Here is a 57,671-nt window from a genome sequence, read left to right as displayed (position 1 = left end):
GATCACCGCCTGACGAATGGCGGGATGGTTGTGGCCCAGAATCATCGGCCCCCAGGAGCCGACATAATCGATATAAGATTTGCCATCCGCGTCGTAGAGTCTGGCGCCTTGCGCACGTTCGATGAACAGCGGCACGCCGCCTACGCCGTTAAATGCGCGCACCGGCGAGTTGACTCCCCCGGGAATCAGTTGACGGGCGGCGGCATACAGACTTTCAGATTTATTCATTGCGGCTTCCTGATTGGATTTGCATAGCGAGTGGCGTCCATTCTAATGATCTGACCCACGTTATGAAATCGTCAGACACATTTTAGGCCGCAGTGGCCGGGATTCAGGCTGGGCAAGGCGGCGGATACGGGACTAGAATGGTCGCCTTGTCCGTCATGCTAACCCTGATATTGCTGTCATGCCTTCTTCCTTTTCTTTACCGGCTGCGGTACGCAGCGCCGCTATCCGACAACTCGTTCGCCGCGATAAAACACCGGTGTATATCCTGATGATGGCTGCCCTGACCGGCACGCTGGTTGGTTTGGTCGGCGTGGGATTCAATCAGGCGGTCAATGTGGTGCAACATTGGCGGCTGACTTCGCTGTCGGCCTTGTCGGCGAGCGATTGGGTGTGGCCGCTGAGTATCCTGATATCAGCCTTGCTGGCGGCGATCGGCTACTGGTTGGTACGGCGGTTCGCGCCGGAGGCGGGTGGTTCCGGCATTCCGGAAATCGAAGGCGCGCTGGAAGATTTGCGGCCGGTGCGCTGGTGGCGGGTGTTACCGGTGAAATTCTTCGGCGGTATGGGAACGCTGGGCGCAGGCATGGTGCTGGGGCGGGAAGGGCCGACGGTGCAACTGGGCGGCAATATCGGCGGCATGGTGGCCGATCTGTTCCCAGGGCGGAAAACGGAAATGCGCCATTCGCTGCTGGCGACCGGCGCAGCGGCGGGATTATCGGCAGCCTTTAATGCACCGCTGGCCGGGATTCTGTTCATCATTGAGGAGATGCGCCCGCAGTTTCGTTACAGCCTGATTTCCATCAAGGCGGTGTTTATCGGCGTGATCATGGCCAGTGTGGTTTATCGCTTGCTGGAGGGCGATCAGGCGGTGATCGATGTCGGCCGGCTGCCGTCCGCGCCGGTCGGTACGCTGTGGCTGTATTTGCTGCTGGGTATTTTATTCGGCGCGGTGGGGGTCTTATTCAATGCGCTGGTGCTGGGGGCGCAGGCGCGTTTCCTGCGGTTCCACAGCCATTCAATGCCGCGTTTTCTGCTGGTCGGGCTGGCGGCCGGCGGTGTATCCGGGCTGATGACGCTGGCGTTCAGCGACGCGACCGGCGGCGGTTTTGCGCTGATCCCGATTGCGGCGGCGGAACACTATGGCGTGGGGATGTTGCTGACGATTTTCCTGGCGCGGGTGGGCATGACGTTGCTCTGCTTCTGCTCAGGCGCGCCGGGCGGCATCTTTGCACCGATGCTGTCGCTGGGCACGTTGCTGGGCGCGGCGTTCGGCATGGTGTGCGCGCATGTGTTTCCGGCCTGGGAGTTGGGGGCAGGTACGTTTGCCGTAGCGGGCATGGGGGCGCTGTTCGCCGCGTCTGTCCGCGCGCCGTTGACCGGCATCGTACTGGTGCTGGAGATGACCGATAACTACCAACTGATTTTGCCCATGATCATCACCTGCCTCGGCGCTACGCTGGTGGCGCAGTTTCTCGGCGGCAAGCCGCTTTATTCCTGTATTCTGGCGCGCACGTTGGCACGTCAGGCGCAGCAGGAAGCCTCCGTCGTCGCGCCGAACGTCGGTATCAAATCTTGAACGTTGCCGGGTGCTGTTGGATAATAAAACGATAACGAGGGCTGTTGAATACCGCCCGGTATTGAATTGGGAGTAAAAAAATGAGCGATGATGTAGCACTGCCCCTGCAGTTTACGGATGCGGCGGCTAACAAGGTGAAACTCCTGATTGCTGATGAAGATAATCCGGAACTGAAACTTCGGGTTTACATCACTGGCGGCGGCTGTAGCGGCTTCCAGTACGGTTTTACCTTTGACGATCAGGTTAACGACGGTGATATGACCATTGAAAAGCAAGGGGTATCCCTGGTGGTCGACCCGATGAGCCTGCAATATCTGATCGGCGGTTCGGTGGATTACACCGAAGGGCTGGAAGGCTCCCGCTTTGTGGTGACCAACCCGAACGCGAAAACCACCTGCGGCTGCGGTTCCTCTTTCAGCATCTGACGGCATTTGGCGTTAAGAAAAACCCGTGGCCTGACCGGCGCACGGGTTTTTTTATGCGTAGCCGACAGCGCGTCAGCGCCGCCATGCGGCGAATTGCCGGCACAGTTGCTCTGCGGCGAGCATCAACCGCGGGCCGGTGCGGCTAAACCAGTCTTCGTTGACTGCGATCACCTCGGGGTTCAGTTGCGGTCGCCAGAATGCCGTAACCTGCTCCGCCGCGCCGGGCGGCCCGCTGATGACGATGACCTGCGGCTGACGCCGGATAACCTGCTCGCGGCTCACCTGCGGCCAGGGCATTGGGCTGTCGGCGAATACGTTGTCGCCGCCGCACAGGCTGACCACCTGGCTTTGCAGCGTCGCGCGCGATGAGGTAAATAGCGGCTGACTGCCGAATTGCAGGAACACCCGCACCGGCGTGCTCTGCCCGTACTGCTGCGCCAGCGTCTGTTGCTGCTGGCGGAATCGCTGCGCCGCTTCCCGCGCCTGTTCCGGATGCGGGCTGTACTGCGCCAGCATCTCCAACTGGCGCGGAATGTCGTCGAGCGTGGCCGGATCGAGGTACAGGATGCGGATGCCGAATGACGCCAGTTGCTCCAGCGGCCGCTGAGCGTTGCCCTCTCGCCAGGCCAGTACCAGATCCGGTTTCAGCGCCAGAATACGTTCCAGATTGATGCCCTGCCAGTTGGCGACCTGCTCGATGCGCCCGGCTTCGGGCGGATAGTTGGACCAGGCGCTGACGCCCACCAGCCGCTCGCCCATCCCGGCGGCAAACGCCATTTCGGTGGCGTGCGGCGCCAGACTGACGACGCGCTGCGCCACCGGCTCCGCCCGACAGGGGACGAGCCACAGCAGCGCCAGACAGCACAGAGCGTGAAAATACCAGGGCTTCAAAAAGCGTCTCCCGTTAAGCTACCGGGGCCGTGACCCCGGTTTGGGATGGATTAGCGCTGTTGCGCCAGTGACTGCAGCATGGTTTCCACCATGCGGGTGGATTGTTTGGCGGCGGTCGCCAGGAATTCGTCAAAGCTGAGGTGCGATTCCTGATCCGCCACGTCGGAAATGGCGCGCACGACCACAAACGGTACGCTAAACTGATGGCAGACGTGGCCGATGGCGGTGGCCTCCATTTCCACAGCGATCGCCTGCGGGAAGGTCTGACGGATACGCGCCAGCGGCTCTTTACCGTTGATAAAGGCGTCGCCGCTCACCACCAGCCCGCGAACGGCGTTCAACTGCAACTGGCCGATGGCGCCCTGCGCCAGCGCGATCAGTTTTTCATCGGCGGTAAACGCGGCCGGGCAACCCGCCATCTGGCCGGGTTCGTAGCCAAATGCGGTAACATCGGCGTCGTGGTAGCGCACTTCGTCGGACACCACGATATCGCCCACCTTGAGTGAGGACGCCAGACCGCCGGCGGAACCGGTATTGATCACCACGTCCGGCTGGCAGTGTTCCAGCAGCAGCGTGGTGCCCAGCGCGGCCGATACTTTGCCGATGCCGGATTTCAGCAGCGCGATCTCCACGCCGTGCAACTGGCCGCTGTAGATCTCGCAGCCCGCGCGCTGGAAGGTCTGGCGGTTCTGGATCTGTTCTCTCAACAGCGTCACTTCTTGTTCCATTGCGCCAATAATGCCAACTTTCATAGGGTTCCCCACCGATTTGTCCGAAATAACAAAAATATGCCGTCTGGCAGATTGCTGACAAACACCTTAATTAATGACACCGTTTATCCCGCATGAAATCATTCACTGATTCAGACAGATATCCCCGTCCGCCAAACCACCCGGCTGTTTGTCAACAGTTTCTAGTCTATCACGGCTTAGGCCGTGCAGCGATTGTGCCCCCGCCGGGGACGTGCTATGACTGAGTTGGCGCCCCGTCTGTTGGCATCAACGCCCGCGGTACGACGTTCAGGCGCGGGGCACCGCCTAATCAGGGCATTACATGGAGAGCAGTATGTCTGATATCGATTTTTCGAAGAAAATCAGTTTTCAGCGGCCTTTCAGTAAACCGAAAGACAAAAAAGATGCCTACGCCATCGAGAGGGAGTTCGAAAGCGACCGCGGGCGTATCATCAATTCCGCCGCCATCCGTCGGCTACAGCAAAAAACCCAGGTTTTCCCGTTGGAGCGCAACGCCGCCGTACGTTCCCGTCTGACGCACTCGATGGAGGTGCAGCAGGTCGGGCGCTATATCGCCAAGGAAATCCTCGGGCAACTGCGCAAAAACGGGCAATTGGGCGCGCTGGGGCTGGCAACGCTGGAAACGCCGTTTGAAAGTCTGATCGAAATGGCCTGCCTGATGCATGACATCGGCAATCCGCCGTTCGGGCATTTCGGCGAGGCGGCGATCAATAATTGGTTCAGCCAGCGGCTGGCGCCGGAAGGTAAACCGCCGGGCGCCAGCGAGGATCCCTGTCAGGTGGCCTGCCTGCGGCTGGATGACGAGGGAGACGCGGAACTGAATGCGCTGCGTAGCCGTATCCGCCATGATCTGAGCAATTTCGAAGGCAATGCCCAGGCGATCCGCTTAGTGCATTCGCTGCTCAAGCTTAATCTGACCTATGCCCAGGTCGGCTGCATTTTGAAATACACCAAACCCGCCTATTGGGCGCAGCCCATCCCGCCCGATTACAGCTACCTGATGAAAAAAGCCGGGTTTTACCTGTCGGAAGAGGCGTTTGTCCGGCAACTGCGCAGCGAGCTGGGGATGGGCGAGTTTCACCGTCATCCGCTGACCTACATTATGGAAGCGGCGGATGATATCTCCTATTGCATCGCCGATCTGGAAGATGCGGTGGAGAAGAAGATCGTGACTTACCAGCAACTGTACGAGCGGCTGGAGGACGCCTGGGGAGCGCGGGCGGAGAAGGACGTGTTCAGCCGTACTATCGAACGGGCGTACACCGAACGGCAGCATATGCAAGGGCGTAGCGAGAGTGACCAGTTTTTCATGAAACTGCGCGTGAACACGGTCAACACGATGGTGGGATACGTGACGCGGCGTTTTATTGAGCACTTGCCGGCGATTTATGACGGTAGCTTTAACCGTTCGTTGCTGGAAGAGGACAAGGACGACTACGGGCGGTTATTAAAGATCTTTAAAGATGTCGCCAGAAAGTTCGTTTTTAATCACCACGAAGTTGAACAACTGGAACTGCAGGGCGATCGCATCATCAGCGGCCTGCTGGAGATCTACAGTCCGTTGCTGAACATGCCGTACCGCGATTTTTGCCAGTTGGTGAATGACGATACCCACAAGCGCTATCCGATCGAAACCCGGTTGTACCACAAGCTTTCCAGTAAGCATTGCCACGCCTACCGCGAGGCGACTTGCGCCTTGTCGGCATTAGCCGACGCCGAACAGGAGGTGTGGGAATATTACTACCGCGCCCGGCTGATTCTCGATTACATCAGCGGGATGACCGACTTATACGCCTACGATGAATACCGTCGGCTGATGGCGGTGGATTGAGAGCGGTTGACGAGAGGGAATGTTTTGTAAATACGGTCAATATTTCCTTACTCTTCACCATCTTGCACAGAGCGTGCGCTGCTGCGCATAGTGATTTCATTCCACCTGACCGCTGAAGGTAGCCGTCAGAGTTTGCACGTTGACTGAATGTGAGACATATCGCTATGAAAAGAAAATCGTTGATGCTGAGCGCGCTGGCATTAAGTCTGGCGATGGCCGTGGGGACGCTGCCGGGTACCGCCGCCGCCGCAGAATCGGTGTCTGCGTCCGGCGCGCAGTTGCCGAGCCTGGCGCCGATGCTGGAAAAGGTGATGCCGTCGGTGGTCAATATTTCTGTTGAAGGACATACCACCGCCAGCCGCGGCGCCAGCGCACCGCCGCAAATGCAGCCTTTCTTCGGCGAAAACTCGCCCTTCTGTCAGGAAGGCTCGCCTTTCCAGTCTTCGCCGATGTGTCAGGGCGAAGGAGACGATGACGAGAGCGATGGGGACGGCGCGCCGCAGCAGGCATTCCAGGCGCTGGGCGCCGGGGTGGTTATCAATGCGGCCAAAGGGTATGTGGTGACCAACAACCACGTAGTGGAAAACGCCGACAAGATTCAGGTTCGCCTCAGTGACGGCCGCAAGTTCGACGCCAAGGTCATCGGTAAGGATCCACGCTCGGATGTGGCGCTGATCCAATTGAAGGATTTCCGTAACCTGACCGAAATTAAGATGGCGGACTCCGATCAACTCCGCGTGGGGGATTACGCGGTGGCGATCGGCAACCCTTATGGGCTGGGGGAAACCGCTACCTCCGGGATTATCTCCGCGCTGGGTCGCAGCGGGTTGAATATTGAAAACTATGAAGACTTTATCCAGACCGACGCCGCCATCAACCGCGGTAACTCCGGCGGCGCGCTGGTCAACCTGAATGGCGAACTGATTGGCCTGAATACCGCGATCCTCGCGCCGGGCGGCGGCAACATCGGCATTGGTTTCGCCATTCCCAGTAATATCGTGAAAAACCTGGTCAGCCAGATTGTCGAATACGGTGAGGTCAAACGCGGCGAACTGGGGATTTTGGGCACTGAGCTGAATTCCGATATCGCTAAAGCCATGAAAGTGGATGCCCAGCGCGGGGCGTTCGTTAGCCAGGTGCAGCCGGATTCCGCCGCCGCCAGAGCCGGTATCAAGGCCGGCGATGTGATTGTGTCGATGAACGGCAAGCCTATCAGTAGCTTCTCTGCCCTGCGTGCCCAGATTGGGTCGCTGCCGGTGGGCAGCAAACTGGCGCTGGGGCTGATTCGTGAAGGGAAACCGGTGACGGTGGAGGTGACCCTGCAACAGAGCACGCAATCGCAGGTGTCGTCCGGCAACCTGAATTCCGCGATCGAAGGGGCTGAGTTGAGCAATACCCAGATCAACGGTCAGAAGGGCATCAAGGTTGATAAGGTGAAACCGGATTCCGCGGCGGCGAAAATCGGCCTGAAGCCTGATGACGTCATCCTCGGCGTGAACCAGCAGCCGGTAGAAAATATTGGCGAGCTGCGCAAAATCATCGACAGTAAACCTCCGGTGCTGGCGCTGAGCATTCGACGCGGCAACAGCGATCTCTACCTGTTGATTCAATAACCTGACTATGGGCATGACCGGGCGCTTCGACATCCGGCCATGCCATTTCCCGCCTGTTTTGTGAGTTCTTCCACAGATTCTGTGTGATTCCCCGGTTTTTGTTCATTTGCACAATGTATGACGCGATACCCGGCGTTATGCTGGTGCGGTTGTCTCTATCCCTTGAGGTTGAAATGGCGTCATACCACCTGAATAACAAACTGGCACAGGAGATCGTCGCGCGCACCATGAAAATCATTGATAGTAATATCAATGTGATGGACGCGCGTGGGCGGATTATCGGCAGCGGCGATCGGGAGCGTATTGGGGAATTGCATGAAGGCGCGCTGCTGGTGCTGTCGCAGGGACGGGTGGTGGATATTGATGACGCGGTGGCGCGGCATCTGCACGGCGTCCGGCCGGGCATCAACCTGCCGCTGAAAATCGACGGCGAAATCGTCGGCGTGATTGGCCTGACCGGTAACCCTGGTCAGTTGCGCCAGTACGGCGAACTGGTGTGCATGACGGCCGAGATGATGCTGGAGCAGGCGCGACTGCTGCATATGCTGGCGCAGGACAGCCGTCTGCGGGAAGAACTGGTGCTGAACCTGATCCGTACCGATGATCTGTCGCCGGCGCTGATGGAATGGGCGCAGCGCCTCGGCATTGACCTCAATCAGCCGCGTGTGGCGGCGGTAGTGGAGGTCGATAGCGGTCAGCTAGGGGTGGACAGCGCGATGGCCGAATTACAGCAATTGCAGACGTTGCTGACCACGCCGGAGCGCAACAATCTGATTGCGATTGTCTCGCTGACGGAGATGGTGGTGCTGAAACCAGCGCTGAACAACCACGGCCGCTGGGATGCGGAAGAGCATCGTCGCCGCGTCGACACGCTGTTGTCGCGTATGGAAGAGAGCAGCCGGTTACGGGTGCGGGTGGCGCTGGGCAACTATTTCACCGGTCCCGGCAGTATCGCGCGTTCCTATCGTACCGCCCGAACCACCATGAGCGTCGGCAAACAGCGAATGCCGGCGCAGCGCAGTTACTTCTATCAGGATCTGATGCTGCCGGTGCTGCTCGATAGTCTGCGCGGCGGCTGGCAGGCCAACGAACTGGTGCGTCCGCTGGCCAGGCTGAAGGCGATGGACAGCAATGGCCTGTTGCGCCGTACCCTTAACGCCTGGTTTCGCAACAATGTGCAGCCGGGAGCGACCGCCAAGGCGCTGTTTGTACATCGCAATACGCTGGAATACCGGTTAAACCGTATATCCGAACTGACCGGACTGGATCTGGGCAACTTTGACGATCGGCTGTTGCTGTATGTCGCGCTGCAACTGGATGAAGAGCAGTAATGCTCGTGTCGATGACGACGAGAAGCGGCGGGCGGTTGGCCTGCCGCTTACCTTAGATTCAAATGCACTGTTAAGCCGCCAATAATATAACCCGAGAGCATAAATTATCTCGAAACAGTATTTTTTCCCTCCCGCCTTATCCACTATTGTCCCTTCCATAGATAAAACCGGATACAGTTGCGTCGTTTAGCCGCTGTTCCGGTTGCATGATGACAGGCCGCCGGACTCTGGGGCTCTTTTGAACGCTCGCGCAGGCAACGGGCAGACTTTGAGGGGAGTAATAATAATGTCAATGCGTCGTTTGGGATGGTCGCTGGCTACTGCCGCGTTGTTATTTTCGGGTATGGCTTCGGCTGCCACGGAACTGCTGAATGTGTCTTACGATCCAACCCGCGAATTTTACCAGCAATATAACGCGGCGTTTATCAAACACTGGAAAGAAACCACCGGCGAAACGATTTCCGTCAAAAACTCCCACGGCGGTTCAGGCAAGCAGGCTCGCTCCGTGATCGACGGGCTGCAGGCGGATGTTGTGACGCTGGCGCTGGCGGGCGATATCGATGCGCTCAACCTCAATCAGCCGCTGATCGACCCTAAATGGCAGGCGCGTCTGCCGGACAACAGCACGCCTTATACCTCCACCATTGTATTTCTGGTACGCAAAGGCAACCCGAAACATATCAAGGATTGGGACGACCTGATTAAACCTGACGTGCAGGTCATCACGCCGAACCCGAAAACCTCCGGCGGCGCCCGCTGGAACTTCCTGGCGGCCTGGGCTTATGCCAAGCATCTGCCGGGCGGAACCGATGAAAGCGCGCAGAAATTCGTGACCGAACTCTACAAGCATGCGCCAGTGCTGGACACCGGCGCGCGTGGCGCAACCATCAGCTTTGTCCAGCGTCAACTGGGCGATGTGCTGATTGCCTGGGAAAACGAGGCGTATCTGTCGCTGAAAGAGCAGGGCGGCGACCAACTGGAAATCGTCACGCCGTCTCTGTCCATTCTGGCGGAGCCGCCGGTAGCGGTGGTCGACAAAGTGGTTGAGCGCAAGGGGACGCGTAAACAGGCGGAAGCTTATCTGAACTACCTCTACAGCGACGAAGGGCAGCGTATCATCGCACAAAACTTCTATCGCCCGCGCAACGCCAAAATCGCTGAGGAATTTAAGTCTCAGTTTGCGCCGGTGAAACTGGTGACGATCGATGAAGAGTTCGGCGGCTGGAAAAGCGCGCAGCCTAAATTCTTCGATGATGGCGGGGTGTTCGACGCTATCTTCAAACAGATTAATAAATAAGTTGTATTCTGAGCGTTAAAACCGCCCCCATCGGGGCGGTTTTGCCACGTTGGTTGTCTGAGTCGGCAATCCGTGTTTCATCATTGAAAGGCTTGTTATGTCGCGACGTATTTCACCGGTCATTCCCGGTTTTGGTCTGACTCTGGGCTTTAGCCTTAGCTATCTGGGGCTGCTTGTCCTGATCCCGCTGGCGGCCATGTTTCTGTACGCCAGTCAGTTGACGCTGACCCAGTTCTGGGAACTGATCACCAGTCGCCAGGTGCTGTTTTCCCTGCAATTATCCTTTGGTTCCGCGCTGACGGCGGCATTCATCAACGGCGTTCTGGGGACGTTGCTGGCCTGGGTGCTGGTGCGTTATACCTTTCCCGGCAGGAAGATTATCGATGCGATGATCGATATGCCGTTTGCCTTGCCTACCGCCGTGGCGGGGATTGCGCTAACGTCGCTGTATGCGCCGAATGGGCTGATCGGCTCGCTGTTTCCTTTTCGTATCGCCTACACGGGGATTGGCATCACGCTGGCGCTGATTTTCGTCACGCTACCGTTTGTGGTGCGCACGCTGCAGCCGGTGTTGGCCGATATTCCCAAAGAAGTGGAAGAGGCTTCCGCCTGTCTGGGCGCCAACCCGTGGCAGACCTTCCGCCATGTCCTGCTGCCGGCGATTCTGCCCGCCTGGCTTACCGGTTTCGCGCTGGCATTCGCTCGCGGCGTGGGGGAGTATGGCTCGGTGGTGTTTATTGCCGGCAACATTCCGTTCAAGACGGAAATCCTGCCGCTGCTGATTGTTTCCAAACTGGACCAGTACGATTACAAGGGCGCGACCGGTATCGGCGTGTTCATGCTGGTTGTCTCTTTCATCATGCTGTTGCTGATTAACCTGCTGCAACGGCGCATTCAACCGAAATTATAAAGGATGAGCATGGATCACAGTATTTCTACGCCTGTGACGGTGCGTCCGTCCTCCGTCAGGCGCCCTGTTACCTTTTATGTGCTCACCACGCTGGCGTGGGCGGTGTTTTTACTGATTCTGGTATTGCCGCTGATCATGGTGGTAACCCAGGGATTGCATAACGGTATCGGCGCGTTCTGGAATGCGATCACCGAACCGGATGCGGTGTCCGCGCTCAAGCTGACGCTGCTGGCGACGGTCATTTCAGTGCCGCTGAATATGGTGTTCGGGCTAGCGATTTCCTGGAGCGTCACCAAGTTCGAATTCCGCGGCAAATCGCTGCTGCTGGCACTGCTGGACCTGCCGTTTTCCGTGTCGCCGGTGGTAACCGGCCTGATGTATGTGCTGCTGTTTGGCGCCCAGAGCAAGCTGTATCCGTTCCTGACCGAACATAATCTGGAAATCGTCTATGCGGTGCCCGGCATCGTGCTGGCGACCATGTTTGTCACCCTGCCGTATGTGGCGCGCGAGCTGATTCCGCTGATGGAGCAACAGGGCAGTCAGGAAGAGGAGGCGGCCAGACTGCTGGGCGCGAACGGCTGGCAGATGTTCTGGCACATCACATTGCCGAATGTGAAATGGGCGCTGATTTACGGCGTAGTGCTGTGTACCGCCCGCGCGATGGGCGAGTTTGGCGCCGTGTCGGTGGTGTCCGGCCATATTCGCGGCCTGACCAATACCTTGCCGCTGCATATCGAGATTCTTTACAACGAATACAACATCGTCGCTGCGTTCAGCGTGGCGATTCTGCTGCTGGTGATGTCGCTGGTGGTGCTGTTGCTGCGCCAGTGGAGCGAAGCGCATTTGTCGAAACAACAAGAGAAACAACAGGAGCTGACCGGTAATGAGCATTGAGGTTCACAACGTTAACAAACAGTTTGGTCAGTTCCGGGCCCTCAATCAGATCAATTTATCGATCCAGAGCGGCGAACTGGTGGCGCTGCTGGGGCCGTCCGGTTGCGGCAAAACCACGCTGTTGCGCATTATCGCCGGCCTGGAAACGCCGGACAGCGGCAGCATTGTGTTCCACGGCGAAGATGTGTCGGGACACGATGTGCGCGATCGTCATGTCGGCTTTGTTTTCCAGCACTATGCGCTGTTCCGGCATATGACGGTGTTCGATAACGTGGCGTTTGGGCTGCGCATGAAACCGAAAGCGATACGGCCGTCAAAGCGGGATATCGAAAGCAAGGTGCGCGAACTGCTGAATATGGTGCAACTGGAATGGCTGGCGGATCGCTACCCGGAGCAGTTATCCGGCGGTCAGCGCCAGCGTATCGCCCTGGCGCGGGCGTTGATTGTGGAGCCGCGTATTTTATTGCTGGACGAGCCGTTCGGCGCGCTGGACGCCAAGGTGCGTAAAGAGCTGCGCCGCTGGCTGTCGCGTCTGCATGAAGAAATTAACCTGACATCGGTGTTTGTCACCCATGATCAGGAAGAAGCGATGGAGGTGGCGGACCGCATCGTGTTGATGAACAAGGGCGTCATCGAGCAGATTGGCACGCCTGATGAGGTGTATAACCGCCCGGCCACCGAGTTTGTCTATAACTTCCTGGGTGACAGCAACCGATTGAAACTGGCTGGTCATGATCAGACGATTCAGTTCCGTCCGCACGAGGTGGCGTTGTCGAAGCAGACGCAGGCTGACTTCCAGCCGGTGGTGGTCAAGGATATCCGTCCTCTAGGCGCGCTGACGCGGCTGGTGCTGAAGGTTGACGGCAACAATGAATTGATTGAAGCGGAAGTGGCGCATGATGACGAGGTGCTGGCCGGGTTGCACCGCGGCGATGTCGTACAGTTCAAGCCAAAACGCTATAACCACGACTGGGAAATCTGACCATAAAAAAACGCCCGTAAGGGCGTTTTTTTCAAGAGCATACGGAGATTAACGGTAGTCTTCGTTAGAAACCACGGAGTAACGGCCGCTGCCCACCAGCATAATCACCAGACTGCACAGGAAGTAGAACGCTTCCCCTTCCAGCCCCCATGCGCCCACATTGGTGATGGTGAATAATTTGCCCATGGTGACCAGCAATGTCGCGACCAGCAGGTTAAACGCCACCACGGCCGCAGAGATACGGGTCAATACGCCCAAAACAATCAGGATGGGGGCGAGTACTTCGCCGATGTAGGCGCCGTAGGCGATAAAGCCGGGCAGACCTTGCTGCGCCAGCATGCCGGCGATCCAACCCACGCCATTTTCGATTTTGGCGACGCCGTGAAACAGCAGCAGAATACCGACGGTCAAACGCAGCAACAGTTTGCCGCCGTCCGGATGGTCGGTTAAACCGGTAAAGAATTTATTGGCTTTAGCTATCATCGTCTTACCCTTATAAGAATGCGTTTTATTACGATGCTAGTGTCGTCTTTTGGCGACGGAATAAAAAACCAATACATTTGACGTTCCTTATCAAAAATTTTGCGTGATGCGTGGCGAATTTTTGAACATCGGTGAGGGCGGATACGGCCTGGCGGGTGTTTGAACGCGGGTGGCGATAAAGCGTGCTATTCGTAGCGAGAGGACAATCTGAAGGTGATTGGAACAGAAATTAAAAGAAAACGATGCGAGAAATCAGGAGTTACCCTGCGCGGTAGCGCACACGGTTTTCATGATTCTTGAGGAAGCGACCGGACTGGTCGAGGTAATTGGTGGGTCGTGCAGGATTCGAACCTGCGACCAATTGATTAAAAGTCAACTGCTCTACCGACTGAGCTAACGACCCGCAGAAGTGGTGGGTGATGACGGGATCGAACCGCCGACCCCCTCCTTGTAAGGGAGGTGCTCTCCCAGCTGAGCTAATCACCCACTTCTGTACTTCATTGTCATAAGAAGACCGCTGGTATGAGAATGGTGGGTGATGACGGGATCGAACCGCCGACCCCCTCCTTGTAAGGGAGGTGCTCTCCCAGCTGAGCTAATCACCCAATCTCAATTCTTCTTACTTTACACAGCGCGGCACTCTAAAGAGTGGTGGGTGATGACGGGATCGAACCGCCGACCCCCTCCTTGTAAGGGAGGTGCTCTCCCAGCTGAGCTAATCACCCCCGCTGTGTGGAGTCGCATTATAGGGATACTTGAATATGAGTCAACGCTTTTTAAAACGAAAATAGTCGTTCGTTGTAAAATTAGTCGATATGCCGTATTTATGGGCGTTATCGTTGAATCCCTGCGCATTTTACCGGAGTTAGCCTTGGGGCGACGTGGTTATAGCGTTGAGGAATCGGGGTGGAGTGATAGAATATTGCCCACTTTAAGCAGGCTGTGTCGCGCGCTGACAGCGCTCACCCTTGATGGCGGGGCACAGTCCGGAATCCTGGTTGGTGTTGACCGACCGTTGCTGTCTAATGAAGGCCGTAATCCCAATGAAAATCAAAACCCGCTTTGCGCCCAGCCCGACTGGTTATCTTCACGTTGGCGGTGCCCGTACCGCACTGTATTCCTGGTTGTTTGCCCGTCATCACGGCGGCGAGTTTGTTCTGCGTATTGAAGATACCGATCTGGAGCGTTCGACCAAAGAGGCGATTGACGCCATTATGGATGGCATGAACTGGTTGAATCTGGACTGGGATGAAGGCCCGTACTATCAGACCAAACGTTTTGACCGCTATAACGCGGTTATCGACCAGATGCTGGAAAATGGCACGGCGTATAAATGCTATTGTTCCAAAGAACGTCTGGAAGCCCTACGTGAGCAACAGATGGCTGACGGCGATAAGCCGCGTTATGACGGCCGTTGCCGCGACTCCCACGAACATCACGCGGATGATGAACCGCATGTGGTGCGTTTCCGTAACCCGCAAGACGGTTCGGTTGTCTTTGATGATCGCATTCGTGGTCCTATCGAATTCAGCAACCTTGAACTGGATGACCTGATCATCCGTCGTACCGACGGCTCGCCGACCTATAACTTCTGTGTGGTGATCGATGACTGGGATATGGGCATCACCCACGTTATTCGCGGTGAAGACCATATCAACAACACGCCGCGGCAGATCAATATTCTTAAAGCGCTGGGCGCGCCGGTGCCGGAATACGCGCACGTTTCCATGATCCTGGGCGATGACGGCAAGAAACTGTCCAAGCGCCACGGCGCGGTGGGGGTGATGCAGTATCGCGACGACGGCTACCTGCCGGAAGCGCTGCTCAACTATCTGGTGCGTCTGGGCTGGGCTCACGGCGATCAGGAAATCTTCTCTATTGATGAGATGAAACAGCTGTTCTCGCTGGATGCCGTCAGCAAATCCGCCAGTGCGTTCAATACTGAGAAGCTGCAGTGGCTGAACCACCACTATATTAATCACCTGCCGCCGGAATATGTGGCGACCCATTTGTCCTGGCATATCGAACAGGCGGGCATCGATACCCGTACCGGTCCGCAACTGAGCGAACTGGTGACGTTGCTGGGTGAACGTTGCAAGACGCTGAAGGAAATCGCCGAGTCCTGCCGTTACTTCTATGAAGAGTTCGCCGAGTTTGACGCCGATGCGGCGAAGAAACACCTACGTCCGGTAGCGCGTCAACCGCTGGAACTGGTGCGCGACAAGCTGGCGGCCATCACCGACTGGACGCCGGAAAATATCCACCATGCCATTCAGGGCACGGCTGACGAGCTGCAGCAAGGAATGGGGAAAGTCGGGATGCCGTTGCGCGTGGCGGTAACCGGCGCCGGCCAGTCTCCGGGCGTTGATGTAACGGTGCATGCCATTGGTCAGTCGCGTACGCTGACGCGCATCGAGCGGGCGCTGGCGTTTATCAGCGAGCGTGAAGCCCAGCAATAATCGCTTCGAACGATGCTGTTGTTAACGAAAACCCTGGCTTGCCAGGGTTTTTGCTTTTTGTCTTGGATGATTCGGTGGTGTATTGGCATGTCAGGCATTCAGCGCCTGCTCCAGATCGTCCAGCAGATCCTCAATGGCTTCAATGCCGACCGACAGGCGAATCATTTCCGGTTTGACGCCGGCTTTGGCTTGTTCTTCGGGCGTCATCTGGCGGTGAGTCGTCGAGGCCGGATGGCAGGCCAGCGATTTGGCATCGCCGATATTCACCAGACGCTTGAAGATCCCAAGGGCATCATAAAACCGCACGCCCGCTTCGTAACCGGCTTTCAGGCCGAACGACAGAATGGCGGATGGCGTGCCACCCAGGTATTTCTGCGCCAGCGCGTAGTGCGGATGTTCCGGCAGCCCGGCATAGCTAACCCATGCTACTTTAGGATGGGAACGCAGGTATTCCGCAACCTTACGGGCGTTTTCCACATGGCGCTCCATGCGCAATGGCAGCGTTTCCAACCCCTGTAATAATAAAAAGGCGTTCATCGGCGACAGGGCCGAGCCGGTATTGCGCAGTGGGACGGTACGGGCTCGGGCTATGAAGGCGGCAGGACCAAATGTCTCGGTATAGACCACGCCGTGATAAGCCGGCTCAGGCCGATTCAGTCCAGGAAATTTTTCCGGATACTGTTGCCAGGGGAATGTACCGGCGTCCACGATCGCGCCGCCCAGCGAGTTGCCGTGGCCGCCAACATACTTGGTGATGGAATGCACCACGATGTCCGCGCCGAACTGGATCGGCTTGCATAGCACCGGCGATGCCACGGTGTTATCCACTACCAACGGTACCCCATGCTGGTGGGCGATATGCGCCAGCGCTTCGATGTCGACGATATTGCCGGCCGGATTGCCGATGCTCTCGCAGTAGACCAACCGGGTTTTGTCATCGATCAGTTGCGCGATAGCTTCGGGCGAGTCATCGCTGGCAAAACGGACTTCTACGCCGAAACTTGGCAGCATATGGGCAAATAGCGTGTAAGTACCGCCATACAGCTGCGGGGTCGACACGATATTATCGCCTTGTCGGGTGAGCGTCTGCACCGCATAGGTAATAGCGGCGCTGCCGGCGGAAACCACCAGTGCTGCGATTCCCCCTTCCAGCGCCGCCAAACGTTGTTCCAGCACATCATTGGTAGGATTCATTATCCGCGTATAGATATTGCCCGGCACGTCGAGGTTAAACAGGTCCGCGCCGTGCTGCGCATTGTCGAATTCAAACGCGACGTTTTGATAGATGGGTACGGCTACTGCTTTGGTGACCGGATCGGCGCTAAAACCGTGGTGCAGGGCGATAGTGGCATCTTTCATGTTTGGAAAACTCCAGCAAATAGAAGGGGGTGACGCATTGTTGGGGTTTTCGCGAAAAGTAAGAAAAACTTTTTTGTCATAAGCTAATCTCAAACAGGCTTGATTAGCGGTGGTTTTTACGCCTGAAAGTACGCGGCTTTTTTCCGTACGTTGCCATTCTCACCGCACTTTGACGGCTTTTTCAGCGGTTGATCGGATAAATGGATTTTGGCGTTGACAGGGTTGGGGGCGTTGCATATCATGCGACCCGTTCACACGATACAGTGTCGATACGGGGCTATAGCTCAGCTGGGAGAGCGCTTGCATGGCATGCAAGAGGTCAGCGGTTCGATCCCGCTTAGCTCCACCAAATCTTCATCCCATAGAGATTTGGTTTTTGACGGTATCATCTGGTGTGGGGCTATAGCTCAGCTGGGAGAGCGCTTGCATGGCATGCAAGAGGTCAGCGGTTCGATCCCGCTTAGCTCCACCAAATTCCTTTCGCAGTATCATCCTGTTTATTTCTCTGACGTTTACTCCCGTTTTTTCCGTTTTACACCAAAATTTATGGTCATTGTCTCAGACAAGCCAAAAGCCTCTGGCCAGCAAAGACAATGACGCGGCGTATTACGTATTTTCCGGCAAACGGGGTGTCCAGTCGATAGGCGAATCGCCTTGTTGTTCCAGCAACTGATTGGTTCTGGAGAAATGGCGGCACCCTAAAAAACCGCGGTGGGCAGATAATGGCGAGGGATGCGGCGCCTTCAACACATGATGCCGCTGCGTATCAATAATGCTGCCTTTTCTTTGCGCGTGCGATCCCCACAGCAGGAATACAATCCCTTCCCGGTGTGCGTTCAGCTTTTCGATCACCTTGTCGGTGAAGGTTTCCCAACCCAGATTGGCGTGCGAATGCGCTTTTCCTGCTTCCACCGTCAGCACGGTATTGAGCAACATCACACCTTGCTGCGCCCAGCTCTGCAAAAAGCCGTGAGACGGAATTTCAAATCCGGGGATATCGTTAGCCAGTTCTTTGTAGATATTGACCAGCGACGGCGGCGCCGGCACGCCTGGGCGAACCGAAAACGACAGCCCATGCGCCTGATTCGGGCCGTGATACGGGTCCTGCCCCAGGATCACCACTTTGACATCGTGGAATTCAGTAAAACGAAAGGCGTTGAAGACGTCTTTCTGCGGCGGATAGATCACCTTGCCAGCTGTACGTTCCTGATGAACGAACGACAACGTATTGACGAAATAGGGTAGTTCTTTCTCTTGGGCCAGCACGTCGTGCCAGGTCAGGGAAGTGGTCATGGGAGGCTCTTTGTTCAATACGGTAGTGAGTTCAATGCGCTAGTGGGCTGTCGCCTGAATGCCATCTGGCGACAGCGCAGCCTGATTAGTCAGTCCTGATGGGTAAGCTTACCGTCAAAGCTGAACAGGGAAAACCATTAACCGCTTTTGGCAGGCGATGAATCGCCTTTTGCTGATTTTTTTTAAAATTTACAAAAATAATTGCATTCGTGTTTTTGATGTAAATTGATATAAAACAAAAGATTATAAATTTCATGCCAAATGACGCCCGGTTAAAATTGACTTATATCAAAGAGTGACCTGGAAAGGACTGGTATACAGGTAACCAGATTCGGTTGGTTTTGCGCTGGCGTTAATGCCGTTGGCGATTTGTTACCAACCGTGGATTTTGTATTCGGTTCAATAAGACGCCGCTTAACGGAGGCAATAATGGTTACAGGTATTCAAATCACCAAAGCAAATAACAATGCCCTGGTTAACTCTTTCTGGCTGCTGGATGAAGAGAAATCTCAGGCGCGTTGCGTGTGCGCTAAATCCGATTTCAACGAAGATCAGATCGTTGCCGTCAGCGATCTGGGTCAGTTCGAATATCGCGAAGTGCCGCTGGAAATCAAACCGGAAGTGCGTGTCGAAGGCGGTCAGCATCTTAACGTGAACGTGCTGCGTCGTGAAACGCTGGAAGATGCGGTTAAACATCCGGAAAAATACCCGCAGCTGACTATCCGTGTGTCCGGCTATGCAGTGCGTTTCAACTCGCTGACGCCGGAACAGCAGCGCGACGTGATCACCCGTACATTTACCGAAAGCCTGTAAGCTCGTCGGTAAAAAAGACCACGGTCTGGTTAATGCCGGTCACCTAAGGTGTCCGGCATTGTTTTTTCTGGGTAGTGAGTTCCGGTCGCTGTGGTTGATAGCGTGGAGCGGATTGATTTTGAAGAAGTGAACGTGCTGTGACATTAGGACGCACGTTCTTCTTACCGATAATAAATATCCTCCGGCATAGCCGGAGGTTTTTCAGATGCGCCTATAAGGCTCTGTTACCAGCCGCGCCCTAACAGGCGCATACGATCTGACATTTGCATCAAACTTCGTTACTTACGGCCCGTAAACGGGCTACCCGGATAAGGGATCGACAACTGCTCGCCCATTTTATCCTCTTCAAGCTGGTGCTTTATGTATTCCTGTATCTTCGCCGTGTTTTTCCCTACCGTATCTACGTAATATCCCCGGCACCAGAACTCCCTGTTCCTGTATTTGAATTTCAGATCTCCAAACTGCTCATAAAGCATCAGACTGCTTTTCCCTTTCAGATATCCCATAAAGCCGGATACGCTCATTTTGGGCGGGATTTCCACAAGCATATGGATATGATCTGCGCAGCATTCCGCTTCCAGAATACGTACGTTTTTCCACTCACACAGCTTTCTTAAAATGCTGCCTATCGCCAGGCGTTTCTCTCCGTAGAACGCCTGTCTTCGGTATTTTGGCGCAAAAACTATGTGATATTTACAGTTCCATCGGGTGTGCGCTAAGCTCTTTTCGTCCCCCATTGGGACCCCCTTTTGATTTCTTGTTGAACTTTTGCAGTTGCCAGACCGCAAGGTGTTTTAACAAATCAAAAGGGGTTTTGATAACTGGCTCAAAGCTGGAAGCTTTACGGAACCCCCAGCCTAGCTGGGGGTTTTCTATAGACAATGAAAAGGGAGCCGGTTGGCTCCCTTTTTTGTATCAACAGATCATCGTATCAACAGGCCAGATTCAGCTGTTATCCGCCGGTTTTTCTTTCTGCGGCTCCGCCGGCGTTTGGGCGCTGGGCTGGCGGCGTTTACCGATATTTTTACTGTCACGATGGCGCACTTTGACCTTCGCTTTCTGTTTTTCTTTCTCTTTTTGCTTCAGCTCTTTGCGCTTGGCCAGCACTTTTTTAGACGGCTTGCCGGTGGTTTTGGGGCTCGGCGCCCGGGTAGTTGGACGCAGTTCATCGACCACGCGCGCTTTTAGCGGCTCATTCAGATAACGGCCGATCTTCTCCAGCAGCAGGTAGTCATGCGCCTCCACCAGCGAGATGGCGCAACCTTTACGACCGGCGCGGCCGGTACGTCCGATGCGATGCAGGTAAACGTCTGAAGTGCGCGGCAAATCAAAGTTGAACACGTGGCTGACGTCCTGAATATCCAGCCCGCGGGCGGCGACGTCGGTGGCGACCAACACTTTTACCCGACCTTCGCTCAACCGTTTGATGGCTTCGTTGCGTTTGGCCTGCACCATTTCCCCTTCCAGATAGCAGGACTCAATGCCCGCCGCCCGCAGCCAGTCCACCAGTTCATGCACTCGCTCGCGCTTACGCACGAACACGATCGAACGGGTTACGTCCGGCTGCTTGAGCAGGTGACTCAGCAGGGCGGTTTTGTGCTGAACATCGTCGGCGCGGTAGTACCACTGCAGGATTTTTTTGCGTTCGCGTCGTGACGGTTCGGCTTCCACTTCGATCGGGTCGTTCAGCAGACGCTCGGCGAAATCCTGAATGGCGTCGCCTTCCAGCGTGGCGGAGAACAGCATGGTCTGCTTGCGCCAGCGGGTTTCTCCGGCGATATGCTCGATATCCTGAGCGAAGCCCATGTCCAGCATGCGGTCGGCTTCATCCAGAATCAGGGTTTCCACCGCGCGGCAGTCAAAATTCTCTTCTTTGATGTATTGCAACAGGCGACCGGTGGTGGCGACCACCACATCCTGATTCTCGCTGAACACTTCGGCGTGATTCATGTAGGCCACGCCGCCGGTGATGGTGGCAATGTCCAGATGCGTGTGGGCGGCCAGCGCACGAGCCTGATCCGCCACCTGCATCGCCAGCTCCCGGGTCGGGGTCAGAATCAGGATACGCGGCGGGCCGGATTTTTTACGCGGAAAATCCAGCAGATGCTGCAATACCGGCAGCAGATACGCCGCGGTTTTACCGGTTCCGGTCGGCGCAGAGCCCAGTACGTCCCGTCCTTCCATCGCCGGGGGAATAGCCTCGGCCTGAATGGCGGTCGGGCGGCTGAAGCCCATGTCGCGCAGGGCGTCAAGCAGGCTATCGTCAAGATCAAACTCGGAAAAATTGGTCGCAGTCATGGTCTACCTCTGTTCGGGGCGCTGATTATAGACGCATTGGCGGGGTTGTTCATCTGTTTAAGCGGCCTCGACCACTTTTCCCGGGCTGGCGTTTCTCCTATGCTAACCCCGGTTCAGCAATAAATGGCACAACAATGACGTCTTTGCAGCATACACCAGCGTTGCGCGCGGGTGGTTTTACCTTCAAACAATTTTTTGTGGCGCACGACCGCTGTGCGATGAAAGTCGGCACCGATGGCGTGCTGCTGGGTGCGTGGGCGCCGTTGCGGGAAGAGTCGCGGATTCTGGATATCGGCTGCGGTTCCGGTCTGATTGCGCTGATGCTGGCGCAACGCAGCGGTGGGCGAGTTCCGGTGGATGGGGTAGAGCTGGACGCCGCCGCCAGCGAGCAGGCGGCAGACAATGCGGCGGCGTCGCCCTGGGCCGAGAGTATACGGATTCATCAGACCGATATTCTTGCGTATGCCCGTACTGCCGCATCGCGCTATTCACTGATTGTCAGTAATCCGCCTTATTTTACCCCCGGCGTCGACTGTGCCTCAGCCCAGCGTGCGCAGGCGCGTTATACCGCCACGCTGACTCATCAGACGCTGCTGGATTGCGCCAGCCGGTTGCTGACGTCAGACGGGCGATTTTGCGTGGTGTTGCCGGTACAGGCGGCGGACAACTTTCTGACGCTGGCGCAACAGCTGGCGTGGCATGTCGATGCCTGGGTTGACGTCGCGGATAATGCGGCCCGGCCGGTGAACCGGGTGCTGCTGTCGTTGGGGCGACAACACACGACGCTGGACCGGACATCGTTAATCATCCGTGACGACAGCCGTCAGTATTCGGCGTCGTTTCAGGCGTTGGCGCGGGATTTTTATTTATCGATGTGAGCTTTGTTATCCATGTGAACTTGCTCATGTGAACGTGTTCATGGGATTTGTAGAAGGCGGCCGGGCGCTGGCCCGGCATTCATCATCAGGGATGCAGGATGGTGGGATGCGCCTTTTCCGCTCGCTGCGGATAATCAAGCGTGTAGTGCAACCCGCGGCTCTCTTTGCGCGCCAGCGCGCAGCGTACAATCAATTCCGCCACCTGAACCAGATTGCGTAACTCCAGCAGATTGTTGGAGAGGCGGAAGTGGGCATAATACTCGCTGATTTCCTGCTGTAGCAGCGTGATACGTCGCTGCGCGCGTTCCAGTCTTTTCGTCGTGCGCACGATGCCGACGTAATCCCACATCAATAACCGCAGTTCGTGCCAGTTGTGCTGAATCACGACTCTTTCGTCCGAGTTTTCCACCTGGCTTTCGTCCCAGTTGGGCAGCGACTCGACCAGTGTTTTCTCCGGCAAATGCTGCAGAATATCCCCGGCGGCAGACCAGCCATACACCAGACACTCCAGCAGCGAGTTGGACGCCATGCGGTTGGCGCCATGCAGGCCGGTATAACTGACTTCGCCAATCGCGTACAAACCGTCCAGGTCGGTGCGTCCCTGTTGGTCAACCACTACGCCGCCGCAGGTGTAGTGCGCGGCGGGGACGATGGGAATCGGCTCGCGGGTCAGATCAAGGCCCAGCGACAGAAGTTTTTCATGGATAGTAGGGAAATGCTGCGTAATGAAATCCGCCGGTTTGTGGCTGATGTCCAGATACATGCAGTCTGCGCCCAGTCGTTTCATCTCGTGGTCTATCGCCCGGGCGACAATATCCCGCGGCGCCAGCTCCGCCCGTTTATCAAAGGCTGGCATAAAGCGGCTGCCGTCCGGGCGCGTCAGCCAGGCGCCTTCGCCGCGCAGCGCTTCGGTCAGCAAAAAATTGCGGGCCTGCGGATGGTACAGGCAGGTGGGGTGAAACTGGTTGAATTCCATGTTCGCCACCCGGCAACCAGCGCGCCAGGCCATGGCGATGCCGTCGCCGGAAGAAATATCGGGGTTGGTGGTGTACTGGTAGACCTTGGACGCGCCGCCGGTGGCGAGCACGACGGCTTTGGCGCGGCACGATTCGACATGCTCTTTTTCCCTGTTCCACAGGTAAGCACCTACCACCCGTTTGTGGCCGGGCAGGCCGAGCTTGCTGGAGGTGATCAAATCCACTGCATTACAACGTTCCAGCAATACGATATTGGGATGCTGTCTCACCTGGCTGACCAGGGTGGTTTCCACCGCTTTGCCGGTGGCGTCCGCAGCATGCAGGATACGGCGATGGCTGTGACCGCCCTCGCGCGTCAGATGATAGCGCGTTTCGCCGTGCGGTGCGGTTTCGGTATCGAAACGAACGCCCTGATCGATTAGCCATTGCACGCAATGACGTGCGTTACGGGCAATAAACGATACCGCTTCCCGGTCGCACAAGCCGTCGCCGGCAATCAGGGTATCGTCGATGTGGGCGTCGACGCTGTCGGTTTCATCGAACACAGCGGCGATCCCGCCTTGTGCATAAAAGGTGGCGCTTTCGCTTAGCGGTCCTTTGCTGAGCACCATCACGCGGGCATGAGGCGCCAGACGCAGCGCCAGTGATAACCCGGCGGCGCCGCTGCCGATGATCAGCACATCACAATGGTAGTCTTTGAGAGGCGACATAATAGTCTTGTTTAATTTATAAAACTGTATTTTTGAATTTAGCACGGAATTTATCTTAAATGCAGTTTTTTGTTTTATAAATTAAACAAGACTGATGCAAAATAGCAGAACGGGGTGCCAGCAGCAGGCTTTTGACGTATGATTTTTGCGGCTGTACGGGGCAGCAATGAGAATAAAACCCCGGAGGGCGGCACGGCGGTATGCGACGGGGATCCGGCAGGATGTAAAAAATGCTTCATGCAACGGAACTTTATGACGTAAAAAGACTCCAACCCGGTGCTTGCTCGATTGCAGATATATGGCTGGCAGTACGTGGCTTAGGCGTGGCGACACGGTTTTGGGGAGACATGATCTCGGATGAGCGAGCAGTTAGCGGATCAGGTGCTGGTTGAGCGGGTCCAGAAAGGCGACAGAAAGGCGTTTAACTTACTGGTCGTCCGTTATCAGCATAAAGTGGCGAGCCTGGTATCGCGTTACGTTCCCGCCGGGGACGTGCCCGATGTGGTGCAGGAGTCGTTTATCAAAGCCTATCGCGCGCTGGAATCGTTTCGTGGCGAGAGCGCCTTTTATACCTGGCTGTATCGTATTGCCGTCAACACGGCGAAGAATTATCTGGTGGCTCAGGGGCGGCGTCCGCCGTCCAGCGATGTGGACGCCAACGACGCGGAAAATTACGAAAATGCCAGCGCGTTGAAAGAAATATCGAACCCTGAGAACTTAATGTTGTCTGAGGAATTACGACGGATCGTTTTCCATACTATCGAGTCATTGCCTGAGGATTTGCGTCTGGCAATTACGCTGCGTGAACTGGATGGGCTGAGCTATGAGGAAATTGCCGCCATCATGGATTGCCCGGTCGGCACTGTCCGCTCGCGTATATTCCGCGCACGGGAAGCGATTGATAATAAAGTGCAACCGCTTATTCAGCGTTAGCTTGTTCTTAACGTTACTCATGACGGGTTTGACAAGGTAAGGTGAAGTTATGCAGAAAGAAAAACTTTCCGCTTTAATGGATGGTGAGGCAGTGGACAATGCACTGCTGGGCGCCTTGTCGAAAGACGACAAGTTGCAACAAAGCTGGCAGCGCTACCATCTGGTGCGTGACACTCTGCGGGGCGATGTCAGCGAAACGCTGATGAATATTGATATCGCCGCTCGGGTAGCCGTCGCCCTCGAACAGGAACCGGTGCAGTTCAACCCGCAGGCGGTGCCGGAATCCCAGCCTCATCCCCGCACCTGGCAGGCGTTGCCGTTCTGGCACAAGGTTCGTCCTCTGGCCAGCCATCTGACGCAGATTGGCATGGCGGCTTGTGTTTCGCTGGCGGTGATTGTCGGTGTGCAGCATTACCAGCAAAGCAATGTGATGAGCGACAGTGTGGCGGATACGGCGCCGGCGCTCAGCACATTGCCTGTGATGGGCGGTTCGGCTTCTCCGGTCAGCCTGAGCGTGCCGGCCGAGAACAGCGTAGCGCATACCGGGCAGCGTCAGATGCAGGCGCAGCATGAGCGCATCAATGCGCTGTTGCAGGATTATGAACTGCAACGCCGCGTGCATTCCGATCAGCTCCAACTGCAACAGCAGGGGAGTCAACAGCAAGCCGCCGTTCAGGTGCCTGGTACTCAGTCATTAGGAATTCAGCCGCAGTAATGAAGCGTTCCTGGTTTGCCGCATGCATATTGTTAGGCAGCCTGTCTTATTCCTCCCTCGCCCCGGCAAGTGATTCCGGGGCGTTGTTGCAGCAGATGAGCAGCGCCAGCCGATCACTGAACTACGAGATTTACTACATCAGCGTTTCCCGGCAGGGCATTGAGTCATTACGCTACCGTCATTCGGTGCAAAATGGCGAGACGCTGGCCGAGCTGATCCATCTGGATGGGCCGAAGCGTGAAGTGATTCAGCGCGGCAGCGACATCAGCTATTTCGAAGCGGATGCCGAACCGTTTACCCTGTCGGGCGACCATATTGTCGATTCGCTGCCGGCCCTGATTTTTGCCAATGTGGAACGGTTGTCCACTTATTACGATTTTATTCCTACCGGCCGTATTCGTCTGGCGGACAGCCAGGGCGATGTGGTGAGAATCGTCTCCCGGGACGGCACCCGTTTCAGTTATATCGTCTGCCTTGATGCCGAGTCGCGTTTGCCGTTGCGGGTTGATCTGCTTGATCAGAATGGTGATCTGCTTGAACAGTACCGGGCGATTTCCGTAACGGTGGATAAAAATGTGCGGCTTGCCATGAAGCCGATGGATAAGATCAGCCAGCCGCCGCTGCTCAGCATTCCCACCACTGCGACCGCGAATTTCAACTGGGTGACGGAGTGGCTGCCGGTTGGCGTAGAAGAAGTGTCACGCAGTCAGCGGCCGCTGCCGGGGGTTACCGGTCTGGCGGAATCGCGTCTTTACAGCGATGGATTGTTCAGTTTTTCCGTCAATATCAGCCCGGTTGGGGAGAATCATCCTGACCAGAATGCATCGCTGGGCCGTAAAACTATCCATACCGAAGTGCGGGATAACCGGGAAATCACCGTGATTGGCGAACTGCCGCTGGCGACAGCCAAACGCATCGCGGATAACGTGATCTTCAAGGCGCAGCCATGATCAAAGAGTGGGCCACGGTGGTTTCATGGCAGGCCGGTACCGCTGTGTTGCATTGTGAACAGCGCTCCGGTTGCCAGAGCTGTCAGTCTCGCTCGTCCTGCGGCACCGGCGTGTTGAACCAGATTGGCGCAGCGGCAACGCATCAACTGACCATAACGTATTCGCAGCCGCTACTTCCTGGTCAACGGGTGGAAATCGGCCTGGCGGAATCAAGCCTGCTGCGTTCGGCGATGCTGGTTTATCTGTTGCCATTGCTGGGGCTGATGCTGGGCGCCGCCTTGATGCAATACTGGCTGGGCAGCGAACCGGCGACCGTGGCGGGGGCATTTGCCGGCGTGGCGGTGAGTTTCGCTGCTGTAAAGCGTTTATCGGCGAAAATCGGCAATAATCAGCGTTATCAGCCGGTGATTCTGCAGGTTTCTTTGCCCGAAAATCTGTTGCGTACCGATATGACGCCGGGGCGTTGAAACGCAGGCGGCTTGCTGGCTGGCTGGCCTGCCCGCCTCCCGATTTTTCGCTTTTAATGACTTTTTACCTCTGCTTTCATCTTCTCATTCGCAACCTTGCCATAATCAAGGAATTGATTCGGTGCGCCATGACTAGGTTTTCCACCGTCTGGCATGTAGAATGCTGCGATTCAGGTATATGACAGTGGCTATGGCTGTCATCACATTGCGCGTGCCGTTCGGCAAGAATTTCAGAAATACCAAGGTAGAAAAACTTTTATAATGAAGCATATACGAAATTTTTCCATTATTGCTCACATCGACCACGGTAAGTCGACGCTCTCTGACCGCATCATTCAAATTTGTGGTGGCTTGTCCGAACGTGAAATGGAGGCGCAAGTGCTGGACTCCATGGATCTGGAGCGCGAGCGCGGTATTACCATCAAGGCTCAGAGCGTGACGCTGGATTACAAAGCCTCTGACGGCGAAACCTATCAACTGAACTTTATCGATACCCCGGGCCACGTTGACTTTTCCTATGAAGTTTCCCGCTCGCTGGCCGCCTGTGAAGGGGCGCTGCTGGTGGTGGACGCCGGTCAAGGGGTTGAGGCGCAGACGCTGGCCAACTGCTATACCGCGCTCGAAATGGATCTGGAAGTGGTGCCGGTGTTGAACAAGATTGACCTGCCGGCCGCGGATCCGGATCGCGTCAGCCAGGAAATCGAAGATATCGTGGGTATCGATGCCACCGACGCGGTGCGCTGTTCCGCCAAGACCGGCGTAGGCGTGCCGGATGTGCTGGAGCGTCTGGTGCGCGAGATCCCGCCGCCGGAAGGCGATCCTGACGCGCCGTTGCAGGCGTTGATCATCGACTCCTGGTTCGACAACTATCTGGGCGTGGTGTCGCTGATCCGTATCAAGAACGGTACGCTGCGCAAAGGCGATAAGGTCAAGGTAATGAGCACCGGTCAGGTGTATAACGCCGAGCGTCTCGGGATTTTCACTCCCAAGCAGGTGGACCGCGACGCGCTGCAATGCGGCGAAGTAGGCTGGCTGGTGTGTGCCATCAAAGACATTCTGGGCGCGCCGGTGGGCGATACCCTGACGCTGGCGCGTAAACCGGCTGAAAAGCCGCTGCCTGGCTTTAAAAAGGTTAAACCGCAGGTGTACGCCGGTCTGTTCCCGATCAGTTCCGACGACTATGAAGCCTTCCGTGATGCGCTGGGCAAACTCAGCCTGAACGATGCGTCGCTGTTTTACGAACCGGAAAGCTCCACTGCGCTGGGCTTCGGTTTCCGCTGCGGTTTCCTTGGTCTGCTGCACATGGAGATCATTCAGGAGCGTCTGGAGCGTGAATACGATCTCGACCTGATCACAACCGCGCCGACGGTGGTGTACGAGGTGAAAACCACCGGCAATGAGGTGATCTATGTCGACAGCCCGTCCAAATTGCCGCCGGTCAATAATATCGAAGAACTGCGCGAGCCGATTGCCGAGTGTCACATGCTGCTGCCGCAGGAGTATCTGGGCAACGTGATCACTCTGTGCGTGGAAAAACGCGGTGTGCAGACCAACATGGTCTATCACGGCAATCAGGTGGCGCTGACTTATGAAATTCCGATGGCGGAAGTCGTGCTCGACTTCTTCGATCGCCTCAAGTCCACTTCTCGTGGTTATGCTTCGCTGGATTACGGCTTCAAACGTTTCCAGGCATCGGACATGGTGCGTGTGGACGTGCTGATCAACAGCGAACGCGTGGATGCGCTGGCGCTGATCACCCACCGTGATAATTCGATGTATCGCGGCCGTGAGCTGGTGGAAAAAATGAAAGACCTGATCCCGCGTCAGCAGTTCGACATCGCGATTCAGGCGGCGATCGGCAACCATATTATTGCCCGCTCCACCGTAAAACAGCTGCGCAAGAACGTTCTGGCGAAGTGTTACGGCGGTGACGTCAGCCGTAAGAAAAAACTGTTGCAGAAACAGAAGGAAGGGAAGAAACGCATGAAGCAGGTAGGGAATGTCGAGCTGCCGCAGGAAGCGTTTTTGGCCATTCTGCATGTTGGAAAAGAAAGCAAATAAACCCTGAGGAGTTGGCATGGCCAATATGTTTGCCCTGATTTTGGCATTGGCGACGCTGGTGACCGGCATTGTCTGGTGTCTGGAACGGTTCAAATGGGCGCCGGCGCGTCGCGCCAAGATTTCCGCTCTGAGTCAGCAGGTTAATGGGGCTGTCGACGAGAAAACGCTGGCTAACAGCATCAAACAGCCGGGCTGGATCGAGACGTTTGCCTCGGTTTTCCCGGTGCTGGCGCTGGTGTTTGTGGTGCGTTCATTTATTTTCGAGCCGTTTCAGATCCCTTCAGGTTCGATGATGCCGACGCTGTTGATCGGGGATTTCATTCTGGTCGAAAAATTTGCTTACGGCATCAAGGATCCGATAACCCAGACCACCTTGATTGAAACCGGGCACCCGAAACGCGGTGATATCGCGGTATTCAAATACCCTGAAAATCCGCGTCTGGATTACATCAAGCGTGTCGTAGGCCTGCCGGGAGATCGCGTCAGTTACGACCCGATCGCCAAGCAGGTCACCATTCAGCCGGGGTGCGGCGACAAGCCGAGCTGCGGCAGCGCCTTGCCGGTGACCTACAGTAATGTGGAACCCAGTGATTTCGTGCAGACGTTCAGCGGAACCGGGCGCGAAATGACCAGCGGTTTCTACCAGATTCCGGTTGGTCAGAAGAGTGAAGGCATTCGCATGGCGGTTCGCAAGGAAACGCTGGGCGAGGTCACTCACAATATCCTTACCGTGCCGGGCGCTCAGGATCAGCTTGGGCTTTATTACCAACAGATGCGCCAGCCGCTGGGGTCCTGGGTGGTGCCGGCCGGCCACTACTTCATGATGGGCGATAACCGTGATAACAGCGCGGACAGCCGTTATTGGGGATTTGTGCCGGAGCGGAATCTGGTGGGTAAGGCGACAGCTATCTGGATGAGTTTTGAAAAACAAGAAGGTGAATGGCCTACCGGTGTACGTTTAAGCCGTATCGGTGGAATTCATTAATTGAATGTAAATAAACTCGCAGCATATTTGCGACTTCCGTTGTAGAATATTTCTGAATAATAAATGCTGGCTCCCGGGCGGGAGCCACTGCAAACGAAACAGTTTTGACTTTTTAGTGGCAAGACAGGGCTGTTCCGTATGCTGTTGTTTAAAAAGGCATTATAGATCTATTGGTAACACATGAACCCCATCCTGATAAATCGTTTACAAAAAAAGCTGGGCTATACTTTCCAACAATATGACCTTTTATTGCAGGCGCTGACTCACCGTAGCGCCAGCAGTAAACATAACGAACGGCTGGAGTTCCTGGGGGATTCTATCCTGAGTTTCGTTATCGCCAATGCGCTGTACCACCGGTTTCCGCGTGTTGACGAAGGCGATATGAGCCGAATGCGCGCTACGCTGGTGCGCGGCAATACGCTGGCGGAGATTGCCCGAGAGTTTGAACTGGGCGAATGCCTGCGTCTTGGTCCCGGCGAATTGAAAAGCGGCGGTTTCCGCCGTGAGTCGATTCTGGCGGATACCGTGGAAGCGTTGATTGGCGGGGTGTTTCTGGACAGCAATATCCAGACCGTCGAGCGGCTGATTCTGCAGTGGTACCAGACTCGTCTGGATGAGATTAGCCCAGGCGACAAGCAAAAAGATCCGAAAACCCGCCTGCAGGAATTCCTGCAGGGACGCCACCTGCCGTTGCCTACCTATCTGGTCGTGCAGGTGCGTGGCGAGGCGCACGATCAGGAATTTACCATTCATTGCCAGGTCAGCGGGTTTAGCGAGCCGGTAGTGGGTACCGGGTCAAGTCGTCGTAAAGCTGAACAGGCTGCGGCGGAACAGGCCCTGAAAAAGCTGGAGCTTGAATGAGCGAAGAACAGACCTATTGCGGCTTTGTCGCGATTGTTGGCCGGCCGAACGTCGGTAAATCCACCTTGCTGAACCAGTTGCTGGGGCAGAAGGTGTCCATTACCTCCCGTAAGCCGCAGACGACGCGTCACCGTATTATGGGTATCCATACCGAGGGGCCGTATCAGGCTATCTATGTGGATACGCCCGGGTTGCACATTGAAGAAAAGCGCGCCATCAACCGCCTGATGAACCGTGCGGCCAGCAGTTCGATCGGCGATGTGGAGTTGATCATCTTTGTGGTGGAAGGCACCCACTGGACAGACGATGACGAAATGGTGGTGAACAAGCTGCGCGACCAAAAAACGCCGGTGTTGTTGGCCATCAACAAAGTGGATAACGTGGCGGATAAAACCAAATTGCTGCCGCATATCCAGATGTTGAGCGAAAAGATGAATTTCCTCGATGTGGTGCCGATCTCCGCGGAGAAAGGGACCAATGTCGATACCGTCGCCGCAATTGTGCGCAAACATCTGCCGCAGGCCATTCACCATTTCCCGGAAGACTATATTACCGACCGCTCACAGCGTTTCATGGCGTCGGAAATTATCCGCGAAAAGCTGATGCGCTTTCTGGGTGAAGAGTTGCCGTATTCGGTTACGGTGGAAATCGAGCGTTTCGTTGCCAATGAGCGCGGCGGTTACGACATCAACGGCCTGATTCTGGTGGAGCGTGAAGGCCAGAAGAAGATGGTGATCGGCAACAAAGGCGCCAAGATTAAAACCATCGGCATCGAAGCGCGTCAGGACATGGAACAGATGTTTGAGGCCAAAGTTCATCTGGAACTGTGGGTGAAGGTTAAATCCGGCTGGGCAGACGATGAACGTGCGCTGCGTAGCCTGGGTTATATCGACGATCTGTAAGGTGTGCGCCGATGGAAGGCTGGCAGCGCGCGTTTGTCTTGCATGGGCGACCTTACAGCGAAACCAGCCTGCTGCTGGATCTGTTTTCTGAAAATGAAGGCCGCGTGCGGGTGCTGGCGAAAGGCGCCCGGGCGCGGCGTTCCAGTCTCAAGGGCGCTCTCCAGCCTTTTACGCCGCTGCTGGTGCGGTGGGGCGGGCGCGGCGAAGTCAAAACCCTGCGCAATGCCGAACCGGTTTCTCTGGCGTTACCGCTGAGCGGCCCGTTGTTATACAGCGGCTTGTACGTGAACGAGTTGCTGACCCGGGTGCTGGAACTGGAAACCGATTATTCCGCTCTGTTTTTCGATTATCTTCATTGCTTGCAACAGTTGGCTGCCGCCAGCGGCTCGCCTGAGCCAGCCTTGCGCCGCTTCGAACTGGCGTTGCTGGAGCACCTCGGTTACGGCGTGGATTTCCTGCATTGTGCCGGCAGCGGCGAACCGGTTGCCGATACCATGACCTACCGTTACCGGGCGGAAAAAGGCTTCATTGCCAGTCTGGTTGTGGATAACGTCAGTTTCACCGGGCGCGAGCTGCAGGCGTTGGCGTCAAGAGAGTTTCCCGATATCGACACCCTGCGCGCCGCCAAACGTTTTACCCGCATGGCGCTAAAACCCTATCTTGGCGGCAAACCACTGAAAAGCCGCGAGTTATTTCGGAAATTTATGCCAAAGCCCTATAAGGCGGCGCCGGGCGGCAAGATCTAGTACCGTCAGGGTATCGTCATGCGCAGCCGGGGTGTACACTGCGGCGGTCATTTATTGTTAAGGATGGATCATGGCTGAGTTGTTGTTGGGCGTAAATATTGACCATATCGCCACCCTGCGTAATGCTCGTGGCACGGCGTATCCCGATCCGGTACAGGCGGCATTTGTGGCGGAACAGGCGGGAGCGGACGGTATCACCGTACACTTGCGTGAAGATCGACGCCATATTACCGATCGCGATGTGCGCCTGCTGCGCCAGACCATCCAGACCCGCATGAATCTGGAGATGGCGGTAACGGATGAAATGCTGGCGATAGCCTGCGAACTGAAACCGCACTTTTGTTGCCTGGTGCCGGAAAAACGGCAGGAAGTGACGACGGAAGGCGGACTCGACGTGGCCGGTCAGCTCGACCGTATTACCGCGGCGGTGACGCAATTGCGCCAGGCCGGTATTCAGGTGTCGCTGTTTATCGACGCCGACCACGCCCAGATCGACGCGGCGGTAGCCAGCGGCGCTCCTTATATTGAAATCCATACCGGCGCCTATGCCGACGCGGAAAACGATGCGGCCCGGCAGCAGGAATTTGAGCGTATCCGTGAAGCGGCGGCCTATGCTGCGGGCCGGGGCATTAAGGTTAACGCCGGTCATGGTCTGACCTATCATAACGTCCAGCCGATTGCGGCGCTGCCGGAAATGCACGAACTGAACATTGGTCACGCCATTATCGGACGTGCGGTGATGAGCGGTCTGTCGTCGGCGGTGGCGGAAATGAAAACCCTGATGCGGGAAGCCCGTCGCTGATGGCGATTCTGGGTCTCGGCACGGATATCGTCGAAATCGCCCGTATTGAAGCGATCACCGGTCGTTCCGGTGATCGTCTCGCCCGCCGCGTGCTCAGTGAACAGGAGTGGTTGCAGTATCAGGCTCACTCGCAGCCGGTTCGGTTTCTGGCCAAGCGTTTTGCGGTCAAAGAGGCCGCCGCCAAGGCATTTGGCACCGGCATTCGAGATGGTCTGGCGTTTGCGCAGTTCGAAGTCGCGAATGATCCGCTGGGTAAACCGTGCCTACGGTTTCTGGCGCGCGCCGCAGAACTGGCCGAGGAAATGGGTGTTCGGCACGTGCATGTTTCGCTGGCGGATGAGCGCCACTACGCCTGCGCTACCGTGATTATTGAAAATTAAAATTGGGCGGCATCGGCCTGGTCGATATTACAATGACCGGCAATTACAACCGATCGGCATGGTGCAGCAGGACAAATTTTTCCCACAGTTGATCGTGGTTTTCCAGGTGGTTAGCGTCTTTGAGAATGGTGTTGTCTATCGGGCAGACCTTCTGACAGGTTGGCGTATCATAGTGCCCGACGCACTCGGTACAGCGTAACGGGTCAATTTCATAGATCTCATCCCCCATCGATATCGCCTGATTGGGGCATTCCGGCTCACACATATCGCAGTTAATGCATTTCGCGGTAATCAGCAGCGCCATGTTTTCTTTCCTTTCATAAATCAGCCGCCGATTATACTCTTCTGCGAGCCGGTTACACAGCCTGGTTACGGCATAAACGGTGCAGGCGGAGAAGGGCTAAAAAAAACAGCCTATTCGTTTGATTGAGAGACTATACGACGAAGACATTAATCACTATTATGCGATCGTAATGCATAATTTCTCATAGCTTTTTGATATAAAAAAACAAATATTCCCATGCAATGTGTCCGTCATATTCGCTTTGTACTGTAGCTCGCATTACAGTTGGCCCGGATAAAGATTGTCGGGGCAAGGTCGATAAACTCATGTATGCATGTGGTATACTTTTATTCGTAAGCATATCCTTCAATGGCGGAACATATAGTGCAGCAAAATAGTCACTTTAATCAGCCCGGCTCTGAAGCCTCCATCACCGGGGAGGCACAGTTTGCAGACGCTGATTACTGGCACAGCTGCCACAGGCGGTACAGATTCCAGCCCATTTACCGTACTTCCGGTCGTCTAATGGGAATTGAATTGCTGACAGCCGTTTTTCACCCGTCCATGCCGCAAAAATTTTTATCTCCTGAACACTACTTTGCCCGCCTCAATGTCGAAGAACGCTTAAATATCGTTATTGAACAACTACAACTGCTGAGCCAATGGCATGAACGCTTTGTTCGGGACGCGCTGCGCGCATCCGTCAATATTGATGGGCTGACGCTGCTGGCGTTGCAGGGAAACCGCAAAGCCAAGAAACTGCTTACGACCATGCCCTGGTTGCGTTTTGAACTGGTTGAAAGCCTTGCGGTTCTACCTCACGACACACTGGCGACACTGCCCGAAGCGGGGCGGCTCTGGCTGGATGATTTTGGCTGCGGCGTGGCGAATTTCTCCTCCTTGTCGCCGGCAAGGTACGACTGTATCAAGATCGCCCGCGAGCTTTTCATTATGCTGCTTAAGAGCAAAGAGGGGCGGCAGCTGTTTCCGTCACTGGTCACTCTGATTGCCACTTACTGTAATGATGTCGTCATTGAAGGGGTTGAAACTGAAGAAGAGTGGGAAATCGTCAGACAATCTAATGCCTCGGCAGCCCAAGGGTATTTCTTGTCCCGACCTCAACCGTTTGAAAATTTGGAAGATCTTCGGTCAGAGTTGTAATCATCCCTTCGCTTATGCCCGCTTTGTTGCCTTTACCCGGGTATGTCATGTATTCAGACTCCCTGGAAACCTGCCGACGTTCTCATCAGCTCGTTGAGGGTAAAAGAAAAATTCATACTCCATCAATATACAGTATAAAATAAATGATTAGATTGCTAGTCATGGACTTTTCATTTTTTATGCCTTGTTTTTTATATAAATATAGTGTTTTATGTGGCCGAGGTTCTGTTTGCTGAACAAGTAAACTGTGACGACAGTCGAAAAAAACAGCAATCATAAGAGAAAGAACTGATTGATTTTATTGTTGCAATTATTTGATTTATAAAGACAAAAAAATAAATGTTTGCTACCAACGATCAAAAAACGGCTGGTGATAGTTATTTTTGATTAAAATGGTGGGACTTATCGGTATAATTGATTTGCTTACGAAAAATTGATAGTCAAAATACTGCGCTACGAAATCTGTAAAGAGCTGTATCAAAATATTAGCCAGGCTTATGTCTATAACTATCATTAATATAACTGATTAAGCTAATTCTCTTGATTCTATTATTTAGGTCTGCACACGGCGATATAATGGAGGCTTTATGCTGTCGTTTTTATGGCTATGAACCTGTCCTGCAGAGCTGGATAGTTTTTTCATTCATCCTTTCTACTCTCCGGAAATGTGCCAACCCTGAAAATCCATACGAGGGGAGTTATTACCGGGATTTTTCGTCTTCAGTGATGCGATTTGTTCGATCAGGACCGTTCCGGGCCTGAGGAGAGTGTTATTGTGTATGAAATTATAATAACCCTATTAATAGTACTCTTAGGGATTTCTTCTGCAAGGAGCCGCAAATTCCAGGAAAAAGCTAACGCGGAACAAAAAAAGCAGGACTTCCTGAACATGGTGTTCTTTGCCGCCGAATACAGCCCATCATCCATTATGATCGCTAATGAAAGCTGTGAAATCGTGTACGTGAACCGGCAGTTCACCGTGATGTCGGGTTATGAAGCGGAAGAGGTGATTGGGCGCAAGACGAATATATTAAGTTCCGGCATGACCAACGCCAGCGTGTATGAGGAACTGTGGTCCACCCTGAATAAAGGCGAGATTTGGAACGGCGAGTTTATTAATCGTAAGAAAAACGGACAGTTATATTGGGAAAAAGCCAGCATTGTTAAAATATATAATAAAGCCAGCGATGCGGTTCAGTATGTCAGCATAAAAATGGATATCACTGAGCGCAAGACTCAGGAACACCATGACAACTCCTACAACCGCGCGCTGGAATTGCTGTCGAGCGGCGCGCCGCTGAAGGACATTCTGGATGCGATCATCTTCAGCGTAGAGGAGAAAAACCCCGGGAGAATTGTCTGCTCCGTTCTGCTGGTCGACAAGGAGAAGAAGTGCCTGACCCTTGGCTCGGCTCCCAGCCTGCCCGGTTTTTACAAGAACGCTATCCATAATGTAAAAATTGCCGATGGCGCCGCCTCGTTTGGTTCGGCCGCCTACTCCGGCAAGCGCGTGATTGCGGAAGATATTTCCACTCATCCCCATTGGGCGTTGTATAAAGGCCTGGCGTTGTATGCCGGCTTGCGTTCCTGCTGGTCTGAACCTATTTTCGGGCAGAATAAGGAAATTCTTGGGGTGCTGAGCGTGTATCACCGCAAGGTTTATTCTCCGACAGAGGACGAAATCGCTTCGATTGAGAAATCAGCGCAACTGGTGGCGGTAGCGATCGAGCGTTATCGGGCGATTGATATGCTGCGTCGCAGTGAAGAGCATTATCGACAACTGGCGCACTACGACTCCCTGACTTCGTTGGCCAACGGGCTGACTTTTGCCGAGCAAATGGAGCAGGCTATCCAGCTGTCTCGCCAGACCCATCGCAAGATCGCGTTAATGTTCCTCGATTTGGATAAGTTCAAGCAGATTAATGATACCTTCGGTCATGCGACCGGGGATTTGCTGTTGAAGGAAGCCGCGGCGCGTATGCGAGGCGCAGTGCGTGAAACAGACACGGTGTACCGCCGCAGCGGCGATGAATTTATTATCCTGCTGCAGGGGATCAAAGAGGTCGAGAACACGTTGTATGTCGCGGACAAGATACACCATGCCCTCAATGAACCGTTTTATATTGAGGGCAAGAAGCTGGATATTTCATGCAGCATCGGGATTGCGCTGTATCCGGAACACGGTACGGATTCGCTGACGCTGGCTATCAATGCCGACGCGGCGATGTATCAGGCGAAGGCTCTGGGACGAAGCCAGACCCAGATCTATCATGACTTGAACACCCACCAGTAAACGCCGATTCGCGTTATCTTTCCCGCAGCGCTTCCGCCCGAGCTTGCCGAATCGGTTTCAACAGATAGCTGAGCAACGTTTTCCTGCCGGTAATGATATTCACATTGGCGGCCATGCCGGGAAGAATCAGCAGCGGCTTGTCGATACTCCCCAGATAGTTTTTCTCCGTACGCAACCGAACAAGATAAAAGCTGTTACCGGCCTGATCGGTCACCATATCCTGGCTGATCTGATCGATATACCCCTTTAGCCCGCCAAATGTGGTGTCGTCATACGCAGTGAACGTCATCATTGCTTCCTGTCCAGGGCGCAAAAACGCCATATCCTGCAGCCTGACCCGCGCTTCGATCAGCAGCTTGTCATCCAGCGGCGTGATTTCCACCAGCGTACGGCCGGGAGAAATCTGTCCGGTAGTGGCATCGACCAGAATGTATCTGATAATGCCCCGCACGGGAGACACTACCAGCGACAGCTTATCCGCCTTGTTTTCACCGGCGTCAGACGTGTTCGTGTTGGAAGACTGGACATGCTCCAACCGCATCAGGGGCTCGCCGACATTGACGATCTGCCCTTCGCGGATATACATGTCGCTGAGTTCACCCGTTTCCTGCGCCTGAACCCGATAGCGCTGCGACTGGCTGACCGTTTTCCCTGTCGCATGCACCACCTCATCAATTTCGGCAACCGCCGCCCAACCGACCAGAAAGACCGCAAAAGCCAGCATGATCCAGATCGACAGACGGATGATGCGGGGCGTATCTTCCACCAGCGCCTGACCCACGTCCGGCAGCGCCTGAGGATCCTGCGGGTGATGGCTGGAGAAATACGCGTTAAGATGTTGCATGAACTTAGCGAGACGCATTGATCTGCCCCTTCTTTAATGCATCCAGCACAATGGCTTTGGGACCATCGGCGATAATGCGTCCTTTGTCCACGATCACCAGCCTATCGACCAGTGTCAACATGGAAACCCGGTGTGTCACCAGCAGCAGCGTCTTGTTGACGAGACAGGTTTGCAGAGCCTGTTTAAACCGGTCTTCGCTGCTGTTGTCCATGGCGCTGGTAGGTTCGTCCATCACCAGAATCGGCGGATCAAGCAGCAGCGCGCGTGCAATAGCTACCGCCTGCCGCTGGCCGCCTGACAGTTGCATACCCCGTTCGCCCACCTGCAGGTTATAACCGTCCGGGTGCAACCGGGCGAAATCATTCACGCCGGCGATATCCGCCACGCGCAGCATCGCGTCGTCTTCTACATAGCGGGCGCCGCAAATCAGGTTGTCCCGCAGCGTACCGCTGAACAGTTGGATATCCTGCGGCACATAGCCGATGTGGTGACGCACATCGGCGATATCGAGCTGACGGGCATCCACGCCGTCGATCAGCAGGTTGCCGTTGGTCGGTTGATAGAGGTTGGCGATCAGCTTTTCCAGCGAACTTTTACCAGAGCCGGTACGACCGATAATGCCGACTTTTTCGCCGGGTCGGATCGACAGATTGATATCAATCAGGGCGCGATTCTTCTGTTCCGGATAACGGAAGGTGACATCACGAAACTCGATACTGCCCTGAATGCTTTCCCGTTTTAGAGGGTAGGGCTGTTCGCCTCGCTCCTGCGGTAATTCCATCAGACGTTGGGTTTCCTCCAGCGTCAGACGCGCCTGCTGATAACGGGTAAACAGTTCGGACAGCGGCCCCAGCGTCATCAGCGCCCGGCTGTTTAGCAGATAACAGGCGAACAGCGTGCCCAGGGTTAGTTGGTTGTCCAGCAGCAGATATACCCCTGAGACAATCACCACTATACCGGCGAGATGCTGACATGATTGCGTCAGATGGGTGGCGATGGCCGATAACGTTTTCACCCGCGAGTCCAGCCGGCTGATGTCGCCGCTGATTTGTTCCCACTGGCGCTGGCGTTCGCCTTCCGCATTATTAATTTTGACGGCATCCAGCCCGCCCAGCGTTTCGGTCAGCAGCGCTTGTCGTTCGTCTGTCAGACGCCGGGAATGGACCAGCGCCGCCGTGAGCGGCTTTTGCAACAGTCCGTTGATCAGCAGGACCAGCGGCAGCGTCAGCAATGGTATCCAGACCAGCGGACCACCCAGCATGCCGAGCAGAATCAGCATCAACAGCGTGAACGGAAAGTCGATCAGCGTTCCCAACGTCAGCGACGATAACGTATTGCGCAAGGCCTGAAATTCCCGTACCCGGTGCGCCACCGCGCCGGTCCGGGCCGGAAAGGCCGACAGCATCATGCCGGTCAGGCGTTCAAACAAGGTGGAGGAAAGGATAAGGTCGGTCTTTTTCCCGGCGATATCGACGCAAATGCTGCGTAATACCCGCAGGATAAGGTCAAAGAGCAGGGCAATGCCGACGCCGGAGGCCAGCACCCACAAGGTGGTTGTGGTTTGATTGGGGATTACCCGATCGTAGACCTGCATGACGAACAGCGGGACAAACAGCGCGATGATATTAATCAGCAGGCTGGCGACCACGGCATCCAGATGCAGACTGCGCGATAGCTTCAGTGTGTCCCGGAACCAGGCATTGCTTCGCGGCAGCAATGCTGTCGGAGCGGCTTCGAAGCGATGAGCCGACTGGGCGAACATCACCAGCCCCAGATAGTTTTGCTGCAACGTATTGTGGTCGACCGTAATTTCGCCGCCTTCGGTTTCACCTGTCATCAGGCGGGCGTTGCCGTCTGCCGTCCAGCCCAACAGGATGGCGGCGCGCCCTTCGCGCAGTAACAGCATGGCGGGCAGCGACATCGCCGGAATGGCGTTCAGCGAGCGTTTGAGTATCCGGGCCCGTAAACCGGCGCGAGCCGCGGCGCGCGGCAACAAACTGGCGGGCAAACGCAGGTCTTCAAGCGGTAGCCCTGCGGTCAGCGTAGCGCGGCTGGTCGGCTTTCCCTGCAGCCGACACAGAACCAGCAGGCTGTCGAGCAAAGGGTCGTCGTGGCGGATGCGGGGATCCTGATGTTGCGGGGAATGATGATAATCCTCGCCGCCCGGTGGCTGCTCATGGTGTGTATTCATGTCGCTGCGCGTTCCTTAGCCATCGTGACCGCCTGCAGGCAATGCGATCACAGATAAAAAATAGAAAAAAGTGAGCAATATGGCCTGATTTTGTTGTTTTTTCAGGTTTTGACTGGCAAGCATTATTCATGGCGAACCTTGCCGGACGCAACCTTTCATTTCAAGGCCGCCTGTCGGAGTCATGCCGGGTTTGAGGCCGTCCCGTCGATCCGCTCTGGCTGGAAATCATTCATGGCGGTCAATATAACTGACATTTTGATACGACATAATACGTTTGGTAATCAGTAAGCTGATAATGCTCTGCACGCGATTCAACCGGTCGTAAAACGCGGAGCTCGGGCAGAGAATCACGTGGATAGCTTGCCCGGCGGTGGTGAAAATGCCATGCTGGTGGGTGGCCTGACGTGATGTGCCGATGAGGGATCGCGAGCTTGTTCAGGCCCCGTCGTGCGGTAGGTAGTATGCCCGTGCGGCGGCACTGATTCCACCCGACAGATGGCAGGCGGTGCGTCAACGTGTCATTCGGATCGGATGGAGAAGATGGGTTTCGATGCCGGCACTCCCTGGCAGAAGCGTGCGTGCGCGTTGAGACGTGCTAGCGTGGTCGTCCTCTGCTGGTGGCCGGACGTGCGATTATCGTGCGCGGTAACATCTGAAATCCTAATCAGGAGTAGAGAGCCGCCTTGCCGGGTGAGTTCTCTTTTGCAAATAAAAAAGGGCTTGGTATGTTTTATATTTTGCGTGACAGCAACGGCCATCTCATCAGGGTAGAGGAATCGCCGTTTCCCGAAATGAACGGCGAACTGCCGGATGGTTCTGTTGAAGCAATGGCGTGGCTGAATAATCAGCAGGCTATTCTGGCTAACATCGAGCGACTGCGCAGCAGCGATCTGGAAATGGTGCGTGTACTGGAAGATCTGATTCAGGTGTTGATCACCAAAGGTCAGATTAACATCACGGATTTCCCGGCGGCTGCACAGCTTAAACTCATCAACCGGGCACAGGCGCGTGAAGCGTTGGGTGATCTGGATTCGCTAATCCGCGAAGATGAGGACAAAATATTCTGATGTTGAGAAGTACTGACAAAACGGCTTGCCAGTTAACTTGCAAGCCGTTTTTTATTGGCTCGGCAGAGTGTTACCTATGAGCGCCGGTTGGCGGCGATCAACGCAGCTTGATGAGCAAGGCGACTGAATAATGATGAAAGACGAAAAAAGTATGGATTTCGGCGCGCTGGTGTCGGAAACACGTAATCCGGCGTCCATGAATCTGGATCAACTGTCTACGCTGGAGATGGTGTCATTGTTCAATCAGGAAGATCACCGGGTGCCGGAGGCGATCCGTGACGTTTTGCCGGCGATAGCTCAGGCGGTGGATGCCGCTGCTGGCTGCCTGAAGACCGGCGGACGAATTATTTACCAGGGGGCCGGCACCAGCGGCCGTCTTGGCGTACTGGATGCGTCGGAATGTCCGCCTACCTTTGGCGTGCCGCATGGCCTGGTAGTGGGATTGATTGCCGGCGGCCCCGGAGCCTTGCTGAAGGCGGTTGAAGGCGCTGAAGATGATCCGGCGTTAGGCGAAGCGGATTTGATCGCGCTGACGCTAACCGCTCAGGATATGGTTATCGGCCTTGCTGCGTCGGGGCGAACCCCCTATGTGATTGGCGGCTTGCGCTATGCGCGTGCGTTGGGCTGTCGTACCGCCGCCATTTCCTGCAACCCGCATTCGCCGATTGCGCAGGCTGCGGAGATAGCCATTTCTCCGTTGGTGGGACCGGAAGTGTTGACCGGCTCCACCCGGCTGAAATCCGGCACGGCGCAAAAACTGGTGCTGAACATGATTTCCACCGGCGCGATGGTGCGTTTGGGCAAGGTGTATCAAAACCTGATGGTGGATGTAAAAGCCACCAACATGAAACTGGTGGATCGCGCCTGCCGTATCCTGATGGACGCCACCGGCGTTGATCGGGATACCGCGCAGCGCTGTCTGACGCAGACCGATTATGAGGTTAAACCGGCGATAGTGATGGTGGTGACCGGCTGCGACGCGCAACAGGCCAGACAGCGGCTGGCTGAGAAAGACGGCTATCTGCGCGATGCGCTGGGCGTGGAGAAGGCCTAATGCCATCGCCTCTGATTCGAACCACCGGAGCACGCGCATGTTGAATTCATCGCCGACGGCCATGCGCGTTGTGTTCTTCGATCTGGACGGCACATTGCATCGTCAGGATCTGTTCGGCAGTTTTCTGTGGTTCTTGATCCGCCATTTACCGTTGAATTTGTTGCTGGTTGTTCCTTTGTTGCCTTTGCTGGCGGCAGGATTGACCATCAATGGTCGCGCCGCTCGCTGGCCGGTTAGTCTGTTGCTGTGGGCGATCACGGCGGGACGGCGTGAAGCGCGGCTGCGACAGCTGGAGCAGGCGTTTGTGGTCTGGTTCCGCCGGCGGGTCACTGCTTTTCCTCTGGTTCACCAGCGTCTGGAAGGCTATCTGGCCGACAGCCGGTCGCAGGTCTGGCTGGTGACCGGTTCGCCGCAGCGGCTGGTCGAACAAGTCTACCGCGATGCGTCGTTTCTGCCTCAGGTCCAGTTGATCGGCAGCCAGATGACGCGGCGCTGGGGCGGTTGGGTGTTGAGCCTGCGTTGTCTGGGGCACGAAAAAGTCGTGCAGATGGAGCGCCGACTGGGGGCGCCGCTTGAGCTTTACAGCGGCTACAGCGACAGCCAACAGGATAATCCGCTACTCTTTTTCTGTGCGCATCGCTGGCGCGTGACGCCGGCCGGCCATCTGCAGCAACTGGAATGACTCGCCGCCGCTGGCATGTATAATGCGCGCCGCACGTGATGAGGGCGGAAGCCAAGAGGAATGATGAGTAATCCAATGGATGATGAATTCTGGATGCGTCATGCACTGACGCTGGCGCAACGGGCCTGGGACGAAGGCGAGGTGCCGGTCGGCGCCGTGCTGGTGCAGGGAGATAAGATCATCGGCGAAGGCTGGAATCGCCCGATTAGCCGGCACGATCCCACCGCCCATGCAGAGATCATGGCGTTACAGCAGGGAGGACAGGCGCTGCAAAACTACCGCCTGTTGGATACCACGCTGTACATCACGCTGGAGCCATGCGTGATGTGCGCCGGCGCCATGATTCACAGCCGCATCAACCGGCTGGTATATGGCGCGGCTGACGCCAAGACCGGCGCGGCCGGTTCACTGGTGGATATCCTGCGCCATCCGGGCATGAACCATCATATCGCCATTACCGACGGGGTCCTGGCGGATGAGTGTTCTGACCTACTGAGCCGTTTTTTCCGTATGCGCCGTCAGCAGCAGCGTGACGCGCGCTCCGCCGAACGGGACTCGTCCGACTGAGCGGCCGTGCGTCAGCGGGAAGGATTGGCGGTTAACTGTTCCGGCGGTACGGCGGGATAAGCGCTGGCGGCCAGTTGCTGTTGCAACGCCCGGCTTTCTTTCTCCGAAAGATACCCGACCAGACTAACCATGTAGCGCCGGATGTTTTCCACGTAGTTGTAAGCCTCCTGACCGCGGGCGTAACCGTTGGTGGTCTGGGCGTAGTAGCGTTTCTGGCTCAGCATCGGCAGGCGTATTTTGACGTCGGCCCAACTGTCAGGATTCCCTTTCTGTTTTTCCGTCAGTTTGCGGGCATCCATCATATGGGCGTAGCCCATGTTATAGGCGGCCAGCGCAAACCAGATGCGTTCGTCCGTCGGGATGGTGGCCGGCACCTGCTGCATCATCTGATTCAGGTATCTGGCGCCGCCGCGAATACTTTCTTCCGGGTTGAGTCGATCCGCCACATCCAGGCTTTCTGCGGTATTGCGGGTCAGCATCATCAAACCGCGCACTCCGGTCGGCGAGGTTGCCAGCGGATTCCAGTGCGACTCCTGATACGAAATGGCCGCCAGCAGTTTCCAGTCGATTTCTCTGGCGTATTTCTCGAACAGCGGACGCAGGCCCGGCAGGGTATTGTCGATGGCGCTGAGGAAGGTGGTGGTATCCACATAGTCGAACTCGCCGACATGCCCGAGGTACTTCTCTTCCAGACGGGCGAGGGTGCCGTCTTCCATCATCTGGCTGAAGAAGTCGAGCAGCGCGGCGGAGAGGCTATCGTCATGGTTTTGCCGCATATACCAGGTGACCGGCTCTTCGTCGCTGAGGTCGAACGACACCGCCAGCTGTGGGTGAATACGCTGCATCAGGCCGATGTTTATTGAGTCGGCGATGGTGTAATCCAGTTTTCCTTCCGCCACCTGTTTTAGCAGGTCCAGCTCGGACAGGTCGGTGGCGACCTCCCAACTCAGTTGCGGGTATTTACCGGCTTTGAAATCGCGCAGCGTGGCGGCGTGCGCCGAGCCGGACAACACGGTCAGCTTGCCCTGCAATTTGTCCAGCGCGCCGGGGCGAGCCGTACCCATGCGATAGACCAGTTGCTGCGACACCGAATAATAGGAAGGGCCGGCCCGGAAACGGCTCAGGCGCTCCCGGTTGTAAATCAGACCGGCGGCCAGCAGGTCGGCATTGTCGTTATCCAGATCGCTAAATAAGTCGTCGACGTTTTGGCGCACCGATACCACCAGCCGCACGCCGAGGTAGTCGGCGAACCGTTTGGCCAGTTCGTAGTCCAGTCCGGTGGGGGAACCGTTGCTGAGCGTATAGGTCAGCGGAGAGGTCACGGTGCTGATGCGCAGCTCGCCACGTGAAAGGATTTGCCTTAGCTGAACATCCTGGTGACTGCGCCAGGGAATATTTGGCCACAGTGCCAGCGTCAACAGCAAAGCGATCACCCCGATGAAAACATAATTTATCGTTAAACGCTTCAATGAGTTGTCTCTCGGCGGCCGGTTGGCCTGTCTGTCTGTAACGGCAGTTTCTTATGCATCTGTCCCAGAGTCGGGGGGCATTTTGCTTAACAAACCGCCAGTGTGCAACTTTTATTAGTTTGCCTACTGTTTGACCGCAAGGTGCTCTCAATGTTTAACAATCGCTACGCAAACGGTTTCGTCGCGCGCCACTATTCTCTATAATAGCGCGCGTTTCCCCCCTGTAGCGCCCTGACGCACTGTCTCCGGTGCCTCGAAGACGAGAGAAATTTAGATGATGGAAATACTGCGTGGTTCACCCGCCTTATCGGCTTTTCGTATCAATAAACTGTTGGCCCGGTGCAAGGAGTATCACCTGCCCGTCAGCGACATTTATGCCGAATACGTCCACTTCGCCGATGTGAACGCTCCGCTAAACCATGAAGAACAGTCACGACTGAGCCGACTGCTGAAATACGGCCCTTCTCTCGCAGAGCACGAGCCTACCGGGCGGCTGATTCTGGTGACCCCGCGTCCGGGCACCATTTCTCCCTGGTCTTCCAAGGCGACCGACATCGCGCACAATTGCGGTTTGCAGAAAATCCGTCGTCTGGAGCGCGGTCTGGCGTTTTACATCCACGCGCCGACGCTCAGCGATGCGCAGTGGCGGGAACTGGCCGCGCTGCTCCATGACCGCATGATGGAAAGCGTGTTTGACGACCTTCAACAGGCCAATCTGCTGTTTTCCCAGCATCAGCCGGCTCCGCTGAAACGGGTGGAAATTCTGCTGCAGGGCCGCACCGCGCTGGAGGAGGCCAACCTGCGTCTGGGTCTGGCGCTGGCCGACGACGAAATGGATTATCTGCTGGATGCTTTTACCAAACTGGGACGCAATCCGACAGATATCGAACTCTACATGTTCGCGCAGGCGAATTCCGAGCACTGCCGTCACAAAATCTTTAATGCCGATTGGATCATCAATGGCGAGACGCAGCCGAAGTCACTGTTCAAGATGATCAAAAACACCTTTGAGCATACGCCGGACTATGTGCTGTCTGCTTATAAGGATAACGCGGCGGTGATGGAAGGGTCGGCTGTCGGCCGTTTCTTCCCTGATCCGCAGGGCGCTTACGGCTACCATCAGGAAGACGCGCATATCCTGATGAAAGTGGAAACGCACAACCACCCGACCGCCATTTCACCGTGGCCGGGCGCGGCGACCGGTTCCGGCGGCGAAATCCGCGATGAAGGCGCCACCGGGCGGGGGGCAAAACCGAAAGCCGGTCTGGTGGGATTCTCAGTATCCAACCTGCGCATTCCGGGCTTTATCCAGCCGTGGGAGCAGGATTTCGGCAAGCCGGACCGTATCGTCAGCGCGCTGGACATCATGACCGACGGTCCGCTGGGCGGCGCGGCGTTCAATAACGAATTCGGCCGTCCGGCGCTGACCGGTTATTTCCGTACTTATGAAGAAGCGGTGGACAGCCATAACGGCGTTGAAGTGCGTGGTTATCACAAGCCGATCATGCTGGCGGGCGGCATCGGCAACATTCGTGCCGATCATGTGAAGAAAGGCGAAATCAGCATCGGCGCCAAGCTGATCGTGCTGGGCGGCCCGGCGATGAACATCGGTCTGGGCGGCGGCGCGGCGTCTTCTATGACCTCCGGCCAGTCTGACGCGGATCTGGATTTCGCCTCGGTACAGCGTGATAACCCGGAAATGGAGCGTCGCTGCCAGGAAGTGATCGACCGCTGTTGGCAGCTCGGCGAACAAAACCCCATTCTGTTTATCCATGACGTCGGCGCCGGCGGCCTGTCCAACGCCATGCCGGAACTGGTTAGCGACGGTGGTCGCGGCGGCCGTTTTGAGCTGCGCGATATCCTGAATGACGAACCGGGCATGAGCCCGCTGGAAGTCTGGTGTAACGAGTCGCAGGAGCGTTATGTGCTGGCGGTAGCGCCGGAACAACTGGCGCAGTTTGATGAAATCTGCCGTCGTGAGCGCGCGCCTTATGCGGTCATTGGCGAAGCCACGGAAGAACAGCATCTGACGCTCGGCGATCGCCATTTCAACAACAAGCCGATCGATATGCCGCTGGACGTGCTGCTGGGCAAAACGCCGAAAATGCTGCGTGATGTTGAGCGCAAAGACGTGGAAGGCACGCCGTTGAATCGCGAAGGTATTTATCTGGCGGACGCGGTTGAACGTGTGCTGCACTTGCCGGCGGTGGCCGAGAAAACCTTCCTGATCACCATCGGCGACCGTACGGTAACCGGGATGGTGGCGCGCGATCAGATGGTCGGGCCGTGGCAGGTGCCGGTGGCGGACTGTGCCGTGACTACCGCCAGTCTGGATAGTTATTACGGTGAAGCCATGTCCATCGGCGAACGTGCGCCGGTGGCGCTGCGTAATTTCGCCGCTTCGGCGCGGCTGGCGGTCGGGGAAGCGCTGACCAATATTGCAGCGACGCATATCGGCGATCTGAAACGGGTGAAACTGTCCGCCAACTGGATGGCGGCGGCCGGGCATCCGGGCGAGGACGCTGGTCTGTATGAAGCCGTGAAGGCGGTAGGTGAAGAGCTGTGTCCGGCGTTGGGGCTGACCATCCCGGTGGGTAAAGACTCCATGTCGATGAAAACCCGCTGGCAGGAAAACGGCGAAGACAAATCGGTAACGGCGCCGCTGTCGCTGGTCATTTCCGCCTTTGCCCGCGTGGAAGACGTACGTCATACCGTCACGCCGCAGTTGCGTACCGACAAAGATAACGTACTGCTGATGATCGATCTGGGCGCCGGGCATCACGCGCTGGGCGCTACGGCGCTGGCGCAGGTTTATCGCCAACTGGGTCGTAAAACCGCGGATGTGCGTAATCCGGCCCAACTGGCGGGCTTCTTCAATGCGATGCAGGCGCTGGTGGCGAATCAGGCTCTGCTGGCTTACCACGACCGTTCAGACGGCGGCCTGCTGGTCACGCTGGCGGAGATGGCGTTTGCCGGGCATTGCGGCGTCAAAGCCGACATCGGTTCCATGGGCGAAGATGCGCTGGCGGTGCTGTTCAACGAAGAACTGGGCGCGGTTATCCAGATCGACGCTTCCCGCCGTGCTGAAGTGGAACAGGTACTGGCTGAGCATGGTCTGGCGGATTGCGTGCATTATCTGGGACAGGCGGAAGTCGGCAACCACTTCATCATTCATAGCGGTAACGATGTGGTGTATCACGAAAGCCGCACTACGCTGCGCAACTGGTGGGCTGAAACTACCTGGCAAATGCAGCGTCTGCGTGATAACCCGCAGTGCGCCGATCAGGAACATCACGCCAAATCCGATGACAACGATCCGGGGATGAACGTGGCGCTGACCTTCGATCTGCGCGAGGACATTGCCGCGCCGTTCATCAGTCGTCAGGCGCGCCCGAAGGTGGCGGTACTGCGCGAGCAGGGCGTCAACTCTCATGTGGAAATGGCCGCGGCGTTCCATCGCGCCGGGTTTGACGCCATTGATATTCATATGAGCGATCTGCTGGCCGGTCGCCGTGACCTGCAGGACTTCCAGGCGCTGGTCGCCTGTGGCGGTTTCTCTTACGGCGATGTGCTGGGCGCCGGTGAGGGCTGGGCGAAATCAATCCTGTTCAACGATCGGGTGCGTGATGAATTCGCCGCTTTCTTCCTGCGTCCGCAAACGCTGGCGCTGGGCGTATGTAACGGCTGTCAGATGATGTCCAACCTGCGTGAACTGATTCCGGGGGCGGAGCACTGGCCGCGTTTTGTGCGCAACAAGTCAGACCGTTTTGAAGCGCGTTTTAGCCTGGTGGAAGTGACCAACAGCCCATCGCTGTTCCTGCAGGATATGGCCGGTTCCCGTATGCCGATCGCCGTATCTCACGGCGAAGGCCGCGTAGAAGTGCGTGACGACGGTCATCTGGCTGCGCTGGAACAGCATCAACTGGTGGCGTTGCGTTTCGTTAACAACTACGGTCAGGTTACGGAAGATTACCCGGTTAACCCGAACGGTTCGCCGAACGGCATCACCGCGGTAACCAGCGTCAGCGGCCGTGCTACGGTGATGATGCCGCATCCGGAGCGTGTGTTCCGTACGGTCAGCAACTCCTGGCACCCGGAAGAATGGGGCGAGGACAGCCCGTGGATGCGTATGTTCCGTAACGCACGCCGTCAGTTGGGGTGATGCGATAAAGTAATGCATTGATAATAAAGGGACTTCGGTCCCTTTATTTTTTGTCTCAAATCAGCGACAACGCCGTATTAGCCTGTCGCTAAAAGGTGACATTTATCTATTTGATTTTTAATGGTTGTTTTTGTTATCCATCAGGATGTCTTTTTTTAGCGACAAAAAGCTAAATTTCCGCCGGGTTGAAGGGCCTGCCGGATCGTTGCTGCGATAATTTTGAGTATGGTTATTTTATTTTTATTTGTATTTCAGTGTCTTGTTTTATTTTATTGATAATTGGCACGGTAAGTGCATAATAGCGTCGCTGCTCATTCAACTGGTTATGATGGCATGGTGAACGTCATATTCATGCTCATAACACCCGGAATGATGCCAAAAGATAAGGTGCCTATCGTCCAGCTTTATTGATAACTGCCTTCGGGCTTTATCGCACATCGGGCGACACGTTGAGTGAGGCACCGCCTATTCAGAGACCCGGCCAGACAGTTACTGTGTGGCCGGGTTTCGCTTTTTGGGGCCGCCGCTTTTGATCTGTTCGACACTATTTTGCGAGCCGACTCATGCTTTGCGGCCGGATTTTGCATTGCTGCACGGCATGATTGCGTGCGATTTTCCGCGATCCTGACGGTCTGCTTTTGAGGTGATGCGGATAACGCGTACAATGACGCGTTATTGCGAGCGATATATCAGGCGGACTGTTCTGGCAGGTAACGATATGATTTCGTTGAAACGTTGGCGTTTTTTTCCACGCTCTTTGCGGCAGTTGGTCATTATGGCGTTCCTGCTGGTTTTGTTGCCGCTGTTGGTGCTGGCTTATCAAGCCTACGAGAGTCTGGATCACCTCAGCGAACAGGCCGCCGGAATCAATAACACCACACTGGCCGATGCCCGGCGTAGCGAAGCCATGACCAGCACCGCCGTCAGCATGGAGCGCAGCTACCGCCAGTTTTGCGTGCTGGGGGATCAAACCCTATCGCAACTGTATCAAAACCAGCGCAAGCAGTATTCCCAGATGCTTGACGCCCATGCGCCGATTCTGCCTGACCCTTCCTATTATCAAAATCTGCGGCAATACCTGACGCAACTGACGGATATCCGTTGTCAGAATAACGGTCCGGCGGCGGCATCCGCCACGGTGCTGGATAATTTCTCCCGCACGAATGCCCAGATGGTGCAGGCAACCCGCGAAGTGATTTTCTCGCGCGGGCAGCAGTTGCAACAAGACATTGCCGAGCGAGGCCGTTTTTTCGGCTGGCAGGCGCTGGTGTTGTTCCTGGTCAGCGTGCTGCTGGTGATGCTGTTTACCCGGATGATTATCGGGCCGGTGAAAGGCGTCGAGCGCATGATCAACCGGCTGGGAGAAGGCCGTCCGTTGGGACGAATCGCCAGTTTCAGAGGGCCGACGGAAATTCGTTCTCTGGCGCAGCGAATCATCTGGCTGAGCGAGCGGCTGTCCTGGCTGGAAGCGCAACGTCACGAGTTTTTGCGCCACTTGTCCCATGAGTTGAAAACGCCGCTGGCGAGTCTGCGTGAAGGTGCCGCGTTGCTGGCGGACGAAGTGGTCGGCACGCTGACGGCTGACCAGAAAGAGGTGGTGGCGATTCTCGATAACAGCAGCCGCCATCTGCAGCAACTGATTGAACAACTGCTCGACTATAACCGAAAACTGGCGGATGCGCCGGCCGGGCTGGAGCAGGTGGATATCGACGATATCATCAATATGGTCGTCTCTGCTCACAGCCTGCCGGCGCGTGGCAAACTGATGCAAACGCATATTGAACTGGATGCGAAGGCGTGCCGGGCGGAAACCACGCTGTTGATGCGGGTGGTGGATAATCTCTATTCCAATGCGGTGCACTACGGGCTGGAATCCGGTAACATTTGGATCCGCAGCCGTCAGGTCGAGGGCCGGGTTCAGATCGATGTCGCCAACAGCGGCACTCCGATTCCTGAATCGGATAAAAGCATGATATTCGAGCCTTTTTATCAGGGAACTCACCAGCGCAAGGGCGCAGTAAAAGGGAGTGGCCTGGGATTGAGTATTGCGCAGGATTGCATCCGCCGTATGCAAGGGGAGCTGAATCTGGTCACGGTGGATTACGCCGATGTCTGTTTCCGTATTGAATTACCATTGAACACTGAGAATTAACCATGATTGCACGGTTGTTAAGCCTCCTGTCGTTACGAGGTCCGGTGATGTTGTTGTCCGGCCCGGAGGCGGTTGCCGCGCTGAAAAAGCTGCTGATCCTGCCGTGGCTATTTTTGATGGCTGTTTTACTGGCTGGCTGCGCTCAGGATAACGACAATACCCCCGCCGAGCGGCGAGGGACAGAGATAGTCAGTCCGCCTAAAGAGCAGGTGGCGGATTACCGCACCATGTCCTGTGGGCGGTTGTGGCAACTCCATAACACCGATGCGATGAACAACGCGTTGTACTGGTTACGCGTGATGGATTGCGCTTCACGCATGACGCCGGCGCAGGCCCGGCAGCAGACGTTGTTGGTGGGAGAGAATGACTGGAGCGGTTTGTTCCGTCAGGCCATCTTGCTGGATAATGCCGAAACCACAGTGCAGGAGCGCCGCCAGATTATTGAACAACTGAACCGTCATCGGCTGAATGTGCCGCTGACGTTGCTGCCGCTGTTTCAGGTCTGGCTGGATAAACAGAACCTGATGTTGACCCTGGCCGATGAGCGCCAGCGCTTCCAGCGCACACAGGAAAACAGCGACAAACAGCTGGAAGTTATGCATGAACAGCAGAATCAGTTGCAATCCCAGTTGGAAGCCACGACGCGTAAACTGGAAAATTTGACCGATATCGAACGTCAGCTCTCATCGCGTAAGCCGGTTCAGGGCGATTTGCCGGATGGCGAAGGGCGTCGGGCGGTAAAAAGCGGTGAAAGCGAAACGCCGCCCGCTGTGGTGAAAAAAGGAATGAAAAGCGAATGACCACCCGAAAATCCGCCAGCCTGCTGTTAGTGGATGATGATCCCAGCCTATTGAAATTGCTGGGAATGCGCCTGACCAGCGAAGGGTTTACCGTCACCACGGCAACCAGCGGTCAGGACGCGTTGCGGTTGTTGCTGCGGGAAAAAATCGATCTGGTGATCAGTGACTTGCGCATGGATGAAATGGATGGGTTGGCCTTGTTTGCCGAAATCCAGAAAAATCAGCCGGGAATGCCGGTGATTATCCTGACTGCGCACGGTTCTATCCCTGAAGCGGTGGCGGCAACGCAGCAGGGCGTATTCAGCTTTTTGACCAAGCCGGTTGATCGCGACGCGTTATACAAAGCGATTGATGATGCGCTTAAGCTGTCGCCGCCGGCAAGCGATGAGAGCTGGCGCGCAGCGGTAGTGACGCGCAGTCCGATTATGCTGCGCCTGCTTGAACAGGCCAAAATGGTGGCGCAGTCGGATGTCAGCGTATTGATTAACGGTCAGAGCGGCACCGGGAAAGAGGTGCTGGCGCAGGCGATTCACGCCGCCAGCCCCCGGGCGGGAAGGCCGTTTATCGCCATCAACTGCGGCGCATTGCCGGAACCTTTGCTGGAATCCGAATTATTCGGTCATGCCCGCGGGGCCTTTACCGGCGCAGTCAGCCAGCGCGAGGGGTTATTCCAGGCGGCGGAAGGCGGTACGCTGTTTCTGGATGAAATCGGCGACATGCCGCTCGCGTTGCAGGTGAAGCTGTTGCGCGTATTGCAGGAGCGTAAGATCAGGCCGCTGGGCAGTAACCGGGATATAGACATCAATGTGCGGATTATTTCCGCCACCCATCGTGATTTACCTAAAGCGATGGAGAAAGGGGAGTTTCGTGAGGATCTTTACTATCGCCTCAATGTGGTGAATCTCAAACTGCCTGCATTGAATGAGCGAGCTGAAGATATTCCGCTGTTGGCCAACCACTTGCTGCGCGAAGCGGCGGCACGACACAAACCCTTTGTACGCAGTTTTTCGACGGACGCCATGAAACGCCTGATGGCGGCCAGTTGGCCGGGCAACGTGCGGCAACTGGTCAATGTGATTGAGCAATGCGTCGCGCTGACCAGTGCGCCGGTAATTGGCGATGCGCTGGTGGAACAGGCGCTGGAAGGGGAAAATACGGCGCTGCCTACGTTTGCCGAAGCGCGTAATCAGTTTGAGCTCAATTACCTGCGCAAATTACTGCAGATCGCCAAAGGTAACGTGACGCAGGCGGCGCGTATGGCGGGGCGAAACCGTACGGAATTTTATAAATTGCTGGCGCGGCACGAACTGGACGCCAACGATTTTAAAGAATAGTGTTAAGTTATTGTGAATTGCATGGCCGATCATGATTTCGCCGTGCTGGCTCTGGCCGCTACATAGTGATGATTAGGATTTCACCATGAAAAAAATTGATGCGATTATTAAACCATTCAAACTGGATGATGTACGCGAAGCGTTAGCCGAGGTAGGCATCACCGGGATGACGGTCACGGAAGTAAAAGGATTCGGACGCCAGAAGGGCCATACGGAGCTGTATCGCGGCGCCGAATACATGGTGGATTTTCTGCCGAAAGTGAAAATTGAGATCGTGGTGTCCGACGATATCGTTGATACCTGTGTGGAAACCATCATGAGCACCGCGCAGACCGGCAAGATCGGCGACGGCAAGATCTTTGTCTTTGATGTAGCTCGTGTAATCCGTATCCGCACCGGCGAAGAGGACGAAGCCGCCATCTGACAGCGGTCGTGTTTTTGTGTTTCGGAAAGACAAACAGCCAGCCGCTAGCGGCTGGCTGTTTTGTTGTCAGCCTTAAACCACCTCCTGGGGGAGGTGGTGATTGTGGCATCAGACTGGCAATCCGTCAGGGGAGTGTCGGCGTCCAGTCGCCCAGTACTTTGCTCTGGGTGTACTCTTTCGCCTGTGCGTCGGTCAGTTGCCGACGGTCTTTGCTCACCACCGCTCCCGCACCATAGGATTTGTACTCGAAGAAACGGGAATCTTCCGGATTGAACCAGATGGTATTGCCGTCCTTGTCCTTGCCGGACATCTTGTCCCAACCATAAATATGGTTATCCATACTGGTGTTCAGGAAAACGGTCTGACCAATAGCGTTCGGATCCGCGTAACGACCATCAGAGAACGTTGTTGTCGGATGCCAGGGGCGACCCAGCCCGTAGCTTTTTGCCGGTACCGAATCGCTTTCCCGAATCACGCGGCTGTTGGTGATCACCAGACCATACTTCTGATTGATGTTGGTGCTGGGCGCAGTCAGGTAACCGGAGATACCGCCGCTTTTCACATCAGCGCGATAACGGGAAACCAGATCGCAGTTGTCGAACAGCGCGGTGCCGTCGCCAAAGATAAAGTCAACTGTGCCGCTGATACGGCAATCGGAGAAGAAGCTGCGGCCGCCGGAAACATACAGCGTGTCCTGATAGCCGATCAGGCTGACGTCTTTGAAGTAGGCGCGGTCGCCGCTTTTGTTGACGTACAGCGCTACCGCCTGCGTATCCTTGATTTTACTGCTGTCGCTGTCGCTTTTGGCCTGATTGGCCGGGAAATCAAAGTCGTTGCGAATAGTCAGCGATTGGGCGCTGAAATCCTTGGCGCTGATGGTGATGGTGCTGCTGCCTGCCGTTCCCCATTTGCTGCCGTCCGACTTCAGGGTGCCCGCCGCCGTAGCGGCGGCAATGACGGCACCGTTACGGCTTTCGCCTTTCAGGTGCAGGTTACTGCGGGTAATCGTCAGGCGTTCGTTATAGACGCCGTTCTTGATCAGAATGACGAACGGCGTACTGCCCGCCGGGGCGCTGGCAATCGCGTCGGCAATGGTTTTGAACGTTTTGCCGTCGCTGGCGGATTTTGACACCACAGCGTTGTAGGTTGTCGCTGCCTGTGCCTGATGTACGCTGGCGGCGATAATCAGCGACAGCGCGAGGGTTCCTGAGATCGTTTTTAACATACACATATTCCTTTAGTGGTGGATGACAGAGGTCCAGGTGCTTCATGCACGAGTAACGTCCTATAAAACCTATTTCACAGCATTACCGACCAGTCGGTTGCAGCTTGCCCGCCAGTTCCCGCAGCGAAGGCGTGGCGCTGATCTGGTCGGCGACTATCGTCGCGACCGCCTGCGCGCCTTTCTGCTGGAAGTGGGTGGTGTCGGGCTGAGTCAGGCTGCCTGCCTGGTCGCGGTAATAGGGGTAACGTTCCGGGTCTACCGCTAGCCAGTATTGCTGCCATTGCTGGCCGTCGCCCTGATTGGCCAACGCCAGCGTCGCGGTTTCCACATCCAGCAGCGGCACTTTGTTCTTGCTGGCCGTATCGCGGATGGTCTGCGTGTAATCGCCGATAAAGGCATAACCGCCGGCTTTGTTCTGTTTTGTCAGGTGGCTGTGGACCGCCGGTGTCCCGTTCTTTCCTTCGGCGTTTTTGACGCGCGCCGTCGGGGTCAGCAATACCGGTATCATCCGATGCGCCCGCGCGTAACGAATGTAGCGTTCCAGCGAGATCTGGAAAGACATATCCGGTTTGCCCTGCGGGTATTGCGGCCTGCCGTCGGCGCTGTTGGGGTAAGTACAGAGGTTGGCGACATCCGCCGCGCCGCGAACCGCTTTCTGGCTATCGCAGTTCTGATCGTTGTGCCCCATACCGATAAACAAATAATCGCCCGGCCGCATGAAAGGCTCCATCTGGCGGAACCAGCCTTCGTAGTAGAAATCGCGTGAGCTGCGTCCGGAGCGGGCGCCATTCACGACGGCGATCTGACTGCCGGGGCGGAACTGCTGTTCAAATACCTGTCCCCATCCCATCCGGGGGAAGCGTGCTTTTTCATAGGTTGCCGCGGTTGAATCGCTGACGATGAAAATTCGGGTACGCGCCCGCTCAAGCGCTTTGCGATGCTGACTGGCGCTGGTCAGGTCCAATGGCTCGTAACTGCCGGAGGCATTCAGCCCGATAATCGGACGAAACGCGATGTCAGTCAGCACGGTGTGGCCGGCCTGGCCGCTGTCATTGTGGTAATTGCGGGCATGATTGATGACCTGCAAAACCTGGGTAAAAGCCGGGGTTTGCGTATCCGGATAGGTTAACGGGTCGAACTGGGCGGGAACGGCGATACCGGCCTGCTTCAGCGCATCGTCGAAACCGGCATGGAATTCGCGGTAGGCGGTTTCCCAGGATGCGGCCGACAATGCCGGCAAGGCAGTGGCATCGATCAGTTGCTGTGGGCCAATATAGCCCGCTGACGCGGCAACGTCAGACAGAATGCGATCGGTCAGCGGATTGATATTAATGTGATTTTCATGACCATCACGTAATTGTGGAACCAGCGCGCTCAGGCAGACGGCGCGAAGCTGGTTGCTGGCAAGACAGTTTTGCCCGCCAGCTTCGATGGCGGACAGGCGCAGAGGCGTAACCAGCGAAGATACGTCGGCATAAAATCGCCCCTGAATGTCGGTTTTTACTTTGCGCTCTACGCCGCGCTGGTCTTTGATCAGCAGCGTGGCGGGAAACCGTATGTCGCGGTAGGCCACTCTGCCGCTAATCAGGGTGTTGGGCGCCAGGGTAGCGACATTGAGTGTCGGGTTCGAGGGGGTAACAGATGTTTCCGGAGCGGTGCTTTCAGCCTGCGCAAAAGAGATGGGCAGACAAAGCAGGGAACCGAGAAAAAGGGTACGTTTCCAGGTAATTATTAGCATGATGATGACCTCTTCTCCCTGCGATTGATGCAAAAAACGGCCACTTTTTCAAGTGGCCGCTGTTGCCGGCAGAGAAATTACAGTTTGCCGTAGCCTGCGTTGCTGTTGATGCTGCTAGCCAGGCTGCTCGTCATGGTCTGAGCCGAATATTTGTACGGCAGAGTCGGTTTGTAAGCGGTGAGGCCGCAGGTATCCAGGTTCGTGGTTGACGAACCGTTAACCAGCGAGCCTTTATCGGAGAATACCTTGCTGTTGAAGGCTTTCACGATGCTGCATTCCGGGTTTTTGCCATCGATGCTCTTCAGGTTGGAGAGCGTGAAGGAGTTGGCTTCAGACAGGATGCTGCCGCTGGTGCCGAGACCGAAGCTGTACAGATACGGGTAGACGCTGTGCTTCACGTCGCCCAGATACACGTTGTTGTAA

50 protein-coding genes and 6 tRNA genes (2 of these 56 only partly in view) are annotated in these 57,671 nt (G+C 55.9%); 36 read left to right on the top strand and 20 right to left on the bottom strand.

What is annotated here, in order from left to right:
• On the bottom strand, nucleotides 1-228 hold the start of the coding sequence (gene hemL / locus CVE23_RS16740) for a glutamate-1-semialdehyde 2,1-aminomutase (protein ID WP_100849991.1). It extends 1,053 nt beyond the left edge of the window; 228 of the gene's 1,281 nt are visible here — the first part of the coding sequence; it begins with the start codon at nucleotides 226-228; its stop codon lies beyond the left edge, outside the window.
• A gap of 178 nt (nucleotides 229-406) precedes the next feature.
• On the opposite strand from hemL, the gene clcA reads away from it, so the two are divergent.
• Both clcA and erpA read left to right on the top strand, forming a co-directional pair.
• Complete coding sequence (gene clcA / locus CVE23_RS16735) at nucleotides 407-1,804, top strand: H(+)/Cl(-) exchange transporter ClcA (protein ID WP_049853584.1); 1,398 nt, start codon at nucleotides 407-409, stop codon at nucleotides 1,802-1,804.
• A gap of 80 nt (nucleotides 1,805-1,884) precedes the next feature.
• The gene (gene erpA / locus CVE23_RS16730; RefSeq protein WP_038666648.1) at nucleotides 1,885-2,229 is read left to right on the top strand and encodes an iron-sulfur cluster insertion protein ErpA; all 345 of its coding nucleotides are present in this window, start codon (nucleotides 1,885-1,887) and stop codon (nucleotides 2,227-2,229) included.
• Nucleotides 2,230-2,301: 72 nt separating this feature from the next.
• Here the strand turns inward: erpA and btuF are convergent, their stop codons facing one another.
• Nucleotides 2,302-3,120: a vitamin B12 ABC transporter substrate-binding protein BtuF gene (btuF, locus tag CVE23_RS16725; protein ID WP_038919908.1), complete on the bottom strand. Its 819-nt coding sequence runs from the start codon at nucleotides 3,118-3,120 to the stop codon at nucleotides 2,302-2,304.
• 50 nt (nucleotides 3,121-3,170) lie between these two features.
• Nucleotides 3,171-3,872, bottom strand: a complete 702-nt coding sequence (gene mtnN / locus CVE23_RS16720) for a 5'-methylthioadenosine/S-adenosylhomocysteine nucleosidase (RefSeq protein ID WP_100849990.1) — start codon at nucleotides 3,870-3,872, stop codon at nucleotides 3,171-3,173.
• A 313-nt stretch (nucleotides 3,873-4,185) separates the two neighbouring features.
• Here mtnN and dgt point away from each other — a divergent pair, with 313 nt between their 5' ends.
• The 7 genes from dgt to CVE23_RS16685 all read left to right on the top strand — a co-directional run bounded on the left by dgt (nucleotide 4,186) and on the right by CVE23_RS16685 (nucleotide 12,730).
• Complete coding sequence (dgt, locus tag CVE23_RS16715) at nucleotides 4,186-5,703, top strand: dGTPase (RefSeq protein ID WP_100849989.1); 1,518 nt, start codon at nucleotides 4,186-4,188, stop codon at nucleotides 5,701-5,703.
• Between the two features lie 164 nt (nucleotides 5,704-5,867).
• Nucleotides 5,868-7,316, top strand: a complete 1,449-nt coding sequence (degP, locus tag CVE23_RS16710; protein WP_049853581.1) for a serine endoprotease DegP — start codon at nucleotides 5,868-5,870, stop codon at nucleotides 7,314-7,316.
• Between the two features lie 173 nt (nucleotides 7,317-7,489).
• Entirely contained in the window at nucleotides 7,490-8,647 is a 1,158-nt protein-coding gene (locus CVE23_RS16705) for a CdaR family transcriptional regulator (protein ID WP_038666661.1), read from the top strand.
• 286 nt (nucleotides 8,648-8,933) lie between these two features.
• Nucleotides 8,934-9,944 (top strand): sulfate ABC transporter substrate-binding protein, encoded by a 1,011-nt coding sequence (locus CVE23_RS16700; RefSeq protein WP_038919904.1) that lies wholly within the window; start codon nucleotides 8,934-8,936, stop codon nucleotides 9,942-9,944.
• Nucleotides 9,945-10,041: 97 nt separating this feature from the next.
• Nucleotides 10,042-10,854 (top strand): sulfate ABC transporter permease subunit CysT, encoded by an 813-nt coding sequence (cysT, locus tag CVE23_RS16695; RefSeq protein WP_038919903.1) that lies wholly within the window; start codon nucleotides 10,042-10,044, stop codon nucleotides 10,852-10,854.
• A 9-nt stretch (nucleotides 10,855-10,863) separates the two neighbouring features.
• Entirely contained in the window at nucleotides 10,864-11,748 is an 885-nt protein-coding gene (cysW, locus tag CVE23_RS16690) for a sulfate ABC transporter permease subunit CysW (RefSeq protein ID WP_049853579.1), read from the top strand.
• Nucleotides 11,738-12,730 (top strand): sulfate/molybdate ABC transporter ATP-binding protein, encoded by a 993-nt coding sequence (locus tag CVE23_RS16685; RefSeq protein WP_038919901.1) that lies wholly within the window; start codon nucleotides 11,738-11,740, stop codon nucleotides 12,728-12,730. Before cysW ends, CVE23_RS16685 begins: the two co-directional genes overlap by 11 nt.
• Before the next feature lie 48 nt (nucleotides 12,731-12,778).
• Here the strand turns inward: CVE23_RS16685 and CVE23_RS16680 are convergent, their stop codons facing one another.
• The 5 genes from CVE23_RS16680 to CVE23_RS16660 all read right to left on the bottom strand — a co-directional run bounded on the left by CVE23_RS16680 (nucleotide 12,779) and on the right by CVE23_RS16660 (nucleotide 13,938).
• Nucleotides 12,779-13,213, bottom strand: a complete 435-nt coding sequence (locus CVE23_RS16680; RefSeq protein ID WP_100849988.1) for a DoxX family protein — start codon at nucleotides 13,211-13,213, stop codon at nucleotides 12,779-12,781.
• A gap of 327 nt (nucleotides 13,214-13,540) precedes the next feature.
• Nucleotides 13,541-13,616, bottom strand: a tRNA-Lys gene (locus CVE23_RS16675).
• A gap of 7 nt (nucleotides 13,617-13,623) precedes the next feature.
• Nucleotides 13,624-13,699, bottom strand: a tRNA-Val gene (locus CVE23_RS16670).
• Nucleotides 13,700-13,742: 43 nt separating this feature from the next.
• Nucleotides 13,743-13,818, bottom strand: a tRNA-Val gene (locus tag CVE23_RS16665).
• A 44-nt stretch (nucleotides 13,819-13,862) separates the two neighbouring features.
• A tRNA-Val gene (locus CVE23_RS16660) sits at nucleotides 13,863-13,938 on the bottom strand.
• 318 nt (nucleotides 13,939-14,256) lie between these two features.
• On the opposite strand from CVE23_RS16660, the gene gltX reads away from it, so the two are divergent.
• Nucleotides 14,257-15,672 (top strand): glutamate--tRNA ligase, encoded by a 1,416-nt coding sequence (gene gltX / locus CVE23_RS16655; RefSeq protein WP_038919899.1) that lies wholly within the window; start codon nucleotides 14,257-14,259, stop codon nucleotides 15,670-15,672.
• Nucleotides 15,673-15,762: 90 nt separating this feature from the next.
• On the opposite strand, the gene CVE23_RS16650 is transcribed toward gltX, so the two are convergent.
• Nucleotides 15,763-17,031, bottom strand: a complete 1,269-nt coding sequence (locus CVE23_RS16650; protein ID WP_038919898.1) for an O-acetylhomoserine aminocarboxypropyltransferase/cysteine synthase family protein — start codon at nucleotides 17,029-17,031, stop codon at nucleotides 15,763-15,765.
• A 273-nt stretch (nucleotides 17,032-17,304) separates the two neighbouring features.
• Here CVE23_RS16650 and CVE23_RS16645 point away from each other — a divergent pair.
• Nucleotides 17,305-17,380: transfer RNA gene (locus CVE23_RS16645), tRNA-Ala, on the top strand.
• A 47-nt stretch (nucleotides 17,381-17,427) separates the two neighbouring features.
• Nucleotides 17,428-17,503: transfer RNA gene (locus CVE23_RS16640), tRNA-Ala, on the top strand.
• A gap of 134 nt (nucleotides 17,504-17,637) precedes the next feature.
• Here the strand turns inward: CVE23_RS16640 and ung are convergent.
• Entirely contained in the window at nucleotides 17,638-18,324 is a 687-nt protein-coding gene (gene ung / locus CVE23_RS16635; protein ID WP_038919897.1) for a uracil-DNA glycosylase, read from the bottom strand.
• 429 nt (nucleotides 18,325-18,753) lie between these two features.
• On the opposite strand from ung, the gene grcA reads away from it, so the two are divergent.
• A complete protein-coding gene (gene grcA / locus CVE23_RS16630) occupies nucleotides 18,754-19,137 on the top strand; it encodes an autonomous glycyl radical cofactor GrcA (protein WP_033569543.1) in 384 nt (127 codons plus the stop codon).
• A 278-nt stretch (nucleotides 19,138-19,415) separates the two neighbouring features.
• Here the strand turns inward: grcA and tnpA are convergent, their stop codons facing one another.
• Together tnpA and srmB are read right to left on the bottom strand one after the other, a co-directional pair.
• Nucleotides 19,416-19,874 (bottom strand): IS200/IS605 family transposase, encoded by a 459-nt coding sequence (gene tnpA, locus CVE23_RS16620; RefSeq protein ID WP_038918153.1) that lies wholly within the window; start codon nucleotides 19,872-19,874, stop codon nucleotides 19,416-19,418.
• Between the two features lie 208 nt (nucleotides 19,875-20,082).
• Complete coding sequence (gene srmB / locus CVE23_RS16610; protein ID WP_038666687.1) at nucleotides 20,083-21,435, bottom strand: ATP-dependent RNA helicase SrmB; 1,353 nt, start codon at nucleotides 21,433-21,435, stop codon at nucleotides 20,083-20,085.
• Between the two features lie 134 nt (nucleotides 21,436-21,569).
• Here srmB and trmN point away from each other — a divergent pair, with 134 nt between their 5' ends.
• Nucleotides 21,570-22,313, top strand: coding sequence for a tRNA(1)(Val) (adenine(37)-N(6))-methyltransferase TrmN (gene trmN / locus CVE23_RS16605; RefSeq protein ID WP_100849987.1), 744 nt, complete (start codon nucleotides 21,570-21,572; stop codon nucleotides 22,311-22,313).
• 85 nt (nucleotides 22,314-22,398) lie between these two features.
• On the opposite strand, the gene nadB is transcribed toward trmN, so the two are convergent.
• Nucleotides 22,399-24,000: an L-aspartate oxidase gene (gene nadB, locus CVE23_RS16600; protein ID WP_100849986.1), complete on the bottom strand. Its 1,602-nt coding sequence runs from the start codon at nucleotides 23,998-24,000 to the stop codon at nucleotides 22,399-22,401.
• Nucleotides 24,001-24,357: 357 nt separating this feature from the next.
• Here nadB and rpoE point away from each other — a divergent pair, with 357 nt between their 5' ends.
• From rpoE to acpS, 11 genes are all read left to right on the top strand, one after another.
• Nucleotides 24,358-24,933, top strand: coding sequence for an RNA polymerase sigma factor RpoE (gene rpoE / locus CVE23_RS16595; protein WP_022634480.1), 576 nt, complete (start codon nucleotides 24,358-24,360; stop codon nucleotides 24,931-24,933).
• Nucleotides 24,934-24,982: 49 nt separating this feature from the next.
• A complete protein-coding gene (rseA, locus tag CVE23_RS16590) occupies nucleotides 24,983-25,648 on the top strand; it encodes an anti-sigma-E factor RseA (protein WP_100849985.1) in 666 nt (221 codons plus the stop codon).
• Complete coding sequence (rseB, locus tag CVE23_RS16585) at nucleotides 25,648-26,598, top strand: sigma-E factor regulatory protein RseB (protein ID WP_100849984.1); 951 nt, start codon at nucleotides 25,648-25,650, stop codon at nucleotides 26,596-26,598. Before rseA ends, rseB begins: the two co-directional genes overlap by 1 nt.
• On the top strand, nucleotides 26,595-27,065 hold the full coding sequence (gene rseC, locus CVE23_RS16580) for a SoxR-reducing system protein RseC (protein ID WP_100849983.1): 471 nt from the start codon (nucleotides 26,595-26,597) through the stop codon (nucleotides 27,063-27,065). The genes rseB and rseC overlap by 4 nt, the downstream gene beginning before the upstream one ends.
• 261 nt (nucleotides 27,066-27,326) lie before the next feature.
• Nucleotides 27,327-29,126 (top strand): translation elongation factor 4, encoded by a 1,800-nt coding sequence (gene lepA / locus CVE23_RS16575; protein ID WP_038919889.1) that lies wholly within the window; start codon nucleotides 27,327-27,329, stop codon nucleotides 29,124-29,126.
• 16 nt (nucleotides 29,127-29,142) lie between these two features.
• Nucleotides 29,143-30,111: a signal peptidase I gene (gene lepB / locus CVE23_RS16570; protein WP_038919888.1), complete on the top strand. Its 969-nt coding sequence runs from the start codon at nucleotides 29,143-29,145 to the stop codon at nucleotides 30,109-30,111.
• Between the two features lie 180 nt (nucleotides 30,112-30,291).
• Nucleotides 30,292-30,972, top strand: coding sequence for a ribonuclease III (gene rnc / locus CVE23_RS16565; protein WP_013319008.1), 681 nt, complete (start codon nucleotides 30,292-30,294; stop codon nucleotides 30,970-30,972).
• Complete coding sequence (gene era, locus CVE23_RS16560; protein ID WP_038666713.1) at nucleotides 30,969-31,874, top strand: GTPase Era; 906 nt, start codon at nucleotides 30,969-30,971, stop codon at nucleotides 31,872-31,874. Before rnc ends, era begins: the two co-directional genes overlap by 4 nt.
• An 11-nt stretch (nucleotides 31,875-31,885) precedes the next feature.
• Nucleotides 31,886-32,620, top strand: a complete 735-nt coding sequence (recO, locus tag CVE23_RS16555; protein WP_100849982.1) for a DNA repair protein RecO — start codon at nucleotides 31,886-31,888, stop codon at nucleotides 32,618-32,620.
• A gap of 70 nt (nucleotides 32,621-32,690) precedes the next feature.
• A complete protein-coding gene (pdxJ, locus tag CVE23_RS16550; RefSeq protein WP_038919886.1) occupies nucleotides 32,691-33,422 on the top strand; it encodes a pyridoxine 5'-phosphate synthase in 732 nt (243 codons plus the stop codon).
• Nucleotides 33,422-33,802, top strand: a complete 381-nt coding sequence (acpS, locus tag CVE23_RS16545; RefSeq protein ID WP_038919885.1) for a holo-ACP synthase — start codon at nucleotides 33,422-33,424, stop codon at nucleotides 33,800-33,802. The genes pdxJ and acpS overlap by 1 nt, the downstream gene beginning before the upstream one ends.
• Before the next feature lie 43 nt (nucleotides 33,803-33,845).
• Here acpS and CVE23_RS16540 read toward each other — a convergent pair whose 3' ends face one another.
• Entirely contained in the window at nucleotides 33,846-34,106 is a 261-nt protein-coding gene (locus CVE23_RS16540; RefSeq protein WP_038919884.1) for a YfhL family 4Fe-4S dicluster ferredoxin, read from the bottom strand.
• A gap of 348 nt (nucleotides 34,107-34,454) precedes the next feature.
• On the opposite strand from CVE23_RS16540, the gene pdeH reads away from it, so the two are divergent.
• The gene (gene pdeH / locus CVE23_RS16535) at nucleotides 34,455-35,246 is read left to right on the top strand and encodes a cyclic-guanylate-specific phosphodiesterase (RefSeq protein WP_100849981.1); all 792 of its coding nucleotides are present in this window, start codon (nucleotides 34,455-34,457) and stop codon (nucleotides 35,244-35,246) included.
• 775 nt (nucleotides 35,247-36,021) lie between these two features.
• On the top strand, nucleotides 36,022-37,539 hold the full coding sequence (locus CVE23_RS16530; protein WP_038666731.1) for a sensor domain-containing protein: 1,518 nt from the start codon (nucleotides 36,022-36,024) through the stop codon (nucleotides 37,537-37,539).
• A gap of 13 nt (nucleotides 37,540-37,552) precedes the next feature.
• Here the strand turns inward: CVE23_RS16530 and CVE23_RS16525 are convergent, their stop codons facing one another.
• Both CVE23_RS16525 and CVE23_RS16520 read right to left on the bottom strand, forming a co-directional pair.
• Nucleotides 37,553-38,401 carry a beta-barrel domain-containing protein gene (locus CVE23_RS16525; RefSeq protein WP_038919882.1) on the bottom strand — a complete coding sequence of 283 codons (849 nt, stop codon included), beginning with the start codon at nucleotides 38,399-38,401 and terminating at the stop codon, nucleotides 37,553-37,555.
• Complete coding sequence (locus CVE23_RS16520) at nucleotides 38,388-40,574, bottom strand: type I secretion system permease/ATPase (protein WP_100849980.1); 2,187 nt, start codon at nucleotides 40,572-40,574, stop codon at nucleotides 38,388-38,390. Before CVE23_RS16520 ends, CVE23_RS16525 begins: the two co-directional genes overlap by 14 nt.
• Before the next feature lie 725 nt (nucleotides 40,575-41,299).
• Here CVE23_RS16520 and CVE23_RS16515 point away from each other — a divergent pair.
• From CVE23_RS16515 to tadA, 4 genes are all read left to right on the top strand, one after another.
• Nucleotides 41,300-41,641: a tryptophan synthase subunit beta gene (locus CVE23_RS16515; protein ID WP_038921083.1), complete on the top strand. Its 342-nt coding sequence runs from the start codon at nucleotides 41,300-41,302 to the stop codon at nucleotides 41,639-41,641.
• 130 nt (nucleotides 41,642-41,771) lie between these two features.
• Nucleotides 41,772-42,695, top strand: coding sequence for an N-acetylmuramic acid 6-phosphate etherase (murQ, locus tag CVE23_RS16510; RefSeq protein ID WP_268236174.1), 924 nt, complete (start codon nucleotides 41,772-41,774; stop codon nucleotides 42,693-42,695).
• Nucleotides 42,696-42,732: 37 nt separating this feature from the next.
• A complete protein-coding gene (yfhb, locus tag CVE23_RS16505) occupies nucleotides 42,733-43,377 on the top strand; it encodes a phosphatidylglycerophosphatase C (protein WP_038919880.1) in 645 nt (214 codons plus the stop codon).
• 63 nt (nucleotides 43,378-43,440) lie between these two features.
• Nucleotides 43,441-43,944, top strand: coding sequence for a tRNA adenosine(34) deaminase TadA (gene tadA, locus CVE23_RS16500; RefSeq protein WP_038919879.1), 504 nt, complete (start codon nucleotides 43,441-43,443; stop codon nucleotides 43,942-43,944).
• Nucleotides 43,945-43,955: 11 nt separating this feature from the next.
• Here the strand turns inward: tadA and mltF are convergent, their stop codons facing one another.
• Complete coding sequence (gene mltF, locus CVE23_RS16495) at nucleotides 43,956-45,413, bottom strand: membrane-bound lytic murein transglycosylase MltF (RefSeq protein WP_100849979.1); 1,458 nt, start codon at nucleotides 45,411-45,413, stop codon at nucleotides 43,956-43,958.
• A 277-nt stretch (nucleotides 45,414-45,690) separates the two neighbouring features.
• Here mltF and purL point away from each other — a divergent pair, with 277 nt between their 5' ends.
• The 5 genes from purL to glnB all read left to right on the top strand — a co-directional run bounded on the left by purL (nucleotide 45,691) and on the right by glnB (nucleotide 54,285).
• Nucleotides 45,691-49,575: a phosphoribosylformylglycinamidine synthase gene (purL, locus tag CVE23_RS16490; RefSeq protein WP_100850489.1), complete on the top strand. Its 3,885-nt coding sequence runs from the start codon at nucleotides 45,691-45,693 to the stop codon at nucleotides 49,573-49,575.
• Nucleotides 49,576-50,293: 718 nt separating this feature from the next.
• Nucleotides 50,294-51,727, top strand: a complete 1,434-nt coding sequence (locus CVE23_RS16485) for a sensor histidine kinase (protein WP_038919877.1) — start codon at nucleotides 50,294-50,296, stop codon at nucleotides 51,725-51,727.
• A gap of 2 nt (nucleotides 51,728-51,729) precedes the next feature.
• On the top strand, nucleotides 51,730-52,527 hold the full coding sequence (gene qseG / locus CVE23_RS16480) for a two-component system QseEF-associated lipoprotein QseG (RefSeq protein ID WP_038919876.1): 798 nt from the start codon (nucleotides 51,730-51,732) through the stop codon (nucleotides 52,525-52,527).
• Nucleotides 52,524-53,861: a two-component system response regulator GlrR gene (gene glrR / locus CVE23_RS16475; RefSeq protein ID WP_038666757.1), complete on the top strand. Its 1,338-nt coding sequence runs from the start codon at nucleotides 52,524-52,526 to the stop codon at nucleotides 53,859-53,861. The genes qseG and glrR overlap by 4 nt, the downstream gene beginning before the upstream one ends.
• A gap of 85 nt (nucleotides 53,862-53,946) precedes the next feature.
• Nucleotides 53,947-54,285: a nitrogen regulatory protein P-II gene (gene glnB / locus CVE23_RS16470; RefSeq protein WP_013318986.1), complete on the top strand. Its 339-nt coding sequence runs from the start codon at nucleotides 53,947-53,949 to the stop codon at nucleotides 54,283-54,285.
• 124 nt (nucleotides 54,286-54,409) lie between these two features.
• Here glnB and pemA read toward each other — a convergent pair whose 3' ends face one another.
• The 3 genes from pemA to CVE23_RS16455 all read right to left on the bottom strand — a co-directional run.
• On the bottom strand, nucleotides 54,410-55,510 hold the full coding sequence (pemA, locus tag CVE23_RS16465; RefSeq protein ID WP_100849978.1) for a pectinesterase PemA: 1,101 nt from the start codon (nucleotides 55,508-55,510) through the stop codon (nucleotides 54,410-54,412).
• Nucleotides 55,511-55,592: 82 nt separating this feature from the next.
• Nucleotides 55,593-57,248: a pectin acetylesterase PaeY gene (paeY, locus tag CVE23_RS16460; protein WP_100849977.1), complete on the bottom strand. Its 1,656-nt coding sequence runs from the start codon at nucleotides 57,246-57,248 to the stop codon at nucleotides 55,593-55,595.
• A 77-nt stretch (nucleotides 57,249-57,325) separates the two neighbouring features.
• Nucleotides 57,326-57,671: the 3' portion of a polysaccharide lyase gene (locus tag CVE23_RS16455; RefSeq protein ID WP_038919873.1), read on the bottom strand. 833 nt of this gene lie beyond the right edge of the window; only the last 346 of its 1,179 coding nucleotides appear in the window; its start codon lies off the right edge, out of view — the gene reads right to left on this strand; its stop codon occupies nucleotides 57,326-57,328.

The sequence above is a fragment of the Dickeya fangzhongdai genome (assembly GCF_002812485.1).
Taxonomy (GTDB): Bacteria; Pseudomonadota; Gammaproteobacteria; order Enterobacterales; family Enterobacteriaceae; genus Dickeya; species Dickeya fangzhongdai.
Note: the sequence above shows the minus strand (reverse complement) of the source record. Positions and strands in the feature narration are given on the sequence as shown.

Coding starts and splice junctions, on each gene's coding strand:
- yfhb (WP_038919880.1), top strand. CDS start 42,733: ATGTTGAATTCATCGCCGACGGCCATGCGCGTTGTGTTCTTCGATCTG.
- rpoE (WP_022634480.1), top strand. CDS start 24,358: ATGAGCGAGCAGTTAGCGGATCAGGTGCTGGTTGAGCGGGTCCAGAAA.
- CVE23_RS16680 (WP_100849988.1), bottom strand. CDS start 13,213: ATGATAGCTAAAGCCAATAAATTCTTTACCGGTTTAACCGACCATCCG.
- CVE23_RS16705 (WP_038666661.1), top strand. CDS start 7,490: ATGGCGTCATACCACCTGAATAACAAACTGGCACAGGAGATCGTCGCG.
- CVE23_RS16700 (WP_038919904.1), top strand. CDS start 8,934: ATGTCAATGCGTCGTTTGGGATGGTCGCTGGCTACTGCCGCGTTGTTA.
- murQ (WP_268236174.1), top strand. CDS start 41,772: ATGATGAAAGACGAAAAAAGTATGGATTTCGGCGCGCTGGTGTCGGAA.
- mtnN (WP_100849990.1), bottom strand. CDS start 3,872: ATGAAAGTTGGCATTATTGGCGCAATGGAACAAGAAGTGACGCTGTTG.
- CVE23_RS16485 (WP_038919877.1), top strand. CDS start 50,294: ATGATTTCGTTGAAACGTTGGCGTTTTTTTCCACGCTCTTTGCGGCAG.
- grcA (WP_033569543.1), top strand. CDS start 18,754: ATGGTTACAGGTATTCAAATCACCAAAGCAAATAACAATGCCCTGGTT.
- glrR (WP_038666757.1), top strand. CDS start 52,524: ATGACCACCCGAAAATCCGCCAGCCTGCTGTTAGTGGATGATGATCCC.
- CVE23_RS16650 (WP_038919898.1), bottom strand. CDS start 17,031: ATGAAAGATGCCACTATCGCCCTGCACCACGGTTTTAGCGCCGATCCG.
- cysW (WP_049853579.1), top strand. CDS start 10,864: ATGGATCACAGTATTTCTACGCCTGTGACGGTGCGTCCGTCCTCCGTC.
- era (WP_038666713.1), top strand. CDS start 30,969: ATGAGCGAAGAACAGACCTATTGCGGCTTTGTCGCGATTGTTGGCCGG.
- nadB (WP_100849986.1), bottom strand. CDS start 24,000: ATGTCGCCTCTCAAAGACTACCATTGTGATGTGCTGATCATCGGCAGC.
- paeY (WP_100849977.1), bottom strand. CDS start 57,248: ATGCTAATAATTACCTGGAAACGTACCCTTTTTCTCGGTTCCCTGCTT.
- lepA (WP_038919889.1), top strand. CDS start 27,327: ATGAAGCATATACGAAATTTTTCCATTATTGCTCACATCGACCACGGT.
- pdxJ (WP_038919886.1), top strand. CDS start 32,691: ATGGCTGAGTTGTTGTTGGGCGTAAATATTGACCATATCGCCACCCTG.
- CVE23_RS16515 (WP_038921083.1), top strand. CDS start 41,300: ATGTTTTATATTTTGCGTGACAGCAACGGCCATCTCATCAGGGTAGAG.
- gltX (WP_038919899.1), top strand. CDS start 14,257: ATGAAAATCAAAACCCGCTTTGCGCCCAGCCCGACTGGTTATCTTCAC.
- pdeH (WP_100849981.1), top strand. CDS start 34,455: ATGGCGGAACATATAGTGCAGCAAAATAGTCACTTTAATCAGCCCGGC.
- clcA (WP_049853584.1), top strand. CDS start 407: ATGCCTTCTTCCTTTTCTTTACCGGCTGCGGTACGCAGCGCCGCTATC.
- pemA (WP_100849978.1), bottom strand. CDS start 55,510: ATGTTAAAAACGATCTCAGGAACCCTCGCGCTGTCGCTGATTATCGCC.
- ung (WP_038919897.1), bottom strand. CDS start 18,324: ATGACCACTTCCCTGACCTGGCACGACGTGCTGGCCCAAGAGAAAGAA.
- srmB (WP_038666687.1), bottom strand. CDS start 21,435: ATGACTGCGACCAATTTTTCCGAGTTTGATCTTGACGATAGCCTGCTT.
- rseB (WP_100849984.1), top strand. CDS start 25,648: ATGAAGCGTTCCTGGTTTGCCGCATGCATATTGTTAGGCAGCCTGTCT.
- qseG (WP_038919876.1), top strand. CDS start 51,730: ATGATTGCACGGTTGTTAAGCCTCCTGTCGTTACGAGGTCCGGTGATG.
- CVE23_RS16540 (WP_038919884.1), bottom strand. CDS start 34,106: ATGGCGCTGCTGATTACCGCGAAATGCATTAACTGCGATATGTGTGAG.
- glnB (WP_013318986.1), top strand. CDS start 53,947: ATGAAAAAAATTGATGCGATTATTAAACCATTCAAACTGGATGATGTA.
- erpA (WP_038666648.1), top strand. CDS start 1,885: ATGAGCGATGATGTAGCACTGCCCCTGCAGTTTACGGATGCGGCGGCT.
- recO (WP_100849982.1), top strand. CDS start 31,886: ATGGAAGGCTGGCAGCGCGCGTTTGTCTTGCATGGGCGACCTTACAGC.
- rnc (WP_013319008.1), top strand. CDS start 30,292: ATGAACCCCATCCTGATAAATCGTTTACAAAAAAAGCTGGGCTATACT.
- trmN (WP_100849987.1), top strand. CDS start 21,570: ATGACGTCTTTGCAGCATACACCAGCGTTGCGCGCGGGTGGTTTTACC.
- CVE23_RS16685 (WP_038919901.1), top strand. CDS start 11,738: ATGAGCATTGAGGTTCACAACGTTAACAAACAGTTTGGTCAGTTCCGG.
- purL (WP_100850489.1), top strand. CDS start 45,691: ATGGAAATACTGCGTGGTTCACCCGCCTTATCGGCTTTTCGTATCAAT.
- cysT (WP_038919903.1), top strand. CDS start 10,042: ATGTCGCGACGTATTTCACCGGTCATTCCCGGTTTTGGTCTGACTCTG.
- tadA (WP_038919879.1), top strand. CDS start 43,441: ATGAGTAATCCAATGGATGATGAATTCTGGATGCGTCATGCACTGACG.
- dgt (WP_100849989.1), top strand. CDS start 4,186: ATGTCTGATATCGATTTTTCGAAGAAAATCAGTTTTCAGCGGCCTTTC.
- CVE23_RS16525 (WP_038919882.1), bottom strand. CDS start 38,401: ATGCGTCTCGCTAAGTTCATGCAACATCTTAACGCGTATTTCTCCAGC.
- CVE23_RS16520 (WP_100849980.1), bottom strand. CDS start 40,574: ATGAATACACACCATGAGCAGCCACCGGGCGGCGAGGATTATCATCAT.
- degP (WP_049853581.1), top strand. CDS start 5,868: ATGAAAAGAAAATCGTTGATGCTGAGCGCGCTGGCATTAAGTCTGGCG.
- acpS (WP_038919885.1), top strand. CDS start 33,422: ATGGCGATTCTGGGTCTCGGCACGGATATCGTCGAAATCGCCCGTATT.
- rseC (WP_100849983.1), top strand. CDS start 26,595: ATGATCAAAGAGTGGGCCACGGTGGTTTCATGGCAGGCCGGTACCGCT.
- lepB (WP_038919888.1), top strand. CDS start 29,143: ATGGCCAATATGTTTGCCCTGATTTTGGCATTGGCGACGCTGGTGACC.
- tnpA (WP_038918153.1), bottom strand. CDS start 19,874: ATGGGGGACGAAAAGAGCTTAGCGCACACCCGATGGAACTGTAAATAT.
- rseA (WP_100849985.1), top strand. CDS start 24,983: ATGCAGAAAGAAAAACTTTCCGCTTTAATGGATGGTGAGGCAGTGGAC.